Origin of the sequence: Agrobacterium sp. CFBP2214, from assembly GCF_030209895.1 — a bacterium.
In the GTDB taxonomy this organism is placed as follows: Bacteria; Pseudomonadota; Alphaproteobacteria; order Rhizobiales; family Rhizobiaceae; genus Agrobacterium; species Agrobacterium radiobacter.
In genome coordinates, this window is the sequence record NZ_JARVRC010000021.1 from 57,672 (window position 1) to 103,882 (window position 46,211).

Consider the following 46,211-nt stretch of genomic DNA (forward strand, 5'->3'; position numbering starts at 1 on the left):
TAAGAAGCGGAGAACGGGACGACGTAAATTCATGCAACGGCTCCTGATGACAATCATCAGGCAAGGGTGGGCATGTCCTATTGCGGTGGCATTACAGTATCGGCTGCAGGAAGGAATGCCGGGCAGATGCGGTTACGGTCTCTCGCCGCTCTGGCGTTTCTTTTTCCCCTTTGGCCGGAAATCGACCAGCAGTGATTTCAGTTCGATATCGCGAACGCGTCTTGCCGCCTCGTCAGGGCGCACCCATTCCAGCAGGCGTTCACCGTGCTCCTTGAAGGTCGCGTCCGTTTCCGTCACCTCTATCTGGAAGACGTCGACCATGCAGGGAACGACATCGCCATTGTCGAGCATCTTGAGATAGGTATAGCGGCCCACTGCATCCTTCTTCACCCGGCCACGTACGCCCGCCTCCTCCCACGCTTCGATCGCCGCCGCCTGATGCGGCTTCTTGCGCTTCATCGGCCAGCCGCGCGGAATGATCCAGCGCTGACTGGTGCGGGACGTGACGAGGAGGATTTCGACATCCACGCTATTGTCGGCATAACGGAAACAGAGCGCGGCATATTGCTGCCGGAAAGCACCGGTGAAGAGCTTTTCGGGAACCGCAGCCAGCTGCTGGAGCAATGTGAGTGGACGGGCCGGACGGGTTTTCCGGCGTTTCTTGGAAGATTTCATATCCGTTGATAGTGCTGATTTTCCGGGTTGCATCAATGCCCCGCGTGCATTTATGACAGTTTTATGACAATCACCCCCCACAACTGATAAAGCGCCATTGAGGGCCAATTCGCATGATGAGTATTTTTCGCAAGCTGATGCCGCGCGAGGACCGTTTCTTCGACATGTTCAGCAAACATTCCGAAACCGTCATCAAAGCGGCTGAAGCCCTTGACCAACTTTTAAGCGGCATCGACGTCGAGAAGAACTGCGACCTCATCGTCGCCCTCGAGCATCAGGCGGACGAGATCACCCGCGAGGTGCTGCTTGCGGTCAGGCGGAGCTTCATCACGCCATTCGATCGTGGCGACATCAAGGACCTCATCCAGTCCATGGATGACGCCATCGACATGATGCACAAGACCGTCAAGACCATCCGTCTGTTCGAGCAGAGCGAATTCGATCCGCTGATGAAGGAGATGGGCCACGAGATCGTGCGCGCGGCGGGCCTGATTGCGGAAGCCATTCCGCTTCTCAACAAGGTCGGCACGAATGCGCATCGCCTCTCGGCCATCGCCGAAGAAGTGACCCGCGTCGAAGGCCGCTCCGACGAGCTTCACGACCTGGGTCTGAAGGACCTCTTCCGCCGGCATGGCGCGAGCGGCGATGCCATGGCCTATATGATCGGCAGCGAAATCTACGGCGAACTCGAAAAGGTCGTCGACCGCTTCGAGGATGTGGCCAACGAGATCAGCGGCATCGTGATCGAGAACGTCTGATGGATGTCGCACTTGCCCTGCCGCTGCTCGTCGGCCTTATCGCCATCGCGCTGTTCTTCGATTTCCTGAACGGTTTGCATGACGCCGCCAATTCCATCGCCACCATTGTCTCCACCCGGGTGCTGCGGCCGCAATATGCGGTCGCCTGGGCGGCCTTCTTCAATTTCATCGCCTTCCTGTTCTTCGGCCTGCATGTAGCCGAAACGCTCGGCACCGGCATCATCGATCCGGCCATCGTATCGCCGCAGGTCATTTTCGCGGCGCTGATCGGCGCCATCGTCTGGAACATCGTCACCTGGATTTTCGGCATTCCCTCCAGCTCCTCGCATGCGCTGATCGGCGGCCTCGTCGGTGCGGGTTTCGCCAAGGTGGGCTTTAACTCCATCGTCTGGTCGGGCCTGCTGAAGACCGTGGGGGCGATCTTCATGTCGCCGGCCATCGGCTTTTTCCTGGCGCTCGTTCTCGTGCTCGCCGTGTCGTGGCTGTTCGTGCGGCAGACGCCCTTTGCGGTCGACCGCACCTTCCGCGTCATGCAGTTCATCTCCGCCTCGCTTTATTCGCTGGGGCACGGCGGCAATGACGCGCAGAAGACCATGGGCATCATCGCCGTGCTGCTTTTCAGCCAGGGGCATCTCGGCGAAAGCTTCTACGTGCCCTTCTGGGTGGTGATTTCCTGCCAGTCGGCCATGGCGCTCGGCACGCTGTTCGGCGGCTGGCGTATTGTCCATACGATGGGATCGAAAATCACCCGGCTGAACCCGATGCAGGGTTTCTGCGCCGAAACCGGCGGCGCGCTGACGTTGTTCGGCGCCACATGGCTCGGCATTCCGGTCTCCACCACCCACACGATCACCGGCGCCATCATAGGTGTCGGCGCTGCACGCCGTGTCTCGGCAGTGCGCTGGGGGCTTGCCGGCAATATCGTCATCGCCTGGATCGTGACCATGCCGGCAGCCGCACTGATCTCCGCTGCCGTTTACGGGCTGACCTCGCTGTTCTGATAGCTCCAATGCTGTCCCGATTTGCCGTCCCTCCCGGAACAAAAGCCACCCTGTGACTGTTGTTCCGGGAGACCAATGCGGATCGCGGACATGGCACGGCAGGTTTTCTGGAAGGGTTATCTGAAGCTGTCACTGGTGACAGCCTCCGTCTCGTTGACGCCTGCGACGACCGAAGGCAACAAATACCGCTTCCACATCCTCAATCGAAAAACCGGCAATCGCGTCGAAAGCCGCTATGTCGACAGCGTCACCCACAGGCCGGTCGCTGCCAGGAACCAGGTGAAGGGTTTTCCGCGCGGCGAAGACGATTATGTGCTGCTGGAGGATGACGAGATCGACGCGGTGGCGCTGGAAAGCACCCGCACCATCGATATCAAGACCTTCGTGCCAAAAGGGTCGATCGACTGGATCTGGTACGACCGTCCGCATTTTCTGCGCCCGGAAGACAAGATCGGCACCGAAGCCTTCAGCGTCATTCGCGAAGCCATGAAAGCGAACGATGTTTTCGGCATTGCGCGTCTGGTGATCTACCGTCGTGAAAGGGCAGTCCTGCTGGAACCTTCAGGCAAGGGCATCATCCTGTGGACCCTCCATTACGGCGAGGAGGTGCGCGAGAGCATCGACGCGCTGGAGCCGAAGATGAAAATCGACCGGCCGTTGCTGGACGCCATGGAAAAACGCATCGGCAAACAGGTCACGGGTTGGAAGCCAACTCTGGTGCAGGATCCCATTCAGAAAAAGATCAAGTCCCTGCTGAAGACCAAAGGCGAGGAGGCCTCCTCCTCGCCAAAGAAAACCGGCACGAAGGCCCGCACCGGCGGCAATGTCATCAACATCATGGATGCGCTGAAGAAAAGCCTCGCTTCCGAAAAGAGAAGCTGAGGATCGGCGTCTTCACCGGGCCTTTTTCGGCAGCGGTTCGGCGGCGGCAAAAAAGCCGTCCCACGGGTCTTTTTTCAACGCGGAAAGACGAGCCCCGATATTGTTGACGGTGAAATGAGCCGGGCCGATCTCGGCTGTCAGTTCCGACCATTCGAGCGGCGCTGAAATGGCGGCTCCCGCCCGGGCGCGTGTCGAATAGGCCGCAACCGCGGTATTGCCCCTGCCGTTGCGCAGATAGTCGATGAAAATGCGGCCCTGCCGTTTCGCCTTGGTGGCGACGGAGAGATATTTCTCCGGTTCGGCCTTCGACATATCAACCGCCATGGCCTTGGCGAAGGCCTTTACCGGGGGCCAGCCCGCCTGCGGCTTCAGCGGTGCGACGACATGCAGGCCCTTGCCGCCCGAGGTCTTGACGAAAGCGGCAAGCCCGGCCTCTTCGAAACGCCGTTTCAGTTGCAGCGCCGCCTCGATCACCTCTTCCCATGCCACATCCTCGCCGGGGTCGATATCCATGGTGATCATGTCAGGCTTTTCCCAATTGGCGGTGGTCACGCCCCATGGGTGGATTTCAAGCGCGGCAGATTGCACGAGCGCCATCAGGCCATCAAAATCGGTGATGCGGATCAGCGGTTCACCGCCCTTGTCCTTGGGGTCTCTGATCTGCTCGACCGCCTTGTTGATGCCGCGCCAGGCATGTTTCTGGAAGAAACGCTGCCCTTCTATACCCTCCGGGCAGCGCAGCAGTGCCAGCGGCCGGTTGACGACAAAGGGCGCGATGTGCCGCCAGACCTGCGCATAATAATCGGCAAGCCCCTCCTTCGTCACGCCATCGTCCGGCCAGTACAGCCGGTCCGGATGGGTGAACTTGATTGTCGATTGCGGCGCCTTGGTGTCGGACACGGCCTTCTCCTCGCGTTCGATTTCTCCTGCGGGCTTGTCTTCGCGCAGCCCCCGGAAAGAGGCATGACGCAGATTGCCATCTCCAGACCATGCTCGAAACTCCACCTCCGCCACTAGTTCCGGCTTGACGAAATGAAGATCGCGTCGGGCAAGCGCGGTGAGTTTCTCACCGAACGGGCTTTCCTCGCGCTCAAGCGGCTTCAGCTGGCCAAGCAGCATCTCCGCCACTTCGCCCGTATAACCTGTCCCGACACGTCCAACATGGCGCAGCTTGCCATTTTCATAAACACCGAGCGCCAGCGATCCAATGGCGTGGTCCGATGTCGAGGAGACAGTATAACCACCGATAACGAATTCCTGTCGCATCGAGCATTTGGATTTTACCCATTCTCCCTTACGCCCGGAAACATATTTGCTGCTCTTGACCTTGGAAATGACACCCTCAAGACTGAGCCGACAGGCATGGTCGAGGACAAGCGCGCCACTTTCTTCAAAATGCTGGCTGTAACGGAGATAGGGATCGCCCGCCGGCAACAGCTTTTCGAGCAGCGCCTTTCGTTCGCTCAATGCTGCACCACGCAGATCGCTGCCATCGAGATAAAGAAGATCGAAGGCGTAAAATACGAAACGGTCGCTGCGTCCTTCGCTCAGATCCTGCTGCAAGGCGGAGAAATCGGAAGCCCCGCTATCGCGTTCCACGACGATTTCGCCGTCGATCAACACCGTTTCCACCGGCAACGCCTTGATAGCTCCTGTCACGGCCCCGCCGAATTTCTCCGTCCAGTCCAGCCCGCTGCGGGTCAGGAGCTGGAGCTTGCCCTGATCGACGCGCGCCTGCAGACGATAGCCGTCAAATTTGATTTCATGCAGCCAGCGATCTCCGTCGGGCGGTTTCGGCTTGAGCGTCGCGAGCGCCGGCGGCACGAAGGACGGCATAGCCTGTTTGCGCGCGCCTTTGGGCAGCGCATGCGCCTGTTTTTTGCCCGACGTCGAAGCGGCAGCCTTTTTCGATACCGGCTTGGAATTCCAGGTATCTTTCGGTTTGGCCGCGACTTCCTCGACGCTGCGCCCGGTTTTCACCGATTCCGGCCGTTCCTCCAGAATATCCGCACCGCCTTTATGTCTGGCTTCCTCGTCGTCGCCCTTGATCAGCAGCCAGTTTTCCCGGCTTTCGCCCGGCTTTCCATGCATGCGCACCAGATGCCAGCGTCCTTTCAGCTTTTCGCCTTCCAGTTCAAATTCCAGATGACCTTTGCGATAACCTTTCCGGGCGTCACCGATCGGCTGCCAGTTGCCGCGATCCCAGACAATCACGGTGCCGCCGCCATATTGTCCCTTGGGGATAACACCTTCAAAATCACCATAACTGAGGGGATGGTCCTCCACATGCACGGCAAGGCGTTTGTCCTCGGGATCGAGACTCGGGCCGCGCGTCACCGCCCAGCTTTTCAGCACCCCATCCATTTCCAGCCGAAAATCATAATGAAGACGGCGCGCATCGTGTTTCTGGATGACGAAGCTCGATCCCTGCTGTTCGATCTTCGCACCCTTGGGCTCCGGCGTCTTGTCGAAACTGCGCTTGGCGTTATAGGCCTGCAATCCCATGGATCAGCTCGCTTTCCGCGACGCCTTGCGGCCTGCTGCCGTCGCCTTTTTCTTGCTGTCCGCTCCCGCACCGGCGCTGCGGCGCAGGGCCTCCTTGAGATCGATGATATTGTCCTCCCGGCGTGGCGGCTGTTTCGTGATTTCCCGGCCTTCGATCTTGGCTTTCACCAGTTCGGCCAGGGCATCATTATAACGGTCGCTATAGTCTGCGGGATCAAACGTACCGGCGCGCTTTTCGATGATGTGACCGGCGAGCTCGAGCATTTCTTCATCAAACTCGATATCGGGGATCGACTTGAAGACGGATGTCTGCGAACGGACCTCGTAGCTGAAATTCAGCGTCGTCGCGACGAGAGCCGTGCCGCTCGGACGGATCAGCAGGACACGGTTGCGGCGGAAAAGCACCGCTTCGCCGAGAGCTGCGACATTCTCGTCGTCCATCGCTCTGGCAAGAAGCGTCAGCGCCTCTTCACCACCCTCCCCGCCCGGCGCGAGATAATAGGACTTGTCGAAATAAAGCTTGTCGATCTCGTCACAGGGCAGGAAGTGACTGACGCGGATGACCTTGTCGCTCTCTGGCATCAGCTTCGCGATCTCGTCGCCCTCGATGACGATATGATCACCATTGTCGAGCTCGTATCCCTTGACCTGATCGTCGCGAAGAACCGCCTCGCCGGTATCACTATCAACATATTGCCGCTCGACGCGGTGGCCGGTCTTGCGGTTGACGATATTGAACGCGATTTTCTCCGCCGAGGTCAGCGCCGAATAAAGGCCGATTTCGCAGTTGAAATCGGCAAAGGTCAGATGGCCTCTCCAACTGGCTCTCCGGTTCATGACCGTCGTCCCTCGTGATCGCTGCGGGAGGGTATTTCCCGGCGTCGGTCGCCGGCCAGAATGCGCTCGATGGCGGGTACATCCGCCTCCGCCAGAACCGGCACCGGGTCGGACGCCATGGCTTCCAGCACCTCCGGCGAAAGGCCACCATTGCGGATCACCCACTCCATCGCCTCGCGGGTCTGCCGCTCCGCTTTCAGCTGCGCATAAAGCGCCAGTATCAGCCGGTCGCGGACATCGAAGCTCTTCAAGCTACTGTCTGAACGTTCTGCCTGCCGTTTCATCTCGAAATCCTCAAAGGTCTATCCGGCATTGGCGGGCATCGCCTCAGGCAATGCCCCTGCCGCCGGTGACGCCATAAACCTCGCCATTGATGAAGCTCGCATCCTGCGACGCCAACAGCACGTAAACGGGCGCCAGTTCCACCGGCTGTCCCGGACGGCCGAAATCGCTGTCCTTGCCGAAATTCTTCACCTTCTCGTCCGGTTGGCCGCCGCTCGGCTGAAGCACCGTCCAGAACGGCCCCGGCGCAACGGCATTTGCGCGCACGCCCTTTTCGATGAGCTGTTTGGCAAGCGCTTTCGTATAGGCGACGATACCGGCTTTGGTGGTGGCGTAGTCCAGCAGGATGGCGGAGGGCTCATAAGCCTGTATCGAGGCGGTGGTGATCACCGACGACCCCGGCTTGAGATGGGGAACAGCCGCCTGCGCAATCCAGTGCAGGGCATAAAGATTGGTCTTCATGGTGCGGTCGAAATCGTCGGTCGACAGTTCTTCTATGTCTTCGCGATATTGCTGTCTCGCGGCGTTGATGACCAGAATATCCAGCCCGTCGAGATCGCCGGCCGCTTTCTCAACCAGTTCGCGGCACCATGCCTCATCGGTAACATCGCCGGGCAGCGCAACCGCCACGCGGCCCTCCGCCTCAATCAGCGCCACGACCTCCTCGGCGTCGGACTCCTCTTCCGGCAAATAGGAGATCGCCACATCAGCACCTTCCCTCGCAAAGGCGATGGCTACCGCGCGGCCGATGCCGGAATCGCCACCGGTGATCAGCGCCTTGCGCCCGGCAAGCTTGCCGGTGCCCTTGTAGCTTTTCTCACCATGATCAGGGAAAGGCGTCATATTCGTCACCAGACCCGGCATCTCTTGGGTCGGGGTCGAAAAGGGCGGGCGCGGATACTGGCTGCGTGGGTCCTGTGGCTCGAGGCGGTCTGTCATCGCGGTCTCTCCCGTCAATAGAAGTTCATCCGAGGCGCGTTCATGACAGGGGATCAAACCACTCCCGTCAGGCTGGTCGTCGGCACCGCCGGGGCAACCGCAGCATGGACGCGCCATACGCAACCCTAACGATCTGCCGTCGCTCTCGTTCCATCGGATGTGGGAAAGGCGGGGCGACGGCGTCCTGCGCCGTCGCCTCTTTTATCAAACGGAATGTTTCTTCCGCGTGGTGGTTCTTACGACCTGCGCGGGCGCGACATCCGGTTTGCCGAAGAGATAACCCTGCGCCTGCGCGCAGCCCTCGTCGACGACCATGCGATATTGCGCATCCGTTTCAATCCCCTCCGCCGTGACCGGCAGATCGAGGCTGCGGCCAAGGCCGATCACCGCGCGCACGATGGCGCGGGCATTGTCATCATCACTCATGGCGGCGATGAAACTGCGGTCGATCTTTATCTTGTCGAAGGGGAAGCTCTGCAGGTTGCTGAGCGAGGAATAACCCGTACCGAAATCGTCCATGACGATGGCGACACCGAGCGCCTTCAACTGGTTGAGGATGATCAGCGTCGTCTTGCGATCTTTCAGAAGGGCAGCTTCCGTGATTTCCAGCTCCAGCCGGTTCGGCGAAAGCCCGGTCTGCATCAGGACGGTGCAGACGACATGCCCGAGATTGGCCAGCGAAAACTGCAACGGTGAGACATTCACCGCGACCTTCAGATGCGGCGCCCAGCCGGCCGCCTGACGGCAGGCCTCACGCAGTACCCATTCGCCGAGCGAGATGATGATCCCACTTTCCTCGGCAATCGGAATGAAGACATCCGGCGGCACCACGCCCCGTGTCGGGTGCTGCCAGCGCACCAGCGCCTCGTAGCCGACGACCTGGCCGCATTCGACTGACAGCACCGGCTGATAGTTCAGCAGCAGCTCGTTGCGATTGATGGCAAGCCGCAGATCCGTCTCGAGCTGGCGGCGTTCGCGCGCCTCCTGATCCATCACCGGGTCGTAGAAAGCCAATATGCCGCGTCCGCCCATCTTCGCGCGGTAAAGCGCCAGATCTGCGGCATGCATGATGCTTTCATGATCCCGGCCGTCCCGTGGGAAAACAGCGATGCCGATGCTGACGCCAACGGAGGTCGGATCGTTGGCGACATTCATCTTCAGTGCGAACATGCCAAGGATCGTCTCTGCCAGCAGGCGCGCCTCTTCCGCCCTGGTGTGCCGCGCGGTCAGGATGACGAACTCATCGCCACCGAGACGGGCCACCACATCGCCTGCCCTTGCACATTCATCGAGAATGGCGGCGACCTTTTTCAGGACGCGATCCCCTTCGGCATGGCCGAATATGTCGTTGACCGCCTTGAACCGGTCGAGATCGAGCGCCAGCAGCGCAAATTCGTCATCCTCGTCGCAATGCTCGATCTGCTGGTGAAGACGGGTCTGGAACATGGTGCGGTTGGAAAGGCCGGTCAGAACATCATGGCGGGCGAGATATTCGATTTCTCGCTGCGCTTCCCGCTTTTCCGTCAGGTCACGGATGGCCATCACCTCACAGGGGCGGCCGCGATATTCGATCGTGCGTACGCTGAGTTCGAATATCTGCGCCTGCCCGGCGCGCTCGCGCACCGCCTCCACCGGCGTATGGCGCGGCAGATAAGCAGGCTGTCCGTCGATAGCCTTGAAGAGATCGTCGGGGTTCTGTCCGACCAGCGATGCTTCATCCCTGCCCAGAAGGCCGGCAAAACGGGTGTTCAGCTCCACGATCCGCCCATCGCGGACGACGGCGAGGCCATCAAGCGTGGCATCCACGAGACCCTTGAGATCGACAAGATAACGATCCACCAGGGCGGCAGCGGCGGTGGAAGACAGGATCAGGAACGTGACGCCGGAAATGGCGCAGATCATGATCAGCCGGGCGACATTGTCAGGATCAGGCCCGGATACGGACGGATCCGGCGAAAGCACCGTGGCCGACATGGTCGTGAAATGCAGCGCGCAGATCGCGAAAATCGCCGATGCGGCCGGCGCGGCGATGCGCTTCCAGGAACCGATGCCACGGAAAAGAAAAAAGGCCAGCAGGAAAGACACCCAGGCAACCGCAAAACCGCCCAGCACCGGCCCCCACCGGTAGCTGATCGTGGCGGCGACATCCATTCCCGCCATTCCGACGAAATGCATGACGGCAACCGACAGGGTAATGAGCGTGCCGACGATGACAGGGCTGTAAGCGGCCTGCGAGCGGGCGGTGAGCGCCAGCCAGAAACCGATAACGGCGAAAACCGCCGACAAAGCCGTGAAGGCGAAATCATAACCGATCGGAACCGCGCCCTTATAGGCGAGCATGGCGACGAAATGCGTGGCCCAGACGCTGAGGCCTCCGGCAAAGGCGGCAACCAGCACCCAATAGGGCTTACGGCCGGCCGGACTTTCCTCCGCACGCAACAGAAGGTGAAAAAAAGCAAACATGCCAAGCAGGCAGATAACAGCTGCAAGAAGAACGACCGCCCGGTCGTGCTGTATGGCAACGCATTCCAAAACCGTGAACATGCTGCACTCTCCCAGCCTCTGAAGAACCGCTCACGGTGGCACTATGGGAGTGCTTTATTTATAAATCTCTAATGCAACTATTGATAATTGTATCAATATTTTCTCGCGCAAAGGAAAAGAGTTCGGGCCGGCGTGCCAAGCTGTAACACTTTTGGCAAACCGACCCGAAAAAGTGATCGACCGAAGCTTTTACTTCCAGCTTCGATAATCTGCCGCGGTGCATCCGAAAGGCGCCGGGCCATTGGCGAAACGCTCCTGCAGACGGGCGCAACCCCACTCGTTCAGTGCTGCCGGCAGCATGTTGTTGATGTCCATTCCGGGCGAGTTGAATTGCGACGGAGCGCTTGTGACATACCACAGCCAGTAACCGAACACCGCAACGATGATGACGGCAACGATGGCAACGAAAGTGCCCAGTCTGCGCAGCAGACCCGGCCCTTTCTTCATCGCCGCGGCCTGGGCCGCGGCAGCCCCCTGTGTCTCAGTCGCGACCATCGGGGCAAGCGATGCGAGAGCTTCCGCCCGCTCCTGCTCCGTAAGGTCGATCCGTTCCAGCTGATCGTCGAGCAGAACCGGTAACGCGCTGTTACCATGCAGGACCGCGAGCGCCACATCATGTTTACCAGTATGGCCGACGACAACGGGAATGCGACCCCGCTCCAGATGCGTAAAGGATTGCCGCTTGGTTTTATCGTCCCTTACAGTATCGGCATAAGTCACGAAGAGACGGCTGCGTTTTTCGGCAACGGCCGTCAGCGCGACCGGGATGACGGTCAAAGGCGCGGGCTTGCGCAGCTGCAGACGAACCCGCAGGACACGGACAAGTGTGAACAGCATCGCAAGACTGCCGAAACCGAGCAGGGCGACGAACACGCCGAGCGTGATGATACGGTTCCAGAGCATGTCGAGGCCCAGCGAAATCGTTGCGAGTTCCGGGTTCTTCGCGGAGATGACCAGCCCGGTTTCATAATCGCCGGAATGGAAATCGACGAACATGACCTCGACATCCTTCTTGTAGCTCACGCCCGCCTGTTCATAGGAAAGATCCGCCTCGCAGGTCGTGAAGATCGCCTTGCGCGTCTTGCAGCTGCCGTTGATATCGCCGTTTTCAATCTCCAGCGGGTCTTTGCTGATCTGATAGTCGCGCAATATGCCCGGGCCTTCGGCCACGAGCATGACGACCGTGATCACCAGAAGCACGGGAATGGAGAAATAATAGGCCGCCGGCACCGAAATGACGCCACGTTTGAGGCTCAGCGGCCGCGACGGAAGTTTTATCTGTGCAAGGTTCATGGTCGTCAACGCATTCTTCGGGAGGTGGGTGAGCGGAGTTCGCGACTCTCGCCCGACGGAAGGAATAGTCATCGGACGGTCTAATCCGATGAAGTCCTTGAGAAAACCCCCTGAAATTGCGGGGATGATACCGACAATCCACTGCCGCGGCCGGGCTCCGCGGTTGGCCACTGATAAAAAACGGGCGGTAAAACCGCCCGTCACAGGTTTTTCGGAGACTATGGTTTGCCCTTAGTCCTTCGTAACCTTTTCCAGCCGGGTCGTCTGGCTGGGATGGCCCACATAATCCTTCACGCGCGCATTCAACACGATCGGCTCGAATCTCTCGAACATCGGCAGCACCGCCGGCTTCTGGGCGACGAACATTTCCTGCATCTGGGTGTAGATTTCCCCGCGCTTCTTGGCGTCGGGCTCCAGCGAAGCCTTTGCCGTCAGGGCAGTCAGTTCAGGAATGTCCCAGGCCGAGCGCCACACGAAATTGCCGGCATTGTTGGCGGCAAGCGAGTTGTCGGGATTGCTGGAAAACTGCTCCATCGAGCCCAGCACATTCGGCATGTAGGCGCCGGTCTGCGGAATGAGCAGGTCGAAATCCCGCGCGCGATGGGCGGCAATCACGTCCGAACCGTTACCCTGCTGGATATTGACCTTGATGCCGATCTCGCTGAGCGAGGCCTGGATCGCGGTGGCGAGGTCGATGCGCGGCGTCTGCGCGATCGTCTTCAGATTGAGCGTGAAGCCGTTCTCATAACCGGCCTCCTTGAGGAGAGCCTTCGCCTTCGGAACATCGAGCTTCCAGTCCGGGCTCGGAATGGCATATTCGAAGTTTTCCGGCACCGGCACCGTGCGCGTCCGGCCATAAGGACCCATGATGGTCTTTTCCATGCCCTTATAGTCGATGCCATAGGCAATCGCTTCGCGGACCTTGGGGTTGGACAAGGGCTCCTTGCCGGCATTCATGGACAGGACGTAGAAGCCGCCCGTCGGCACACGCTGAATCTGGAAACCTTCCTTGTTGTTGAAGATTGCAAGATCGGCAGCCGTCAGCGCGCTGGCGATGTCGATATCACCGCGCTCCAGCATCAGGCGCTCCACCTGGCTTTCCGGCACATGGCGAACGATGACGCGGCGCATTTTCGGGCTACCGGCCACATAATCCTTGTTGGCCTCGAGAATGATGATCTCATTCGGCGACCAGCGATTGAGCGTAAAGGGACCGGAACCGGCGGAATTGGTTCTCAGCCAGCCATTGCCCCAATCGTCATTGGTTTCATGCGACTTGAGTTCCTTGCTGTCGACAACGCTGGCGATGACCATGGCCAGACGATAAAGAAGCAGTTCAGACGTCGTCTCACCGGAAAGATCGATGCGTACCGTTTTTTCATCCGGCGCGCTCACCAGCTTGTCGACATTGTCGGCGTTATAGCCAACGCGCTTGAGGTTGGCTGCGGCCGCCTGGTTCATCTTCAACAGCCGACTGAGCGAATAGACGACGTCAGCCGAGGTTACCGGATTGCCCGAAGCGAAATTGGCCTCGCGAAGATGGAAGGTGATGCCCTTGTCATCTATCTCCCAGCGTTCGGCAAGCTGCGGGGAAATCTTGCCCGAACCATCGACCGAAATCAGGCGGTCATAGAGGTTGGACATGATTTCGTTGGCTTTTCCTTCGGTGGCCTGATGCGGGTCGAGCGACAGCACCTGGGCCAGCGAGGTTCCAATGACAAGCTGGTCGCTGGGTGTCTTGGCCAGGGCTGGCGCGGCCTGCAGCAGCATCGCCCCAAGGGCCGTGGTGAATGCGAGACGGATCAATGTTTTTTTCATACCTGCTCCTCCTACAGATCGGTAATTCGTGTCTGGAAAACGAGCCGGCGACCCAAAGGACGTCGCCGGTTTAATTCGTCAAAGATGTTTATTATCAAGCGCTTCTATCAAGGCGGCGATATAGCCGTAGCAGAAGGCGAAAGCGACACCGACGGCATCGCGCCCGGCAATCGTCGGCACGTGGTCGGGCATGATCATGTAGCGATAACCGAGTTCGTGATAGAGTTTCAGCGACCGCACCATGTCCATGTCGCCCTCATCGGGGAACGTCTCCATGAAAGAGAGTTTGCCGCCGCTGATATTGCGGAAATGGACGTTGAAGATCTTGTCGCGGCTGCCGAACCACCTGATGATGTCGTCGATCTCATCGCGCGGATTGTCGAGCATCTCGCCGATCGACCCCTGGCAGAAATTCAGGCCATGATAGGGGCTCTCGCGCATCTGCACGAATTTCTTCAGCCCTTCGACCGTGCCGAGTACGCGGGTGACGCCCCTGTAACCCGGAGGCGTATAGGGGTCATGCGGATGGCAGGCCAAGCGCACGCGGTTGCTTTCGGCCACCGGCACGACGCGTTCGAGGAAATAGTCGATGCGTTCCCAGTTTTCGTCTTCGGAAAGAACGCCAGCGAGGCCCGGCGCGGCGTCATGATCCGCCTTGTCCCAGCGCCAGGCTTCATTGAGCGATCCGCCGCGTCCGCGTTCCATCTCCGTGCGCGGAATGCCGATGAGGTTGAGATTGTATTTCGCCGCAGGGATACCGGCCCTGGCGATATCTTCTATCATCTTGCAGACCGCATCGATCTGCCGGTCACGGTCCGGCCCGGCCAGCAGGATATCGGGATACGACGCCTGCTCGATGGGCCGGGACGGCAGCGGCAATTGCACCATGTCTAGGACAAGGCCAAAGCTTTCGACCTTGTCACGGTGGCGTTCAAAGTCCTCAAAAGTCCAGCTCGCGGGTTTTCCGGGCGGATCAGCGTTGATGTTTTTGACGCCGAGCTGCGCCCAAACCTTAAAATCCTCGTCATCGCGCGCAGCAACCTGGGTGCCGACATACATCGATTCTCTCCTCTCTCCATGCAAGTCATCATATGACATCGCATGAAATAAGATGAGTGTCGAGATGCTATTGCGCTTCCGAGAGCAACCTGTATCGGCGCTGGCTCGCAAGCATATGTTCACGCATGGCTTTTCGCGCCGCGTCGGGATCCTGTTCGACGATGGCGCGCAGGATTGCCTCGTGCTCGGCCTGCACTTTGCGAAGATAATTCGCGTCACCGGTTTCCGGCAGCGTGGGGAACTGCCCGCGCGGGATGGAGCGCGAACCGAACTGACGCAGCGCCTCCAGATAAAAGCGGTTATTGGTGGCGATTGCGATGGCCGTATGGAACTCGTAATCGGCATCGACGGTGGTTTCACCCGCATCGATGGCGCGGGCCATTTTCCGGTGCGCCGCAGAGATTGCCGCTTCCTGCTGGGCCGTACGGCGATAGGCGGCGATTGCCGCCGCCTCCCCTTCCGTTGCAAGCCGGAACTCGAGCATTTCCAGCGTTTCCGCGATGGTGCCGACCTCGGATTGCGTCAGTTTCACGCCGGCCCATTCACTGGCATTGCTGACGAAAACCCCCTTGCCCTGGATAGGAACGACATAGCCGGCAGAGCGCAGATCGGCAATCGCCTCGCGAACCACTGTCCGGCTCACACCATAGCTGCGCTCAAGCTCCGGTTCCGTGGGAAGCTGATCACCGTTTTTCAGTTTTCCACTGCGAATTTCTGCGCTGAGATTATCGATGATCTGTTGCGCCCGCCTCTCCCGCGGCTTCACCCTGTCGCCCATCATGCCATTCTTCCCTCTTGCAGAATACGAATCCCTTCGCTACTCATATGATGACATGACAGCACGTCATATGTTTTCATGTTAACTCAGGGAGGAGTTGGGATGAAGTACCATCGAGAGTTTTTGCAAAGGAGAATTGCGCGTCTGCGGCGAGCAGCGTGCAAAGGCTTCACCGCTGACGGCGTTCTTGCAGGGAAGTACGGCCAGCAATGACGGAGATCTCACTGCGCGGGCTTGGACATCGTTTTCTGCAACTGATCGTCAGCCTCTTCATCCTGCTCTGCATCACCTTCATCATCGGCCGGGTCATGCCGACCGATCCGGTCGGGGCGATCGTCGGCGAACTTGCCGACCCCAAGGCCTATGAGGCCATGCGAGCGCGGCTGGGGCTTGACCTGCCGCTTTACCAGCAGTTCTTCATCTACCTGCGCGGCCTGCTGCATGGCGATTTCGGTATTGCGATCCTGACCGGCAATCCGGTGACCCGGGATCTGGCGCAGGCGTTTCCCGCGACCTTCGAACTCGCCACGCTGGCGATCATCATCTCGACGGTCGTCGGTGTCCCGCTCGGTCTTGCCGCCGCCCTCTTCCGCGATACCTTCATCGACAAGTTCGCGCGCGTTTTTGCGCTTGTCGGGCATTCGATACCGGTCTTCTGGTTCGGCATCGTCGGGCTGGTGATTTTCTACGCAAACCTCAACCTTGTCGCGGGCCCCGGCCGGGTGGATGTCTTTTACGAAGGCCTTGTGGAACCAAAGACGGGATTGATGCTCATCGACACCCTCCTTGCGGGCGAGACGGAAATCTTCTGGAACGCGCTTGGACACATCATCCTGCCCGCCATCATCCTCGCTTATATGGCCATGGCCTACATCACCCGCATGACGAGGGCCTTCACCCTCGAACAGCTCAGCCAGGACTATGTCATCGCGGCACGGGCAAAGGGCGTCAGCCCAGCACGCACCATAACCCGCCATGTGCTGCCCAACATCGCCGTGCAGCTCATCACCGTTCTGGCGATTTCCTATGGCAACCTGCTGGAAGGCGCCGTGGTCACGGAGATCGTATTCTCCTGGCCCGGTATCGGCCAGTACATGACGAATGCGCTGCTCATCGGCGACATGAATGCGATTCTGGCCGCCACGATCGTTATCGGCTTCATATTCATGCTGCTCAACTTCCTCGCCGATCTGGCCTATACCACGCTTGATCCCCGTACACGGGAGGCCGCACGATGACCGATATCGCGCACAACAATACTGTTGATCGACCCGGCGCCCTGTCGCGCCTGTCGACCACCACCATGCGGACGCTTCGAAAGCTCGCAGACGAACCGCTTGGAATGTTCGGCTTCGCCATTCTGGCCATTCTGGTTGTCGTCGCCATTTTCGCCCCGCTCATCGCGCCTTACGATCCTGCCCGTCAGGCGCTCGAAAACGCGCTCCAGCCTCCCAGCTGGGCGCATCTGGCCGGAACCGACGAATTCGGCCGCGACATTTTCAGCAGGCTTGTCTACGGCACCCGCATCACCATCCAGACGGTTTTGTCGGTCTCGATCATCGTTGGTCCGATCGGCCTTGCCATTGGCGTGATGGCCGGTTTCTTCGGCGGCCGAACCGACGCGATCCTGATGCGCGCGACCGATATCGTCCTGTCCTTCCCGTCGCTCGTGCTGGCATTGGCCTTTGCAGCCGCCATGGGCGCCGGTCTCGGCACGGCGATCATCGCAATCTCGCTGACCGCATGGCCGCCGATTGCGCGTCTTGCCCGTGCGGAAGCGCTTGTGGTGCGCAATACCGATTACGTTGCCGCCGCCCGTCTCTATGGCGCCTCGCCGATGCGCATCCTGTTTTTATACATTGCGCCGATGTGCATTCCCTCGGTCATCGTTCGCCTGACATTGAATATGGCCGGCATCATCCTGACCGCCGCTTCACTCGGCTTCCTTGGTCTCGGGGCGCAGCCGCCGCTGCCTGAATGGGGTGCGATGATCTCTAGCGGCCGCAAATTCATGCTCGATTACTGGTGGGTCGCCGTCATGCCCGGCATCGCCATCCTGCTGACGAGCCTTGCCTTCAACATCGCCGGCGATACGCTGCGCGACCTTCTGGATCCGCGTCATGCCCGTTCCTGACAGCACTCCCATACTCTCGGTACGCGACCTCAATGTCCGTTTTGGGCGCAATGCCATTTCCGCCGTTTCCAACGTCAATTTCGACGTCGGGCGCGAAAGGGTCGGCATCGTCGGTGAATCCGGCTCCGGAAAATCCACCACCGGCCGTGCCGCCATGCGGCTCCTGCCGAAAAGCGCTACCGTGACGGCGGAGCGGATGGACTTTCTCTCCGAACCGCTGCTCACAAAATCCGAACGCCAGATGGGCGCGATCCGCGGCAGCGAGATGGCGCTGATCATGCAGGATCCGCGTTATTCGCTGAACCCGGTGCTGCCCATCGGAAAGCAGGTGGCGGAGGCCGCCGAACTGCATCTGGCGCTGACCGGCAAGGCGGCGAGAGGTGCCGCGCGCGACATGTTGCTGCGCGTGCGCATCAACGATCCCGACCGCGTGATGGCGCTTTATCCGCACCAGATATCGGGCGGCATGGGCCAGCGCGTGATGATCGCCATGATGCTGCTCGCCAAGCCGAAGCTGGTCATCGCCGACGAACCGACCTCGGCCCTCGATGTCAGCGTGCGCAAGGATGTGCTTTTGCTTCTGGACGAGATGGTGCGCGAGAATAATTCCGGCCTGATCCTCATCAGCCATGACATCCGCATGGTCGCGGCCTTCTGCGAACGCGTGCTGGTCATGTATGGCGGGCGCGTCGTGGAAACGCTGACAAAGCTGGAGGATGCGCAGCATCCCTATACGCGCGGCCTGATCGCGGCGATGCCCGATCCCCGCAATCCGGTGCGGCGTCTCAAGGTGCTGGATCGTCAGGCAATCGATGCGGAGGTGATGCGATGATCACGGTAGACAAGCTCGACGTCGTCTACGGCGAAAAGGAAAAACGCAATCACGTCGTGCGCGGCGTCAGCCTCACGGTCAACAAAGGCGAAACCCTTGGCATCGTCGGCGAAAGCGGTTGCGGCAAGTCGACCTTGCTACGGTCGCTGGCGGGGCTGGAAGCCGGCTGGACCGGCTCGATCAGCTTTAACGGCAAACCGGTCGGCAAGACCCGCAGCCGCGACGAACTGAAACTGGCGCAGATGGTATTTCAGGACCCCTACGGTTCGCTGCACCCACGCCACCGCATCGGCCGGGCGCTCGCCGAACCGATCCGCGCGATGGGGCTTGGCGATGGCTGGTCGAAGGTTCCTGCCGCCCTGCAGCAGGTGGGCCTGCCCGCACATTTCGCCGAGCGCTTCCCGCACGAACTTTCCGGCGGCCAGCGCCAGCGCGTGGCAATTGCCCGCGCGCTGATCCTCGAGCCGCCGATCCTGCTGCTCGATGAGCCGACATCCGCGCTTGACGTCTCCATCCAGGCCGAAATCCTGAACCTGCTTGCCGACCAGCGCGAAGAACGCGACCTGACCTTTGTTCTCGTCAGTCACGACCTCGCGGTGATCGCCCATATGTGCGATCGCGTGCTGGTCATGCAAAACGGGGTTTTTGTCGATGAGTTGACCAAGGCCGATCTTGAAGCGGGCGTTACCCATTCGGCCTATTCAGGCGAGCTGTTCGAAAGCAGTTTTCTCTGAAATACCTGTCGAGGGAGGCAGAATAACCTCAACGAGAGCAAATCCTCCACAGCCAAACATTCTGAACAGGCCGTTCTTTATTCCAGCTCGTCCTGAAGAACAACATAGTTGCACCAAGCTTAACGATGCGAACAATTAAGTTGTGAGGAAATCGCATACCACCGAATGTGTATCACACTACTGTTTGAGCCAGGACCCCGAGTCAAATGCGTTTCATCAACGCGTGAGCTTCAGCGTCTGCGCGTTGATCGGCCGAAATTTCTCTATTCGCGCCAATGCTCCGCAACCCATTCTACAGGGCGCATGAAATGACGCAGAAATTGAAAGGGGCGCTTTCGACGAAAGCCGTAATCGATAAATGCTTTCAGATGCTGTCGGAGCGTAATGCCTTGGCGACCCGACCATCCGCCACGGATAGCATCCTCAGGCAGGATTTCTCCGGGAAAAATGATAATCCTTGCGTCTGCCGGGAGTATGGCGGGAAAAAAGAGGTTGAGTGGGAAGGGCAGCAAACACTGAAAACGGAAATGACGGATCCATTTTCCTGGAAAAAACTTGATTCCGCCCGGCGCTTCACGCGTGACAAATCGTTGTTCATATCCATATTTCTCGGCTACACCCACGGGATCGGCAGCAAACTTGGTCTGGATGGGAAGGAGCTTACCAATCGGAAAACGATAAACGGATGTCTGCCCCAGACGCTCGAACGGCTTTGCCGCATTTCGGGCCAAGATCACGTCCTCGGGATTACCGAATGTAAAGAACCCGTCCAGTGAACCCGTTACAACCAGATCCAGATCCAAAAAGAGCACGACCCCCGATAGGGATCCCAGCTTTGGCCCCCACAGGCGTGACTTGGGCCATATACCGCGCCTTGTTTCTGGAATTTCGTAGTCGATAACAGGAAGATCTTCACACAGGACCTCGGAGCGGATTCCATCGCGGCTGTCTGTAAAACAGGTGAATGTAAACGGCGGCGTTATGTTTCTCGCCACCATGGCGTAAAGCCGGTTGATATAAGGCGCACCATATTTCGTACCCCAGTTTATACAAATAATCTGCTTTATCACGTAACTCGGTCCAGAAAACGGTTTGGCCAAAAAACTACAAGAAAGGGCATTGGAGCACAGGTTGATTTTAGACCCGCTTCATGGGTCAACCTAAGCCGAAATTTTTACTATGTCGACACTACCAATTTTTTCCGAGAAGCTCCAGATTATCCGGGGCAAGCAGGTCCAGCTGATCTCCGTTTTCATCCGAAAACAAATGGATACCGTCAAGCGCTGGCGAGACCCTTATCTGGTCGCCGACTGCCTGCCCTATGCGTTCCCGAAAGACGCCGAGCACCCTTGAACCGCCGAGTTTCATGGTGACCTGCGTTTCCGATCCCAGCGGTTCGACGAGCATTATCTCTGCCGGTACACCGGACGCATCGAGTGAGAAGTGCTCCGGGCGGATGCCATAGACGGCCCCTCTTCCCGCCAGACCGGCCGCAGCAGCCGGCAGGGGCAAGACCACACCCCCGGTTTCAAAACCGCCTGCCGATATCGTCCCGGACAGAAAATTCATCGATGGTGATCCGATGAAGCCGGCGACGAACTGATTTGCCGGGCGGTCGTAAAGTTCGAGCGGCGTGCCGACCTGCTCGACCCTGCCGCCGTTCAGGACCACGACCCTGTCCGCCATCGTCATCGCCTCCACCTGGTCATGCGTCACATAGATCGTGGTGGTCTTGAGCTTCTGGTGCAGCGCCTTGATCTCGCCACGCATGACGACGCGCAGTTTCGCATCGAGATTGGATAGGGGTTCGTCGAACAGGAACACCTGCGGGTTACGCACGATGGCACGGCCCATCGCAACACGCTGGCGCTGGCCGCCGGAAAGCTGGCGCGGATAACGGTCGAGCAGCTGTGTGAGGCCGAGAATATCCGCTGCCCAGTTCACCTTTTCAGCGATTTCCTGCTTGCTCGAACCACGATGCTCCAGTGAAAAGCCCATATTGCTGGCGACCGTCATATGCGGATAAAGCGCATAGGACTGGAACACCATGGCGATATCGCGGTCCTTCGGGTCGAGATCGTTGACGATCCGCTCGCCGATCCTGAGTTCGCCGCCGGTAATCGTTTCAAGACCGGCTATCATCCGCAGCAATGTGGACTTGCCGCAGCCGGAGGGACCGACAAGGACGACAAACTCGCCATCCCTGATGTCGAGATCGACGCCGTGAATGGTTTTCACCGCGCCATAGCTTTTGCGGATGTCGGACAGGGTAACGTTAGCCATCGATCGATTCCGGTTCTTCAGCCCTTGAGGCCGGTATGGGCGAGGCCTTCGACGAACTGCTTCTGGGCAATCACGAAGACGATGAGCACGGGCAGCGCGATGAGCGTCGCTGCGGCAAGCTGGATGTTCCACATCGGCCCGCCATAGGCGTCGGTATATTGGGTCAGCGCCTGCGGCAGCGTGAACATCTCGGCGCTGGAAAGAAAGACGATCGGTTCGAGGAACAGGTTCCACGAATGCAGGAAGGTGAAGATCGCGACCGACGCCAGCGCCGGTTTTGCCAGCGGCAGCGCAATCTTGCGGAAAATCTTGAAACGCCCGAGGCCGTCGACACGCGCCGCTTCCTCAAGCTCGCCCGGCAGTGTGACAAAAAACTGCCGCATGACGAAGGTGGCGAAGACACTTGGCGCGCCGAAGATCGGAACAAGGATCAACGGCCAGTGGGTGTTGACCATGCCGGCCTTCAGGAACATCTGGAACAGTGGCACGATCGTCACTTCCGAGGGGATGAGCAGGCCAAGCAGCACGATCATGAAGATCAGATTGGCACCCGGAAACCGGATACGTGCGAAGGCATATCCTGCCATGGAGGAGACAATCATCGTGCCAATCGTCACGACAGCAGCAATATAGGCGGAGTTCCAGTATTGCCGCACGAAGGGCTGCAACTCGAATACCTTCGAGTAGGTCGTCCAATCCTGGTTTTGGGGAAAGAACTGCGGCGGGAAGGCGAAGATGTCGCTGATCGGCTTGATCGATGATGTCACCATCCACCAGGTCGGGAAAACGAACGGGATCAACAGCACACACAACAGCCCGTAAAGCGCCACCTGCATGCGGGGGGAAAGGTCAGCTTTCATAAAAGACGATCCTCTTGCGCATCTGCCACTGGGCGAAGGTCAACACGGCGACGATCAGGAACAGCAGGATGGAAAGCGTCGAGCCATAACCGAAGAAATGGAACTGGAAGGCCTGCTGGTAGAGGTAATAGACCAGCACCGTGGTCGAGAGACCCGGTCCGCCCTGGGTCAGAACCGCAATCTGCGCAAAAACCTGCAGCGAGCCGACGATGGTGATGATCGAGGTCAACAGGATAGTCGGGCTGATCAGCGGCAGGGTGATGCGACGGAACTGCTTGAAGGCGGGCGCACCGTCGATGCGGGCCGCCTCGTAGAGTTCCTTCGGCACGCCCTGGAGCGCCGCCAAAAACAGGATCATGTTGAGCCCGACATTCTTGAAGACCTGCACGACGATGACAGAAATCATCGCTGTCGTCTCCTCGCGCAGCCAGTTGGGCCCCTCGATGCCGATCATCAGTAACATGCCGTTGATGCCGCCATTTTTCTGCAAGAGGAAGCCCCAGACAATCGTCCAGGCGACCAGCGAAACGACCACCGGCGAGAAGAACAGGGTTCTGAAGATCGCAATACCGGCAAGTTTCTGGTTGAGCAGCACGGCAAGCAGCAGCGCCAGCGACAGGTTGAACACGACAAGCCCGGCCGAGAAGATCGCGGTCGCGCCCAGCACCTCACGAAGATTGCCGTCTTCCATCAACATCCGGTAGTTCTGCGTACCGGTATAGGTGAAGGTGTTGGCGAGCACATTCCACTCATGCAGCGAATACCAGAACACCAACCCGAGCGGGATCAGCACGAAGATGACGATCCCGATCAGTTGCGGGGCGATGAACAGAAAGCCAGCGAGGCTGTCGCGCCGCGCGATGGTCCAGAACGCCGATACCGGGCGACCTGGACGACGGGTAACTTCCTGCGCGACAGCCATGGCTTTCTCCTCAGCGCTTCAGAAGCGGCCCGATCTGGCCGCAGATTTTTTGAAGCGCGCCCGCGACATCGGCCTCCGGCCGCCAGACGGCGTCGAGGTTCGAGCGCACGATCTGCTGGATCTGGGCAAAACCGGTATGGCCGGGCATGACCTTGCCGGTGGCGATGCCTGATATGACGACCTTTTCGATCTGCTCCTGGCTGAGCAGCGGATTGGTCTTTTTCAACACCTCCGCATTCAGCAGCGACTTGCGCGCCGAGGGAAAGAACTGGCTGAGCTTGGCGGAATTTTCCGGATTGGTCATGTAGGCGACGAACTCGGCTGCAGTCTGCGCATTCTTGCCGGACTGCATGACGCCGATGCCCGCCTGGCCGATCAAGGCATATTCGCCAGCCGGCCCCTTGGGCAGCGGCACGAGGTCCCAGCCGAAGGGCTTGTCCTTCGGCAGAAGCGAGGCACGGCTGATCTGGGTTATGGTCATGGCCGCATTACCGGCAAAGAAATCGACCGTCTCGCCCGGACCGGGCATGGCCTTCTTCTCGAAGATGGCGTCGTGGATGAACGAGACGGCATCCGCCATCGGCTTTTCCGCCATGGTGCAGGTTGTACCGTCAGCGCTCCAGGGGGAAGCACCCCAGCCGTTCCACACCGAGGTGAGATATTGCCAGCTCTGGTAATTGAAATCACGGACGACAAGCCCGCCCTTGCCGGCTTTTGCGACGGCAGAGGCCGTGGCGATGGCGTTCTCCCATGTCCATTCGCCGGCAGCGATCATGTCCGCCGGCGTCTTGGCGCCTGCGGCCTTGATGAGATCATTGTTGGCGAAGACGGCAAAGGGTGAGGTCGAGAACGGATAGGCGAAGAGCTTGCCATCCTGCGACCAGCGTTCCGTGGCGCCGGCGCTGACTTCCTCGAGATTGTAACCCTGCGCGGCTTTCAGCGTGTCGGTGAGCGGGTAGAGCGCGCCTGACTTGACGAAATCATAGGCCGAGGTCTCGAAAATCCACGCCATGTCAGGCGCATTGCCGCCCGCAATCTGGGTCGTGAGCGCAGTCGTGTAGGTGTCGAAAGGCAGGGACTCATAGGTCACGCTGACATTTGGATGGTCCTTCTTGAAGCCGGCCGCGATGTCGTTGAACAGCTTCAGATGCGCCTCGTTGGCGCTCCAGATCGTCATGCGCAGCTTGATCGCATCCTGCGCCGCGGCTGTTCCTGCCAGTGCAAACGAGCCGATGAGGGCCAGCGCGCAGGCGGTGGATTGCATTTTCCAATGATTGTTCATTCCCAGTCCTCCTCCAAAGATGGGTTCGATCGAACGGCAGTCCGCCGTCCTAATAGGCCGCTATGTCCGGCCAGCGTATTTCGATGCCTTCGCGGGTCAGCGCCATCTGGAAGGCATGAAGATGGTCGTCGTCTTCCTGCACCTGATGCGGTGCGAGACCTTTTTCCAGGCAGTGGGCCGCAAGCATTCCAGCCACTTCGCCGATATTCCATTCGACCGGATGCAGGCGGTAGCAACCATTGGTGATATGCGTCGTGCCAATATTCTTGCCGGCCGGAATGAGGTTTTTCACACGCTCAGGGATCAGCGCGCCGAGCGGAATCTCGAAGGGGCAGGAAGGCACGTCGATGTAATTGTCGCCGCCGGTCGATGGATGCAGATCGATGCGGTACATGCCGATGCCGATGCTGTCGCGATATCGCACCGCGCCTTTGTCACCGCGAACCGTGTAGGAAAGGTCCTGCTCGACGATGCGCGTAACCGGCTTGATGCGGCGGCTTTCACGAATATAGGGCGCCATGGCGAGCCCATGTTCGGTGCCGGTGATATCGCCCCGCAGCCGCAGCCCGCGGAAACCCTGCCCGCCATCAAGACGCGGCGCTTCCGTCTGCAGCCAGTAGAAGACCGAATAGGAAAGGTCCGCCGCCGCTTTCAGATGCCGCGCCTTTTCTTCTTCCGACACGTCGATAATCGTGCCGTCCATATAGTCGATCATCGGCCAGTTCACGAGGCAGATATCGGACTGGTAGAAACCGGGCGTAAAGTTCTTTCGCGCCGCAATTCGGCGGAAAATCCAGAGGTTTTCATCGCCGCCGCCCTTGCGCTGGTCGGCATCCACCAGCAGCGGATCGTCATCGGGATTTGGCGTGAAGGATCGGGTGGTGTGCTCAAGCGTGCGCGGATGCGGCGCGGTGAAGCCGAGGAGCGGGCCACCCCAGAAATGCGGCTGGTACGAGCGCCAGTAATCGTAATTGTCAGGCTTGTCGATCGTCTGGTCACCCTCGACATGGTCGATGGCAAAGCAGATCGATACGGCCTGCACATTGTCCGGCTGGGCTTCGGCCGGCGCGCTGGGTTCACCCGTGTCCGACTGCGCCTCGAAACCCTTGGCGTATTCCGTGCCCGTCATCGGCAACAGATCGCCGAGTTCGGTGGCATCAAGGATGTAATCGGCGGAAATGACGATTTCAGCGCCGCTGTCGCGATGACGGGCGGTTACTGAGCGAACCCTGTCGCCCTCGACATCGGCCGCGACCGGACGCCAGGGCTTGAGCACCGTCAGACGGCCGGCGCCGATATAGGGGATCAGCATGCTTTCCATGACCGCGAGGCTGACGCGCGGCTCGGCGCAGATGCGGCTCACCCATCCGCCGCCCGGATTGAGATCACCCCATGCCCGTGCGCCTTCCGTCAGCGGATAATGGTCACGATAATATTGACGCACACCGTTGCGCAGCGCCCGGTAAGAGCGGGTGATGCCGAATTGCTCGACCCATGAATGCTCATCCGACGGAACGGCCTGACTGGTCAATTGTCCGCCGATCCAGTCATATTCCTCGGTCATGATAACGCGCTTTCCGGCCCGCGCGGCAGCCAGTGCCGCCGCCACGCCGCCAAGGCCGCCACCGACCACGAGAATATCTGCTTGCATGTCTTTCACGTCGTCACATCCGTTTTGTTGACTGGGGACTTGTTTGCGGAGCGTGCCGGGGCCGGGCCCAATGTTTCCCCTCTGACGGGTTCACATTTGAGAAGGATCTGACTACCCGGGCTGCCGGTCTCGATGCGGTTGACCAGCATGGCAGTCGCCTGCCGGCCCATCTCCTCGCGGGGAATTTCATAGGAGGTGAAGCGCACCGGGCTGCGCGCGGCCCTGATATGGCTGCCAAGCACGATCATCGAAAAAGCCTCGGGCACGGCAAGCCCGCGCGCCCTTGCCAGGGTTTCGACACGCACGGCATCGGCCAGCTCTATGAAGAAGGCTGCCGTCGCCCCGCTTTCAAGGATGGCATCGAGGATCTTGTCGGCCGGCCGGTTGACGGCCTTGATATGAAGGGCAAGCGTGGCTGCATCACCGAGCGCCGCACTGAAACCACGCCAGCGGTCAGCGATCGATTCCGCCGGGCCATCGGGGCCGATATAAGCGAGCTTCGAGTGCCCCAGCGCTCTCGCGTCCTCGACAAGCTGCCGCGTTCCCGCGGCATAGTCGCCGCCCACATAAGGAACCGGCCCGCCAGCGTCTTCACGTCGGCCAATGGCCACGAAAGGATAGTCTTCCGAGACCAGCCGGGCGAGTTCCTTGCGGTCGAATTCGCGACCGAGAACCAGACAGCCATCGGCGATCCTGAGCCTGTTGCCTTCCGAAAACATCTTGCGGTTATTGCCGACGCCGGCGCTGGTCAGCAGCAGAAGATCATAGGCCTGCTGCTGCGCCTCTTCCTCGATACCCAGCAGGAACGGCGTGAAGAAGTCGGCCTGCGCGCTCGGGAAAGCCGGCTCGTAGGTGAAAACGCCGAGGATGCGGTTCAGCCCCTTGGCCATTCGCCGCGCGATCGGGTCGGCGACATAACCTGTCTGGCGAATGACCGCCTGTACCCGTTCGCGGGTTTCAGCCGGGATGCGGGCAATCGCGGCCGGTGCGCCATTCAGAACCAGCGATACCGTTGCCTGACTGACGCCGGCGAGCTTGGCGATGTCGTTTTGCGTGAGGCGTTTGTGATTGGCCACCCGAGGCCCTCCCCGACATCCGATCGTTGCTAATACGCATTAACTGCTAATGCGCATTAGCACTATTTCCGGGCGCTGAGTCAAGCGATAAAGATGCATTTACTGCGGGAGGCCACGGGGTCTGACAAAAAGCCTGCCCCGCGGCGGCCTTGGGTGGGATCGGCTATAGCAGCCGTAAAATAGCGATCAGGCCGGATTCACGGACCCGAAGAGGCTTTCTCACCGGTGAGCTTCTGTTCAAGCAACCACGTCCACATCGCTTCGTCCTTCAGCACTTTCCCTTCGACCGCTTCATGGTCCGTATCTTCGAACACGGTGAGCCGGACATTTCGTTTCAGTTCCTGAAGGCGTTGCACGAGGACCACCGTGTCGGACAGCGGAATCACAGCGTCATTTGCGCCATGAAAGGCCCAGAAGGCTGTTCTGTCATTCGTTCGATTGAGATAATGCCGGATACCGCCGCCGGCGATCGGGACAATCGCGGCAAAAGTTTCGGGGAATTGCGCGGCCATCGACCATGCGCCGAACCCTCCCCGGCTATAACCGATCAGATAGATGCGCTCGCGATCCACCCGATGATCGGCCACCACCGCCTGAAGAACACTCGCCACGCGCTCGATCGGATAGAGTAATTCTTCACTCGGATTTTGCGGCGAAAACACCAGAAAAGGAAAATCGCGGCCTTCTTCGATAAGTTTCGGCAGGCCGCTGCGGCGCAGCTTTTCGATGTCGCCGCCGCCCTGATCGCCGCCATGCAGCCAGACGACAAGAGGATAGGCCTTATCCGAACTGGCGTAGTCCTTGGGCGTGTAGAGCAGATAGTTGATATCAGAGGCGATGGTGACATCGGATTTCATCGCCTTCTGTTCGGCCCGCGCAAAGGTCGAGGCAGCGATTGCGGCGACAGCGATCAGGCAAAGTTTCAGATGCTTCATGGTTTGGTCCTCCCAAAATGCGCCTCCTCCCGAGGCGCGATTATTGAACTCGCGGATCACCGGGTTGGTTCAAAGGTTTCGTGGCAGAATGCGAAAATGCACTAACTAAAATCAAGAATATCAATATATTTCATAATAATATCGCCGCTTCCTCATGCGTAATCTGACCCGCGATTGCGGGATCGGGCACACCCGGCGGTCGGCAGCCACCGACGAACTGCACGCAACCTTTCGAAACGATAAATCTCACTACCGACCGCGTTTAAACGACGGGAAAGAGGCGTTCAGCATTTGTTCTGGATTGGTGTTTGAGTCTTTGCTAATCATTGCGACAACAGGGCAGACAATGGCCGGAGATTCCGACAACTGCCATCTCTGAACGGGTCCTCACCCTGGGGACAGGCAGGTATCAAGGATTGTTCGCATGGCGGTTGCCTATCTGGAAAAGCTCAACGAACAGCAGCGCAAGGCGGTGGAGCATGGCGTTGGGCTGACAGATGGCAACACGGCCGGGCCTCTGCTGATCATCGCCGGGGCCGGTTCGGGCAAGACCAATACGCTCGCCCATCGTGTCGCACATCTGATCGTGAATGGCGCCGATCCCCGCCGTATCCTGCTGATGACGTTTTCGCGGCGTGCCGCCACGGAAATGTCGCGCCGCGTGGAGCGTATCTGCAAACACGTCCTCGGCGGCAATTCGGGAGCCCTCACCGACGCGCTGGCCTGGTCCGGCACATTTCACGGCATCGGCGCCCGCCTGTTGCGCATCTATGCCGAGCAGATCGGGCTCAACATCGATTTCACCATCCACGACCGCGAAGACAGCGCCGACCTGATGAACCTTTCCCGGCACGAGCTGGGTTTTTCCAAGACCGAAAGCCGCTTTCCGACAAAAGGCACTTGTCTTGCCATCTATTCGCGCGCAGTGAATTCCCAGACGCCGCTCAAGGACATATTGCGCCAGCATTACCCCTGGGTCGCCAACTGGGAGAGTGAACTCAAGCAACTGTTTGCAGCCTATGTGGAGGCAAAACAGGTCCAGAACGTGCTCGATTACGACGATCTCCTGCTCTACTGGGCCCAGATGGTCAGCGACCCCATTCTGGCTGATGAGATCGGTAACCGCTTCGACCATGTCATGGTCGACGAATATCAGGATACCAACAGGTTGCAGGCCTCCGTGCTGATGGCGCTCAAACCCGGCGGCCGCGGTTTGACCGTGGTGGGCGACGACGCGCAGTCGATCTATTCGTTTCGGGCGGCGACAGTGCGAAACATCCTCGATTTCCCGGCGTCCTTCAGCCCGGCGGCCGACATCATCACGCTTGATCGCAACTATCGCTCGACGCAGCCGATCCTTGCGGCCGCCAACGGCGTGATCGATCTGGCGCGGGAGCGGTTCACCAAAAACCTCTGGACCGAGCGGGAGTCACTGGAGCGCCCGAAGCTCGTGACGGTGAAGGACGAAACCGAACAGGCGAATTTCATCATCGACCAGATTCTTGCAAACCGCGAAACCGGCATGACGCTGAAACAGCAGGCCGTGCTGTTCCGCACCTCCAGCCAAAGCGGGCCGCTTGAGGTGGAACTGACCCGTCGCAACATCCCCTTCGTCAAATTTGGCGGCCTGAAATTCCTCGACAGCGCCCATGTGAAGGACATGCTGGCCGTGCTGCGCTTCGCGCAGAACCCACGCGACCGCGTCGCCGGTTTCCGGCTGCTGCAGATGCTGCCCGGCATCGGACCGAAGAAGGCCGGCAATATTCTTGATGCCATCGCGACTGCCCCCGAGCCGCTGCTTGCCCTTGCTGAAATTCCGCCCCCTCCAAAGACCGGCGATGACTGGACGACCTTCACGCAGATGCTGGTGGGCTTGCGGCAGGTCCCGAATGGCTGGCCGGGGGAAATCGGGCAGGCACGGCTGTGGTACGAGCCCCATCTCGAACGTATCCGTGAGGACGCCGACACCCGCAAGGCAGATCTGCTGCAACTCGAGCAGATTGCCGGCGGCTATCCCTCACGCGAGCGTTTTCTGACCGAGCTGACGCTCGATCCACCCGGCGCCACCAGCGACCAGGCCGGCGTGCCGCTGCTCGACGAAGACTATCTCAGCCTGTCGACCATCCATTCGGCAAAAGGCCAGGAGTGGCGTTCCGTCTTCATCCTGAACGTGGTCGATGGCTGCATTCCCTCCGACCTCGGCGTCGGCACCACCCAGGAACTGGAGGAAGAACGCCGGCTGCTCTATGTCGCCATGACCCGCGCCAAGGACAGCCTGTCGCTGATAACACCGCAACGTTTCTTCACCGGCGGGCAGAACCAGCAGGGTGACCGGCATGTCTACGCCGCGAGAACCCGCTTCATACCAGCGACCCTGCTGCAATTCTTCGAAACGATGACCTGGCCACTGGTTTCGGCCGCCGCTTCGGAACGAAGCGCGCAGCAGATCCGGATTGATGTGGGTGCGCGGATGCGGGCGATGTGGAAATAAGAGCGGGTGTCCCGGTAATATCAACCTCCACAATGCGCGAACGGACGGGGCCGGCGCGGGCTTAGCTTCTGGAAGTTCTTCCTGACACCGATCACTCTCTAAACGTGAAAAACAGGCCGAGATCCAACACGCTTTCAGCATGCTGTTCGACGGAGATTTCGTCGCTCTTGTGTGGGCGATCAATAAAGCGTTATTGACTGTCCCTACCGATAAAGCCATATCACCCTGAGTAGGCAGACCAGACAGGATCCGCATAGTGCAACTAGAAGCATTCTCGATATCAGGCTTAAAAAAGATAACTCCGGCTCGTTTCGGCGACAGCAGGGGTTACTTCAGCGAGGTTTTCAAGAGGGAATGGTTTCGCAAAAATGTAGCGGACGTGGAGTTCGTGCAGGACAATGAATCCCTGTCCGCGCAGGCCGGGACCGTAAGAGGGCTCCATTTTCAGACAGAGCCTTTCGCACAGGGCAAGCTTGTGCGCTGCATTCGGGGACGGCTGCTTGATGTCGCGGTGGATATCAGAGCAGGATCGCCCACCTTCGGACAATGGGCGGCTGTCGAACTCTCACCCGAAAATGGCGAGCAGCTGTGGGTTCCGGCGGGATTTGCCCACGGTTTCATGACGCTCGTTGACGACACGGTCATCTCCTACAAAGTGACGGCGCCCTATAGTGCAGCCAACGACCGCGGCGTTAAATGGGATGATCCTGCCATTGGTATCAAATGGCCGAAGCTGGAAGGCTACGTCCTTTCCGAGAAGGATGGCAAGCAACCGCTTCTGTCGGAACTGCCTGAATATTTCACTTATCAAAACACTGGAAACTCATGATGCGCGTTCTAGTTACCGGCGGCGCCGGATTTATCGGCTCTGCCCTCGTACGTTATCTTGTGAGCGAGATCGGCGCGGATGTTCTCACTATCGACAAACTGACATATGCAGGAAATCTGGCGTCCCTCAAGCCAATCGAAAATGCACCCAATCACCGCTTTCTTCAGGCCGACATATGTGACCGGGTCGCGATGAATGACGCATTCGCGACATTCCAGCCGGATTACGTGATGCATCTGGCCGCCGAAAGCCATGTCGATCGCTCCATAACCGGCGCCGCTGATTTTATTCAGACCAATATCAACGGCACGTTCACGATGCTGGAGGCAGCACGGCAATATTGGAGCGGCCTTGCCGACGACGCCAAGGCGAATTTCCGCATGCTTCACGTGTCAACCGACGAGGTATACGGCTCGCTCGGGGACGACGGTCTTTTCGAAGAAACCACACCCTACGACCCTTCATCGCCATACTCCGCCTCCAAAGCCGCAAGCGATCATCTCGCCACAGCCTGGCAGCGCACATACGGCCTTCCGGTCGTCATTTCCAACTGCTCCAACAATTACGGGCCATTCCATTTCCCGGAAAAGCTCATTCCGCTGATTATTCTCAACGCGCTGGAAGGCAAACCGCTGCCGGTCTATGGAAACGGCGCGAACATCCGTGACTGGCTTTATGTGGAAGACCATGCCCGTGCCCTGTGGCTTATCGTTCAAAAGGGCCTTGCCGGCGAGAAGTACAATGTCGGCGGCAGAAACGAACAGAAGAATATCGATGTGGTGAACTGCATCTGCTCCATTCTCGACGAGCTGCGCCCGCAATCCAAACCCTATGCCGAGCTCATCAAATACGTCACGGATCGCCCGGGCCACGATGCGCGCTACGCCATTGACGCCACGAAGCTGGAAACCGAACTCGGCTGGAAAGCACAGGAAAATTTTGCGACGGGCACCCGCAAGACCGTGCAATGGTACCTCGACAATGGGTGGTGGTGGCAGCCGCTTCGTGAGGGTGTTTATGCCGGAGAGCGCCTCGGCGTTTTGACGAAAGGCTAAATGAATGCGGCTGGCGGTTACCGGTAAAAATGGGCAGATCGTCAGTGCTCTTCAGGCACTGGCAAGTCCCGATCTGGAGATTTTGGCTCTGGGCCGGCCGGAACTCGACCTCGCCCAACCTCAAACGGTTTCCAAAGCACTGCGCGACGCAAAACCCGATGTGATAATATCGGCTGCTGCTTACACGGCTGTTGACAAAGCGGAGAGCGAGCCGGACATCGCCTTCGCCGTCAATCGGGACGGAGCAAGGGCCATTGCACAAGCTGCAAACGACATTGGCGTTCCGGTCATCCATCTTTCCACGGACTACGTCTTCGACGGCACCAAGGTCGCCGCTTATGTCGAGACCGATCCGACAGGCCCGACTTCCGTTTATGGCCGTTCGAAGCTTGAAGGTGAACAGGCGGTTTCCGAAAGCAATCCCAATCACGCCATTTTGCGAACCGCGTGGGTCTATTCGGAATATGGCGGCAATTTCGTAAAAACCATGCTTCGGCTGAGCGAGAGCCGCGATGAAGTCAACGTCGTTGCAGATCAGTTTGGATCCCCTAGCTCGGCAAACGAAATCGCCGCCGCAATCGTGGTTATCGCGAGAAGACTGTTACAAGACCCCTCCCCAGATCTTCGTGGCATTTTCCACCTGTCTGGAACCGGTGAAACGAACTGGGCGGATTTCGCAAAACAGATATTCGGCTTTTCTGCGGAAAACGGCGGAAAGTCGATGATCGTCAATGACATCACGACTGCACAATACCCTACCCCAGCGCGACGCCCGGCAAACTCCCGACTAGATTGCAGCAAGCTGGAAGAGGTCTACGGAGTTAGATTGCCGGAATGGCAGACATCAACGCGTGCGGTCGTGGCCGCCTTGGCACAGAGTAAAAAGGAAACGCCATGAAGGGCATCATTCTTGCCGGAGGCAGCGGAACACGCCTGCATCCGATGACGTTGGCCGTCTCGAAGCAGATCCTGCCTGTCTACGACAAACCGATGATCTATTATCCGCTGACGACGCTGATGCTGGCCGGTATTCGCGAAATCCTGATCATCTCGACGCCCCATGACATGCCGCTCTTCCAAACCCTCCTGGGGGATGGCTCGAAATGGGGCCTCTCTATCGAATACGCCGTTCAGCCAAGCCCCGACGGGCTGGCGCAGGCTTATATGATCGGTGCTGATTTCATTGGCGATTCACCGTCCTGCCTGATCCTCGGCGACAATATCTACTACGGGCACGGACTGCCGGAGCTTTTGCAAAACGGTACGGATATCAACGACGGCGCAACCGTTTTCGCCTACCACGTCAACGATCCCGAACGTTATGGTGTGGTCGAGTTCGACGGTGAGATGCGCGCGCTATCAATCGAAGAAAAGCCCGCGAAGCCCAAATCAAATTGGGCTGTTACAGGTCTTTATTTTTATGATGCCGATGTAGTGGACATCGCGGCCAATCTCAAACCTTCCGCGCGCGGCGAGTATGAGATAACGGATGTAAACCGCATCTATCTGGAACGCGGCAAGCTGAAAGTATCCATCATGGGCCGCGGTTACGCTTGGCTCGACACAGGAACACCCGATAGCCTGCTTGAAGCCGGGGAATTTGTGCGCACACTGGAAAAGCGTCAGGGTTTCAAGATAGCTTGCCCTGAAGAAATCGCTTTCAGCAAAGGTTTTATAACGAAGGCCGAGTTTTCAGGAATCGCTGACAACGCAGGCAAGGGTGATTACGGCGTTTATTTGAGAAAACTTGCGGCGTCCTAAGCAATTGCTTCGACAATTTGCCAGTTGAGTGCGATTGAGACTGGATTCGTTAGAAGCGTCTTCGTCGGACATACAGCGCACAATAATGAATACAGGCGTGAGCTCGTTCCCCAATCTTTGGATACGAAATGGCAAAACTACCACTTTCAGCCGTAACGGTCGTCTCCGTCTGCTACAAGAGCGATGCGCTCATCGTCGATATGATCGCTTCGATCCCTGAGGAGACGCCCATCGTTCTCGTCGACAACGGACGAACTAACAGTTTCGCGAAGCTTCCTGCAAGAAGAAACATCAACATCGTGCGGCTTGCTGAAAACCTGGGATTTGGCCGAGGCTGCAATGCAGGCGCCGAAGTCGTCCAAACGCCTTGGGTCCTGTTTTTGAACCCGGACGCGCGATTGAAGCCAGGCGCTATCGAGGCACTTCTTGAAGCGGTCGAGCATCACTCTTCAGCTGTCGCTTTCAATCCACGAATCGCCAACACGGATGGAAGTCAATATTTCAAGCGCCGATCATGGCTCTTGTCGCGCAGCCGCTACATGAAAAAGGGCTGGCCCAACGCCGACAGCCCGGTACCGATCTTGAGTGGCGCCGCATTTTTTGTTTCGAAGCAAAATTTTGAAAAAGTTGGTGGCTTTGACCCCAATATTTTCCTCTATCACGAAGATGACGATCTTTCTCTGCGCCTGGCGCAACTAGGGCAACTCATGTTCGTGAGAAATTCCCTCATCATTCATGCTGCAGGACATTCTTCGGGACGATCCCCTGAGATCGCACGTCTGAAGGCATTCCATATGGCCCGATCGAGGATTTATACGGGCATCAAACATAAAAGACCCCTTGCAAAAACCTTGACTTTCGTTCAGGCCCTCGCGCTCCTGTTTTCGCCCGCCGTTCTTTTTTCAGCGCGGCGGCGAGCGAAGGCTCTCGGTTTTTTAGAAGGAACAATAAAATGGAAGTAATGGTTCGATCTTAAAAGCGCCGAGCAAGAATCATGTTTTTAGAGCATCCATCTATGACGACTGGATGCTTCATGCCCCAAATCAACGCTTCCAAACAGCTGCCTAGGTGAAAATCTGGCAAAACACCATCATTGCTGCCCTCAACAATTGACTAGAGAGGTGGCCAATTCTGGATGGAGTGGCCCTTCTGCACGAGTATCGATTGATATTCTCTTGCATATTCTGCAGCCAGATCATCGATATCATACGTTTTGCTTAGTTGCCGGGTTCTGCTTTTGAAATCGGCAATAGTAGTTTCATCTAGCATAGATTCCATGGCTCTGGTGAGGGAGCTGACGAACCGGTCATCGTCAGCAGTATTTTCAATTATGATGCCAGCTTGCTTTCCATCAACTTGCGACATGTTTTTGATCTCACCCACATCTGTTGCGATGCAAGGCACTCCCACTTGAAAAGCCTGTATCAAGGTGAGCGGAAAAGATTCACCTGGAAAGCGTGTTGGAAGTAAAGCAACGTCGCTCATCCGATAGAGACCATGAACCTCTCTGACGAAACCCAAAAAATGAATAGTTGCATCCGAGGCTCCCACCCGCTGTGCAGCGTCAGCACTCGGCCCTTCTCCTGCCATGAGCAACGCCATCGGAGTATCCGGATGTCGCTCACGTAATTTCAGATAAGCCTTTACTGCCTCGATCCACCCCTTACCCTCAACCCCTCTCGCTGCCAAAGAAAAAACGACCGCATTATCTGCGATCCCGAGCTCAGCGCGTGTCTTTGTAAACTCAGTATTATCAACAGGCATAGCGTTTCGTATTTTGATAAACTTATCTGACGGAACGTTCAGCCCCTCAAAGGGCTGCAAATTTCGGTCCGCAAGATATGCGAATTTATCAATTTTCTTACACCATTGAGCGATTTTCCCCTTATGTACCTTCATCGCTTCGTATGACCCGTGCAATGTTGAAACATACGCACGGGAGACATCGAAGTCGGCAAGCAAAAAATCTTCGACAGTCGCAATATGTGAATGCACAACGGAAATTCCGGCTTCGTCAATAAATTTCCTGACCCCGACATCTCTAATCTGATTAGCTGTATAAACAGGTATTGCAGGATTCAGCATACTCCTGACCGATCTATGATCATCGGCATCATGCATTTGCAACATTGACACCGTGATTCCTTTTTTATGCAGCGCGTTCGCGAGGTGAATTGGAAAAATTTCTCCGCCACCAAAGGAAAAACCCAAAAATCCAATTAAAACGTGTCGGTTACTTCGGGGAACATCCCTCAGGGCCGTCGTATCTACCAGCTGATCAAATTCAAACCCGCTAATCTGAGAATGCCGGAATACTGCACTACAGGACTCCAAAAAACGTTCCAGCGTCTTCTCGGGGATATCCCACCGTGACTTTAGCGCAAGCATAAACCGAAAATACTCCCGATAATATTCGGGATTAGATTGCGCTTGACTGCCAGAAGTATTGTTACCGTGAATTCGGAAATAGCTTATGGCGCTTGGTTCATATGCAATCTGCCCTCCACCCGCGATAACCGAATAGAGGTACCAGTCTCCCATTATCTTGAAGCTTCGTGCTTCTTCCCAAATTTCGTCGGCGATATCAAAGCGACGCCACAAACTACCGCCAACATTCGCGATTACGTTCTTTATGCCGAAGCCGCCGCGGAACCATTCTGCAGCGGGACGGACAGTCCGCGCATCCCAGATTCCGGGTTCGCTATCTTCCCTGTAATGATCTAGCCCGGCTACGTAATTGCCTTCGCCGTTGGCGAACTGAATGCGACCAAACGCCAACATAACACTAGGGTCTCGAAACGAGCTGATCATTCGCTCGATGAATGTCGGCTCGCAAAAATCATCGCTTTCGCAGATCCACACGAGGTCACCCTTCGCCTGAGAATGGCCCTTTTGCCACTGGCGAAAAACATTGCCGGAGTTTTCGGTATTATAGATCACCCTGATGCGGTCTGGATAACGTTCGACGTAAGAATCGATCACCGACCTGCTGTCGTCGGTGGAACAGTCATCAAGGACCAGAATATCGATTAGCGGATATGTCTGCGTCAGAATGCTGTCTAGGCGCTGAGAAAGATAACGGGCGTGGTTGAAATTGGGAACGATGGCCGTCACCGTCACGCCGCTACGCACACCGATACTTGAGCGGCTAGCTGCGATAATTTTATTAGTCGTAATCTTCTGGTAATAATCAAGGCAAAATTTATCGACCTTGCGTGACAACAACATAGGATCACGCTTCTCGGCAGACTTCAAAAATCTTTTGCGTCTACGTGTGCTGAAGGCTTTTACGTCGGACAGTGTATAAAGCAGCCGTGTATAAAGCAGACGCGTCAATAGTTTTCCCAAAGACGCCCTGCTCATCCAATTACTTCGCTGGAGCGCATCCACTTGACCAGAAATATGGTCAACGTCTTTCATCAACACATCAGACCATTGTGCCTCTTCGAATTCCACACGCTTCAACACCGGTTCGGAAGACTGGATATCCTGTGAGAAAATCCCGCTCATACCCATATTGTCAACCGGTTGATCCGATGCGACACCGATCATGTACATCGGCGCTTCGACGCCAGCAATAGTTGCGCCGCTTCCGGAATCAGTTTCAAAAAAGGCAGCTGACTGGTTTTCAGATGCTACAATCGAACCGAAACCTATTTTTTGCCCATGCATCGACACATGGGCGAAGTGCTGCCCGAGGAGCCTACTGAATTCGTTCTTAAAAAGCTCCTTGACGTGAAAAGGATTAACCTGCCCCGAAGCGACAGTGTAGGCATATTTTTCCGGCGTCGAGATGATCAATACTCCGTCGGCGCGCAAGACGCGCTTGATCTCGAGCATAAAGCGATCATGGGCCTCGATATGCTCAAGTGTCTCAAAAGATACGACAACGTCCACGGAAGCCGACGGTAACGGAATATCTTCACACGACCCGGCTTTGAAGGAAATATTTCGAGCTTTATACTTTGCCTGCGCGTGATGGATAGCTTCGCCTGAAATATCCACGCCAATAGCAGAGCGGGCAGTTTCCGCCAGAAGCGAGGTGCCATAACCTTCACCACTTGCTATATCCAGAACATCTTTGCCTCGGACAAAATTTTTCGCCAGATGATATCGATGCATATGCTCGAGATGGATATTCCCGCCAATCGTCGGCAGATAGCGTTCGCCGGTAAAATCGAGATCGTCGGTCATATTTTTCCTTGGCAAAATCCGTCATGTGTTGAGGCGGATACCCTATTCTTGGGGCCAAGTCGAGGCAACGTAGGGAATGGGTTCGGGAAATTTGACCAATGGGATAGACCGGCCACCACGGTGGAAGCAAGCTTCTACATCGACGTAGTTGAGGCAGCGGTTAACCGCTTACAAAACTTCGAGGCCTTCATCGAATTCTCCTCTTCTTCCCACCAGGGATCATAAGTGGAAAATTCCAGTTCTAAATGGCCTAATTTATTGGGGGCACGTCACATTTATCCCCTACCCCGCAAACAGAGGGTGGATTTCACCTCAACGCGAATAGCACCAATGTTGAAGAGCATAATAGAAGCGAAAGTCCGAGAAGCCTCCCTCGAAACGGCGATGACGAAATTGCTACAATTCACAATAGCCGAGCTTTCGCAAGCTACACCGTTGCGAATTCGGGGTACTTGCCCAACTCTTTAATTGTTTGAAACAATTCGAATTTTTGATTTATGCCGAGCGCTCGCATAAACTCATAATATGCGCCACCTTGCTCGTCTATTAAATCAATATGCTCCGCGGCAACAGCATCAATCACGCCACATTTCCAACCGGCGTTTCTTACTGTTTCAGAGCAGTTAAAGTCGAGCCCAAAGCCTGAAACAGATTTTCCAAAAATAGGCATACAAAGTTCCAGAGCACGCCTCGAAAAACCTGGCATCATAATCTCCACGGCAGTTGTTTCGTGAAAATCTCTTCCAGGAATTCGAAATAGGTCTTTCCACACACATTGGGAACCCGCGACAACGGCGGGTTGGAACATATCGAGACCGTTAGCCTCTGCTATATCAAAAAGGCGATCAATCTGTTCGTGCTCGATCCCGAGATCATCATCAAGGAAAAGCACTGCATCATAACCCAGCAAGATATCACCATAATGATTCAATGCATGGTGAATACCAGTGGCCTTAGTGCCTGATTGGCGAAGATGCATCTCCCCCAACCGGATATCCACCCCACTTAACGTGTACCAATTGCAAAGCAGATCCCAAGTTCTCGCTGAATCCGGACGAAACCATTTCGCAGGCCGGAATGCATGCCCAGCCTGCACCCAAACAAGACGCTTCCGTTGGTTGCTTGGAGAGCCAAACAGGCGCGACTTGATAGATGCATGGATCCGTTGCTGCGTATGGGTAAGATTTTCAAGATGATCGTCTATGCGTGGAGAGACCGAGGTATCGCGCTTTTCAACCAAAGCCCAAACGGCTTCGACAATGTTCGAGTATTGCAAAGAGTTTCTAAGCAACAAAACGCTGTCAATAAATGGCGCGGGATCGATCGGCCGGATCAGACCTTCAGTTGCAAAGTGAGCCAGAGCAGAAGGATAGGCTGCACTATCGCGATTTTGCCAACGATACCATTCTGGATAAAAGAACGGCGATGGGGTAAGCCCGGCTGCTTCTCCATGATCACAATAATCGAGGTAGGCTTCGGACACATTCCGAAATTTTTTACCCCTTACGCTGGAGTAGTGTTCCAAATCGACCAGTAATTCTGGCCTAATTGATTGCAACTTCAACTTTGCGAGCCTGTTTATGGTCATGAAACTCTCCGAAGGGCTTGCTCAAACAGCGCCGACCCCAGGGTTGAATAGTAATTTTCGGCTCGAAGAGGGTCTGCAGCCAGATGTTCCAATAGCTCAATCGCGGGATTGGTTTCACGGTCTCCAAACGCCATGACCCCAAGGCCATGGCAATGCCTAAACCGAAAAGATGCGGTCGCTTGATCTTTGATTTCTTCGAAAAGCTGCCACACACCGAAATCGCCCTGATATTCACTGGTGTCATGAAACAGAATTACTCCGTTTTCACTCAGTGCCGGCAACCATGTTTCATAATCGTCCTTCACCGCCTCGTAAGTGTGAAGGCCATCTATATGAAGTAGATCAATCGACTTTTTCTCAAACAGGTTTACCGCTTGATTAAAATAACCGCGGATGTAGGAGCCATTCTTAGGGAAGTGTTTTTTGAGCAGATACTTGAAGTTGTTAAAAACGTGCTCGTCATAGAACCCCGCTTGATGATCTCCCTCCCATATATCAACTGCGACAGCTTCGCCGTATCCGTCGTTCATTTTTAGGTGCTGGCAGGCGGAAAAAAAGGACGCGCCCGCATGACTACCCAGTTCAACATAACGTCGCGGACGCATCGCCTCCATGAGCGAAAACAAAAAGGCTTTATGGCCCGACCATGCAGTGGGAAGCGCAACAACTTCGATTTCTGTAGCCGCAGAAATCATTGCCTGATGAATTCTGCTCGCACGGGCTAGTGGGTCCTGATCAAGTTTGCGCGTCAGAGGTTCAAGGGTCTCATACAGGGGCTTCGAAAGGATACTTTCTATTTCGGACGTATTTTTATAGGCCATTTTGAAAGTCCGTGCCATCGCGGTGTCAATGGTGCCTAAATCGAACTCCAGTACGGTTTGCGGTTCGGGGATTTCAAGCGGAGCTGGATCAACTTGAGCGAACTTCAATGTCATCGGTCTCGTGTTCTCGGTGACACGCCCGGCTTTAACATCGGCAGCAACGACATCGAATGGTTCACCGTAACGCAGGGCGATTTCTCGCAGCAGAACCGGGTTTTCTACAAATCTTGAGGCAGCGGCGTTCAATTCACGCCAATGCGAGCCCTCTGACGCGTGATGCCCGACTGTGGACGCGTACGCGGATGCTCCCTGGTTTACTTTCGCCCGAAATGAAGCGGCTCCGTTTATCGGAGCATGAAAAATACCGAACGCGCGCTCGCCGATATAAGGCGTTGTATTGCCATCAAGATACGTCGCGTGGTTGCCTTGAGCGATTGCGACCTTGCGTCCTCGTAGCCGAGGTATATTCAAAGCAATCTTGACGAAGGGCGACACCTTGGGTCCCACCGTGACCTCAGCGTTCTGCAGCGATTGTCTTGCATCTTCTCCGGTAGCGAGATTGTGCCAGTGAAGATTAACGACGTCTGCGCCAGTCAAAGGAGCAAGCGCCTGTTCGAAACTGTCTCGGGATTCAAAAGGCAAGACCTCATCAAAGTCGATAAGGAACACCCAATCACTCTGCCGTTCAGCCACTAGAGCTCTTGCTACGGCGCTCATGTATTCGGATTGATAATAACCTACATCCGTTGCTTTGAATAATACGACCTGCGTGCCATTATGCCCATTATACCGGGCGACGATTTCCGATGTTCTGTCTGTTGACAGGTGGTCAATGATCACCACACGATCGAAAAGCGCACAAAGATGACGCATCATGTCATCGGCACGCACCTCCTCATTGCGGACCATGGATATGCATGTCAAATGCGGTTTTACTGAACGTCCCCGAAAAGGTATTAGATCGAGCCGCTTGACCTTCTTGACTTCTTGCACCCGTTCGACTTCGGCGCCATTGGCAATGTAATGTTCGTAGTTGAACATCTTCGGCCAGGTTTTCTTTGGCTTTCTGCGAATTTTCCTAAGTATATTAGAAACGTTTCTGAGTACCTTGGTCCGCTTCCAATATTTACTGGATAATACCGAATTCGCGTCCTTGGCTAGTGCTTCGATCCCAGCCTGAACAGCGTATGCCCTGTTGATAGCACTCTCTTTTTCGCTCAATTCCGCAAGAAGGCGCTCGTTACCCTCAAGTACCTTATCTATCTCACCTTTGTAGTGTCTCAGCATCTCCTCGGATTTGTAAGGATTTAGAGAAGATTCTTCTGTTTCGAAAATGCTATTGGCAAGGGCCGGCAAGGCTTTCGAGGACGCAACGATCATATCATATCGTCTTCTCTCGAATTTATCGTCTTGCTTCATATCTGCGGTCACTGAGAGGGGAGAGACTGATTCAGTATTCGCTATTACGGAGGCAGCTAATATTTTTTGCGCATAATGACGCACATTTTCGAAATACCGCGAGACCAGCTCCAAGAATTCTTCGGTATACAGCTCTTTTACATGATAAGGATTGGAGTACCCGGTTTCATCGGAGTAAATCTTTTTATTCGGCGACGAAATAACCAAGATCCCACCGGGACGAAGCACACGCTTTATCTCCGCAAGCATCGCTTCGTGGTCTTCGAGGTGCTCAATTGTTTCGAAACTGACAACGACGTCGACGGAGGCATCCGCAACAGGTATTTTTGTTGCTGATCCTTCCAAGAAATTCAGGTTCTCGCGAACATATGTCTGGCGAGCATACGCTATTGCGTCTGCAGCAATGTCAACCCCAATGACAGAGTTTGCGTTTTCGGATATCATTGCGGAACCATAACCTTCGCCGCAGGCGATATCCAAAACGTCTCGTCCGGCGGTTAGGTCGCGCGCAAAAGCATATCTATGCAGGTGCTCAAGACGTATCACCCCGTCTATATCTGGGACAAATCTCTCACCGGTGAAATCGAGCCCACGCTTCGCCATTCTAGTCTCCCATAATCCAAACTCGAATTTCTCTACGGTCAGAGTTCCACGATGGCAAGCGCCGGGCGTTGATTTCCACTGAGAGCTGATCCGGCGCTTACGGCAATGCCGACCAAAATGGAAGATTATCGAGAACCGGCCATGGCTAAGGCAGTCCAAGATGCCACTGCCCTTGCATAGCCGCTCTCGGTAAGGAAGATGTGAGAGGTCAACGGCAGTAAGCAACCTGGGGGTGGAACAGCGGTTACCGCTGATCTGAGTCAGACCTGTTTGATCCCGGACTTTAATGGTGCAATTTTCTCGGAAGAATGGAGGGAAGCACTATGGGCCAGAGTACTTCAAGCTGCGGGCGAAAAGCGCTCCTTGGAATCGAGCCATGACGCCATTTCTCTTGCTATCTCCAAGTCACTTTCTGTGTTGATGTCATGGGCGAATGGAAAATCAACCTGGAACAATTGTGGTTTTGACCCAAAGAAATAGGAGTTATTCACCATGTCTTCGCGACGCTGAATGAATATGCCACCATCTTGAAAGAATACTGGATCTATATACTTCGCTAACGTGTGCTTTTTAGCATATGGATCATAGTTCTCGGGATGGCCATCCTTGTTCCACATGTGGGATTGAACCTTTTGGACCGACAATAGGGAATCAAAGCCTAGCTTCTCTCCGTCCAAAAAACGCTCGATGGCGACGTCGTAATGGCGAGCATAAAGAAACGGGTTCGTGCAATGGCTCCATATGACAATATCAGCATCCAAGCGCGACGCTAAATCGTGTATCATTTCATTGGCTGAAACTCGCGCTTCATCACAATGATACTCATCGCGCTCCAAAATCGATATCCGTCTTCGCCTCCCAATTTCGATGCAATCAGGACAGTTCGTTCCCAAAACTATGTCAGTCACGTATTTAGACTGTTGCAGCTGATCAACTTTCCGCTCGACGAGCGACAGGGCGCCAATTTTTTGTAGGTTTTTAGCTTTGACCCGGACGCTTCCTGCTCTGGCCGGAATTATTGCTGCGATCTTGAGGGTCATTGATAGGTCTCCCGTTCGAGTGCGCTTTTATTGAAGGTAACCTCCTGCGAGTACCAGCGCAGCTGTTTTTCAGCGAATGATATAAATTTGTGAGGGGCGCGGAGCTCCAAGAGGTGGCTCACTATCGAATCCACCGGTCCAATCGGTACAGCTCCAGGGTCAACATGCATGTAATCTTCCACCTCCACCTCGCGGGTAATCATAAACGGTATACCTCGCCCTAATCCCTCCAGCAGCGCAGCCGATGCTAGAGAGACCGACATGAAGATCGAGTTGTCGAAATCAAGGTCGTTAGCGTGAACAGCCGTTTCCACAAATTTGAGGCTGCCTCCGGAAAGACTGGACAACCAGTGAGAAGACTCCCAATGCCCTTTCGGCTTGAATATGACCTTGAACTCATCTGGATAACGACCAAGAGCCTTCAGCAGCTTGACCCAAGTCTGTTCATGGTGGCGCACATCAAGCAATGGCATTCGCGCGACCGCATGGGACCCGCCGAATATGACAACGGTTGTAGGGCGGTTTTCTACAAATCGGCGCGGTAAAGCGGCTGGAGCAAGCATAATTCGAGGATCGATAATGACGTTCGAAGTCCGAAAATATTCTGCGCACTTCCTCGCCGAACTCGAAGTTATCGAGCGAACTGTAGCAGGACTGTCGGCCCTTGAGTGCTGAAGGATGAAAGTGTTATTGATCGAATGCGGCCATAGGTGCACTCGCCCCCCGTTCTGACGAACCGCATGAGCGATCAACGCGGATTCAAAAAAGTAGCAGTCGCATATATGCGCGTCTTTGACACCAGATGTATTTACGCTCTCGATTGCAGTTTGCATCGCTGCTTCCGTCATCGGTAGCATGGAGGCTATGAAGTAATCGGAAAGGGTACTAACCTCGTCAGCCGGAGAGTAAAGCGCCACTTCTCCGGGGAGCTCTTTCACCAATTTGAGAGATACGATGTGGGTTGGCGGATTATGCTCTTGACCCCAAAGAATTATCTGTGCTTGCTCCGATCCGCTATAAAGTCGCGATTTCACGCTGATAGCATCAGGAATTTGCGTTTTTACGTACTCGAAGTTCCGGATGCCATCCTCTACGACGATATTGTTGCATTGTTGTCCGGATATTATCGGGCGCCCTTGTTCGCGCCAGATTTCATAAGGCCGGATTTCGATCGCAATTTCGTTTGCGCTGGTCGCGGAAGACGTGAAAACACTTCGCTCCGCTACAACGATGACGTCCATGCCTGCTTGCCGGCATGCTGTTGCGAGCAGTAATGGCTCAATTTCATCGGCCTGAACGTCCCACTTAAAGTAATTCAAGTATGAGAAGACATTTGTCTCGATGGGGATCACTATCAGCTTTCCAGCGTGTGATTGAGCGAGTTTTCGCGCGAGGGCTCTAACTGGCATAAGCGTTGCGATCTCTCTCCATATTGGAAAAAGCCACGCTTTCGAAAATGCGGATTGTTTGGCTTTGTCTGCACCGCATGCTTTGGTGGCCAACCTATTAGCTATCCTTTTAGCGGTACACTGGGCAACTCTCCCGCCTTTGTGGGCCGAGAATGGACCAACCCGACCAAGGCCATTGTAAAGCTCGGTTAGGGCTGATCTGCTGAGCAAAAGTGAATGGGGAAAAAGATCATCCCAGCGCGTGTCATTTGGAGCAACAAGAACGTCGAAAGGAGTTTCGCGCGAAGAACTGAAACTGATAAATTCTTCAATGGAACATCGCTGCGGCGCATCCTCCTGCTGCGGTCGTCTGCGAAGCAATCTAAGGAGCCTCTGGACGGCGGCCGATGCCACAACATTCATTGATTTTCTCTCTACTAGCCTTACATAATAGAGCAATAGTTGAGACAATTGGGGACTTCAACGCCTTTTTGAGTTCATCCATAAATTGCAGGCTTGGTCGATTGCGATAAGGCCTATCTCATGGGGGCAACCTTAAACATGTCCCGCTGCGGATAATGCTGCTCCCAGCAATGCCCGTGGGGCTTTTGGCTTTGTTCCGACTGTATCCGAAGCCGCCCCCACTTACGACACCCCGGATGCTCGCACCAGTGGTTCTCGTGAATGCCGTCGCCGGCTTTACCCGTCTGGTCGCTCACGATCATTCTCCAATTGCGGCAGTCTCCAGCCACCAATTGAACTGCCCCCCATTTCGACCGGACAGGTCGGCATAAGCAGAAAGGCTCAAGCACAGGCTTGAGGACAGGCTTATGTCTAACGAGTATCGACACGTTGAATTGCTGACGGGTGATGTTCGCCGCAGGCGATGGACAACCGAGCAAAAGCTGACGATCATTGAGCAGAGTTTCGAACCAGGCGAGA

General features: G+C 56.5%; 36 protein-coding genes. 13 read left to right on the top strand and 23 right to left on the bottom strand.

The window, feature by feature from the left end; translation table 11 throughout:
• Positions 1-132: 132 nt before the first annotated feature.
• Positions 133-675 carry an NUDIX hydrolase gene (locus QRN60_RS24810; RefSeq protein WP_003505606.1) on the bottom strand — a complete coding sequence of 181 codons (543 nt, stop codon included), beginning with the start codon at positions 673-675 and terminating at the stop codon, positions 133-135.
• Positions 676-788: 113 nt separating this feature from the next.
• Here QRN60_RS24810 and QRN60_RS24815 point away from each other — a divergent pair, with 113 nt between their 5' ends.
• From QRN60_RS24815 to ku (QRN60_RS24825), 3 genes are all read left to right on the top strand, one after another.
• Complete coding sequence (locus QRN60_RS24815) at positions 789-1,433, top strand: DUF47 domain-containing protein (protein ID WP_111791817.1); 645 nt, start codon at positions 789-791, stop codon at positions 1,431-1,433.
• Positions 1,433-2,434 carry an inorganic phosphate transporter gene (locus QRN60_RS24820; protein WP_003505604.1) on the top strand — a complete coding sequence of 334 codons (1,002 nt, stop codon included), beginning with the start codon at positions 1,433-1,435 and terminating at the stop codon, positions 2,432-2,434. The genes QRN60_RS24815 and QRN60_RS24820 overlap by 1 nt, the downstream gene beginning before the upstream one ends.
• A 90-nt stretch (positions 2,435-2,524) precedes the next feature.
• Positions 2,525-3,316, top strand: coding sequence for a non-homologous end joining protein Ku (gene ku, locus QRN60_RS24825; RefSeq protein WP_165000624.1), 792 nt, complete (start codon positions 2,525-2,527; stop codon positions 3,314-3,316).
• A gap of 12 nt (positions 3,317-3,328) precedes the next feature.
• Here ku (QRN60_RS24825) and ligD read toward each other — a convergent pair whose 3' ends face one another.
• The 9 genes from ligD to QRN60_RS24870 all read right to left on the bottom strand — a co-directional run bounded on the left by ligD (position 3,329) and on the right by QRN60_RS24870 (position 15,374).
• Positions 3,329-5,821: a DNA ligase D gene (gene ligD, locus QRN60_RS24830; protein WP_111820836.1), complete on the bottom strand. Its 2,493-nt coding sequence runs from the start codon at positions 5,819-5,821 to the stop codon at positions 3,329-3,331.
• 3 nt (positions 5,822-5,824) lie between these two features.
• A complete protein-coding gene (ku, locus tag QRN60_RS24835) occupies positions 5,825-6,658 on the bottom strand; it encodes a non-homologous end joining protein Ku (protein WP_129565201.1) in 834 nt (277 codons plus the stop codon).
• A complete protein-coding gene (locus tag QRN60_RS24840) occupies positions 6,655-6,942 on the bottom strand; it encodes a hypothetical protein (RefSeq protein WP_111791461.1) in 288 nt (95 codons plus the stop codon). Before QRN60_RS24840 ends, ku (QRN60_RS24835) begins: the two co-directional genes overlap by 4 nt.
• 43 nt (positions 6,943-6,985) lie before the next feature.
• On the bottom strand, positions 6,986-7,879 hold the full coding sequence (locus tag QRN60_RS24845; protein WP_077998800.1) for an SDR family oxidoreductase: 894 nt from the start codon (positions 7,877-7,879) through the stop codon (positions 6,986-6,988).
• A gap of 204 nt (positions 7,880-8,083) precedes the next feature.
• Positions 8,084-10,423: a bifunctional diguanylate cyclase/phosphodiesterase gene (locus QRN60_RS24850; protein WP_003505597.1), complete on the bottom strand. Its 2,340-nt coding sequence runs from the start codon at positions 10,421-10,423 to the stop codon at positions 8,084-8,086.
• Positions 10,424-10,612: 189 nt separating this feature from the next.
• Complete coding sequence (locus tag QRN60_RS24855) at positions 10,613-11,716, bottom strand: hypothetical protein (protein ID WP_129567329.1); 1,104 nt, start codon at positions 11,714-11,716, stop codon at positions 10,613-10,615.
• A 231-nt stretch (positions 11,717-11,947) separates the two neighbouring features.
• Complete coding sequence (locus tag QRN60_RS24860) at positions 11,948-13,486, bottom strand: ABC transporter substrate-binding protein (RefSeq protein WP_236761780.1); 1,539 nt, start codon at positions 13,484-13,486, stop codon at positions 11,948-11,950.
• A 126-nt stretch (positions 13,487-13,612) separates the two neighbouring features.
• Positions 13,613-14,593: a mannonate dehydratase gene (locus QRN60_RS24865; RefSeq protein ID WP_111791812.1), complete on the bottom strand. Its 981-nt coding sequence runs from the start codon at positions 14,591-14,593 to the stop codon at positions 13,613-13,615.
• 67 nt (positions 14,594-14,660) lie between these two features.
• A complete protein-coding gene (locus tag QRN60_RS24870) occupies positions 14,661-15,374 on the bottom strand; it encodes a FadR/GntR family transcriptional regulator (RefSeq protein ID WP_111791811.1) in 714 nt (237 codons plus the stop codon).
• Positions 15,375-15,580: 206 nt separating this feature from the next.
• Between QRN60_RS24870 and QRN60_RS24875 the strand changes: the two genes are divergently transcribed.
• The 4 genes from QRN60_RS24875 (at position 15,581) to QRN60_RS24890 (ending at position 19,071) form a co-directional block, all read left to right on the top strand.
• The gene (locus tag QRN60_RS24875; RefSeq protein ID WP_060727246.1) at positions 15,581-16,609 is read left to right on the top strand and encodes an ABC transporter permease; all 1,029 of its coding nucleotides are present in this window, start codon (positions 15,581-15,583) and stop codon (positions 16,607-16,609) included.
• Between the two features lie 65 nt (positions 16,610-16,674).
• Positions 16,675-17,505 (top strand): ABC transporter permease, encoded by an 831-nt coding sequence (locus QRN60_RS24880; protein WP_373426368.1) that lies wholly within the window; start codon positions 16,675-16,677, stop codon positions 17,503-17,505.
• The gene (locus QRN60_RS24885) at positions 17,492-18,337 is read left to right on the top strand and encodes an ABC transporter ATP-binding protein (RefSeq protein ID WP_129565199.1); all 846 of its coding nucleotides are present in this window, start codon (positions 17,492-17,494) and stop codon (positions 18,335-18,337) included. The genes QRN60_RS24880 and QRN60_RS24885 overlap by 14 nt, the downstream gene beginning before the upstream one ends.
• Positions 18,334-19,071 (top strand): ABC transporter ATP-binding protein, encoded by a 738-nt coding sequence (locus QRN60_RS24890; RefSeq protein WP_003505589.1) that lies wholly within the window; start codon positions 18,334-18,336, stop codon positions 19,069-19,071. Before QRN60_RS24885 ends, QRN60_RS24890 begins: the two co-directional genes overlap by 4 nt.
• A gap of 263 nt (positions 19,072-19,334) precedes the next feature.
• Here the strand turns inward: QRN60_RS24890 and QRN60_RS24895 are convergent, their stop codons facing one another.
• The 8 genes from QRN60_RS24895 to QRN60_RS24930 all read right to left on the bottom strand — a co-directional run bounded on the left by QRN60_RS24895 (position 19,335) and on the right by QRN60_RS24930 (position 28,080).
• The gene (locus tag QRN60_RS24895; protein WP_112207232.1) at positions 19,335-20,141 is read right to left on the bottom strand and encodes a glycosyl transferase; all 807 of its coding nucleotides are present in this window, start codon (positions 20,139-20,141) and stop codon (positions 19,335-19,337) included.
• A 118-nt stretch (positions 20,142-20,259) separates the two neighbouring features.
• Positions 20,260-21,354: an ABC transporter ATP-binding protein gene (locus QRN60_RS24900; RefSeq protein WP_113100927.1), complete on the bottom strand. Its 1,095-nt coding sequence runs from the start codon at positions 21,352-21,354 to the stop codon at positions 20,260-20,262.
• Positions 21,355-21,371: 17 nt separating this feature from the next.
• Positions 21,372-22,214, bottom strand: a complete 843-nt coding sequence (locus tag QRN60_RS24905) for a carbohydrate ABC transporter permease (protein WP_111820839.1) — start codon at positions 22,212-22,214, stop codon at positions 21,372-21,374.
• Positions 22,204-23,136, bottom strand: coding sequence for a carbohydrate ABC transporter permease (locus tag QRN60_RS24910; RefSeq protein ID WP_060725545.1), 933 nt, complete (start codon positions 23,134-23,136; stop codon positions 22,204-22,206). Before QRN60_RS24910 ends, QRN60_RS24905 begins: the two co-directional genes overlap by 11 nt.
• A gap of 10 nt (positions 23,137-23,146) precedes the next feature.
• Complete coding sequence (locus tag QRN60_RS24915) at positions 23,147-24,418, bottom strand: ABC transporter substrate-binding protein (protein ID WP_111820841.1); 1,272 nt, start codon at positions 24,416-24,418, stop codon at positions 23,147-23,149.
• Positions 24,419-24,467: 49 nt separating this feature from the next.
• Entirely contained in the window at positions 24,468-26,069 is a 1,602-nt protein-coding gene (locus tag QRN60_RS24920) for an FAD-dependent oxidoreductase (protein ID WP_129565206.1), read from the bottom strand.
• Between the two features lie 5 nt (positions 26,070-26,074).
• Positions 26,075-27,145 carry a LacI family DNA-binding transcriptional regulator gene (locus QRN60_RS24925; RefSeq protein ID WP_129565198.1) on the bottom strand — a complete coding sequence of 357 codons (1,071 nt, stop codon included), beginning with the start codon at positions 27,143-27,145 and terminating at the stop codon, positions 26,075-26,077.
• Positions 27,146-27,342: 197 nt separating this feature from the next.
• Entirely contained in the window at positions 27,343-28,080 is a 738-nt protein-coding gene (locus tag QRN60_RS24930; RefSeq protein ID WP_113100930.1) for a carboxylesterase family protein, read from the bottom strand.
• 424 nt (positions 28,081-28,504) lie between these two features.
• On the opposite strand from QRN60_RS24930, the gene QRN60_RS24935 reads away from it, so the two are divergent.
• The 6 genes from QRN60_RS24935 to QRN60_RS24960 all read left to right on the top strand — a co-directional run bounded on the left by QRN60_RS24935 (position 28,505) and on the right by QRN60_RS24960 (position 35,178).
• Complete coding sequence (locus QRN60_RS24935; RefSeq protein ID WP_113100931.1) at positions 28,505-30,571, top strand: ATP-dependent helicase; 2,067 nt, start codon at positions 28,505-28,507, stop codon at positions 30,569-30,571.
• Between the two features lie 256 nt (positions 30,572-30,827).
• Positions 30,828-31,400: a dTDP-4-dehydrorhamnose 3,5-epimerase gene (rfbC, locus tag QRN60_RS24940; RefSeq protein ID WP_113100932.1), complete on the top strand. Its 573-nt coding sequence runs from the start codon at positions 30,828-30,830 to the stop codon at positions 31,398-31,400.
• Complete coding sequence (gene rfbB / locus QRN60_RS24945; protein WP_113100948.1) at positions 31,400-32,455, top strand: dTDP-glucose 4,6-dehydratase; 1,056 nt, start codon at positions 31,400-31,402, stop codon at positions 32,453-32,455. The genes rfbC and rfbB overlap by 1 nt, the downstream gene beginning before the upstream one ends.
• 4 nt (positions 32,456-32,459) lie before the next feature.
• Positions 32,460-33,353 (top strand): dTDP-4-dehydrorhamnose reductase, encoded by an 894-nt coding sequence (gene rfbD / locus QRN60_RS24950; RefSeq protein ID WP_113100933.1) that lies wholly within the window; start codon positions 32,460-32,462, stop codon positions 33,351-33,353.
• The gene (rfbA, locus tag QRN60_RS24955) at positions 33,350-34,216 is read left to right on the top strand and encodes a glucose-1-phosphate thymidylyltransferase RfbA (protein ID WP_113100934.1); all 867 of its coding nucleotides are present in this window, start codon (positions 33,350-33,352) and stop codon (positions 34,214-34,216) included. The genes rfbD and rfbA overlap by 4 nt, the downstream gene beginning before the upstream one ends.
• Before the next feature lie 128 nt (positions 34,217-34,344).
• Entirely contained in the window at positions 34,345-35,178 is an 834-nt protein-coding gene (locus tag QRN60_RS24960; protein WP_113100935.1) for a glycosyltransferase family 2 protein, read from the top strand.
• Positions 35,179-35,329: 151 nt separating this feature from the next.
• Here QRN60_RS24960 and QRN60_RS24965 read toward each other — a convergent pair whose 3' ends face one another.
• From QRN60_RS24965 to QRN60_RS24985, 5 genes are all read right to left on the bottom strand, one after another.
• Positions 35,330-38,410 carry a glycosyltransferase gene (locus QRN60_RS24965; RefSeq protein WP_113100936.1) on the bottom strand — a complete coding sequence of 1,027 codons (3,081 nt, stop codon included), beginning with the start codon at positions 38,408-38,410 and terminating at the stop codon, positions 35,330-35,332.
• Between the two features lie 427 nt (positions 38,411-38,837).
• Positions 38,838-39,998 carry a DUF707 domain-containing protein gene (locus QRN60_RS24970; RefSeq protein WP_129565197.1) on the bottom strand — a complete coding sequence of 387 codons (1,161 nt, stop codon included), beginning with the start codon at positions 39,996-39,998 and terminating at the stop codon, positions 38,838-38,840.
• Complete coding sequence (locus QRN60_RS24975; protein WP_113100940.1) at positions 39,995-42,841, bottom strand: class I SAM-dependent methyltransferase; 2,847 nt, start codon at positions 42,839-42,841, stop codon at positions 39,995-39,997. Before QRN60_RS24975 ends, QRN60_RS24970 begins: the two co-directional genes overlap by 4 nt.
• A gap of 338 nt (positions 42,842-43,179) precedes the next feature.
• The gene (locus tag QRN60_RS24980) at positions 43,180-43,881 is read right to left on the bottom strand and encodes an acylneuraminate cytidylyltransferase family protein (RefSeq protein ID WP_113100941.1); all 702 of its coding nucleotides are present in this window, start codon (positions 43,879-43,881) and stop codon (positions 43,180-43,182) included.
• Complete coding sequence (locus tag QRN60_RS24985; protein ID WP_129565196.1) at positions 43,878-45,692, bottom strand: hypothetical protein; 1,815 nt, start codon at positions 45,690-45,692, stop codon at positions 43,878-43,880. Before QRN60_RS24985 ends, QRN60_RS24980 begins: the two co-directional genes overlap by 4 nt.
• Positions 45,693-46,211 lie beyond the last annotated feature (519 nt).

Excerpts from the sequence above, each read along its gene's own strand:
- QRN60_RS24810 (WP_003505606.1), bottom strand. The coding sequence starts at position 675 with ATGAAATCTTCCAAGAAACGCCGGAAAACCCGTCCGGCCCGTCCACTC.
- QRN60_RS24815 (WP_111791817.1), top strand. The coding sequence starts at position 789 with ATGATGAGTATTTTTCGCAAGCTGATGCCGCGCGAGGACCGTTTCTTC.
- QRN60_RS24820 (WP_003505604.1), top strand. The coding sequence starts at position 1,433 with ATGGATGTCGCACTTGCCCTGCCGCTGCTCGTCGGCCTTATCGCCATC.
- ku (WP_165000624.1), top strand. The coding sequence starts at position 2,525 with ATGGCACGGCAGGTTTTCTGGAAGGGTTATCTGAAGCTGTCACTGGTG.
- ligD (WP_111820836.1), bottom strand. The coding sequence starts at position 5,821 with ATGGGATTGCAGGCCTATAACGCCAAGCGCAGTTTCGACAAGACGCCG.
- ku (WP_129565201.1), bottom strand. The coding sequence starts at position 6,658 with ATGAACCGGAGAGCCAGTTGGAGAGGCCATCTGACCTTTGCCGATTTC.
- QRN60_RS24840 (WP_111791461.1), bottom strand. The coding sequence starts at position 6,942 with ATGAAACGGCAGGCAGAACGTTCAGACAGTAGCTTGAAGAGCTTCGAT.
- QRN60_RS24845 (WP_077998800.1), bottom strand. The coding sequence starts at position 7,879 with ATGACAGACCGCCTCGAGCCACAGGACCCACGCAGCCAGTATCCGCGC.
- QRN60_RS24850 (WP_003505597.1), bottom strand. The coding sequence starts at position 10,423 with ATGTTCACGGTTTTGGAATGCGTTGCCATACAGCACGACCGGGCGGTC.
- QRN60_RS24855 (WP_129567329.1), bottom strand. The coding sequence starts at position 11,716 with ATGAACCTTGCACAGATAAAACTTCCGTCGCGGCCGCTGAGCCTCAAA.
- QRN60_RS24860 (WP_236761780.1), bottom strand. The coding sequence starts at position 13,486 with ATGCTGCTGCAGGCCGCGCCAGCCCTGGCCAAGACACCCAGCGACCAG.
- QRN60_RS24865 (WP_111791812.1), bottom strand. The coding sequence starts at position 14,593 with ATGTATGTCGGCACCCAGGTTGCTGCGCGCGATGACGAGGATTTTAAG.
- QRN60_RS24870 (WP_111791811.1), bottom strand. The coding sequence starts at position 15,374 with ATGATGGGCGACAGGGTGAAGCCGCGGGAGAGGCGGGCGCAACAGATC.
- QRN60_RS24875 (WP_060727246.1), top strand. The coding sequence starts at position 15,581 with ATGACGGAGATCTCACTGCGCGGGCTTGGACATCGTTTTCTGCAACTG.
- QRN60_RS24880 (WP_373426368.1), top strand. The coding sequence starts at position 16,675 with ATGCGGACGCTTCGAAAGCTCGCAGACGAACCGCTTGGAATGTTCGGC.
- QRN60_RS24885 (WP_129565199.1), top strand. The coding sequence starts at position 17,492 with ATGCCCGTTCCTGACAGCACTCCCATACTCTCGGTACGCGACCTCAAT.
- QRN60_RS24890 (WP_003505589.1), top strand. The coding sequence starts at position 18,334 with ATGATCACGGTAGACAAGCTCGACGTCGTCTACGGCGAAAAGGAAAAA.
- QRN60_RS24900 (WP_113100927.1), bottom strand. The coding sequence starts at position 21,354 with ATGGCTAACGTTACCCTGTCCGACATCCGCAAAAGCTATGGCGCGGTG.
- QRN60_RS24905 (WP_111820839.1), bottom strand. The coding sequence starts at position 22,214 with ATGAAAGCTGACCTTTCCCCCCGCATGCAGGTGGCGCTTTACGGGCTG.
- QRN60_RS24910 (WP_060725545.1), bottom strand. The coding sequence starts at position 23,136 with ATGGCTGTCGCGCAGGAAGTTACCCGTCGTCCAGGTCGCCCGGTATCG.
- QRN60_RS24915 (WP_111820841.1), bottom strand. The coding sequence starts at position 24,418 with ATGAACAATCATTGGAAAATGCAATCCACCGCCTGCGCGCTGGCCCTC.
- QRN60_RS24920 (WP_129565206.1), bottom strand. The coding sequence starts at position 26,069 with ATGCAAGCAGATATTCTCGTGGTCGGTGGCGGCCTTGGCGGCGTGGCG.
- QRN60_RS24930 (WP_113100930.1), bottom strand. The coding sequence starts at position 28,080 with ATGAAGCATCTGAAACTTTGCCTGATCGCTGTCGCCGCAATCGCTGCC.
- QRN60_RS24935 (WP_113100931.1), top strand. The coding sequence starts at position 28,505 with ATGGCGGTTGCCTATCTGGAAAAGCTCAACGAACAGCAGCGCAAGGCG.
- rfbB (WP_113100948.1), top strand. The coding sequence starts at position 31,400 with ATGCGCGTTCTAGTTACCGGCGGCGCCGGATTTATCGGCTCTGCCCTC.
- rfbD (WP_113100933.1), top strand. The coding sequence starts at position 32,460 with ATGCGGCTGGCGGTTACCGGTAAAAATGGGCAGATCGTCAGTGCTCTT.
- rfbA (WP_113100934.1), top strand. The coding sequence starts at position 33,350 with ATGAAGGGCATCATTCTTGCCGGAGGCAGCGGAACACGCCTGCATCCG.
- QRN60_RS24960 (WP_113100935.1), top strand. The coding sequence starts at position 34,345 with ATGGCAAAACTACCACTTTCAGCCGTAACGGTCGTCTCCGTCTGCTAC.
- QRN60_RS24965 (WP_113100936.1), bottom strand. The coding sequence starts at position 38,410 with ATGACCGACGATCTCGATTTTACCGGCGAACGCTATCTGCCGACGATT.
- QRN60_RS24970 (WP_129565197.1), bottom strand. The coding sequence starts at position 39,998 with ATGACCATAAACAGGCTCGCAAAGTTGAAGTTGCAATCAATTAGGCCA.
- QRN60_RS24975 (WP_113100940.1), bottom strand. The coding sequence starts at position 42,841 with ATGGCGAAGCGTGGGCTCGATTTCACCGGTGAGAGATTTGTCCCAGAT.
- QRN60_RS24980 (WP_113100941.1), bottom strand. The coding sequence starts at position 43,881 with ATGACCCTCAAGATCGCAGCAATAATTCCGGCCAGAGCAGGAAGCGTC.
- QRN60_RS24985 (WP_129565196.1), bottom strand. The coding sequence starts at position 45,692 with ATGAATGTTGTGGCATCGGCCGCCGTCCAGAGGCTCCTTAGATTGCTT.